Annotated in this window: 56 protein-coding genes (2 of these 56 running past the window's edge); 26 read left to right on the top strand and 30 right to left on the bottom strand. The window is 70.4% G+C overall.

Features of this window, described 5'->3' with window-relative positions:
- Positions 1-533, top strand: partial view of a phosphotransferase gene (locus AC0NZN_RS13535; protein WP_474592827.1) — the 3' portion only. It extends 379 nt beyond the left edge of the window; the window shows 533 of its 912 coding nt (coding positions 380-912); its start codon lies off the left edge, out of view; the stop codon is at positions 531-533.
- On the opposite strand, the gene AC0NZN_RS13530 is transcribed toward AC0NZN_RS13535, so the two are convergent.
- On the bottom strand, positions 505-1,347 hold the full coding sequence (locus AC0NZN_RS13530; protein WP_474592826.1) for a hypothetical protein: 843 nt from the start codon (positions 1,345-1,347) through the stop codon (positions 505-507). The two genes, AC0NZN_RS13535 and AC0NZN_RS13530, sit on opposite strands and share 29 nt — an antisense overlap.
- An 85-nt stretch (positions 1,348-1,432) precedes the next feature.
- On the opposite strand from AC0NZN_RS13530, the gene AC0NZN_RS13525 reads away from it, so the two are divergent.
- Positions 1,433-3,448, top strand: coding sequence for a glycosyltransferase family 39 protein (locus AC0NZN_RS13525; RefSeq protein WP_474592825.1), 2,016 nt, complete (start codon positions 1,433-1,435; stop codon positions 3,446-3,448).
- Positions 3,449-3,514: 66 nt separating this feature from the next.
- On the opposite strand, the gene AC0NZN_RS13520 is transcribed toward AC0NZN_RS13525, so the two are convergent.
- The 4 genes from AC0NZN_RS13520 to AC0NZN_RS13505 form a co-directional block, all read right to left on the bottom strand.
- Positions 3,515-3,694, bottom strand: a complete 180-nt coding sequence (locus tag AC0NZN_RS13520; protein WP_474592824.1) for a CsbD family protein — start codon at positions 3,692-3,694, stop codon at positions 3,515-3,517.
- Between the two features lie 174 nt (positions 3,695-3,868).
- Positions 3,869-4,948 (bottom strand): YihY/virulence factor BrkB family protein, encoded by a 1,080-nt coding sequence (locus tag AC0NZN_RS13515; RefSeq protein ID WP_474592823.1) that lies wholly within the window; start codon positions 4,946-4,948, stop codon positions 3,869-3,871.
- A 106-nt stretch (positions 4,949-5,054) separates the two neighbouring features.
- Entirely contained in the window at positions 5,055-6,062 is a 1,008-nt protein-coding gene (locus tag AC0NZN_RS13510; protein WP_474592822.1) for a zinc-dependent alcohol dehydrogenase, read from the bottom strand.
- 108 nt (positions 6,063-6,170) lie between these two features.
- The gene (locus tag AC0NZN_RS13505; RefSeq protein ID WP_474592821.1) at positions 6,171-7,886 is read right to left on the bottom strand and encodes an IlvD/Edd family dehydratase; all 1,716 of its coding nucleotides are present in this window, start codon (positions 7,884-7,886) and stop codon (positions 6,171-6,173) included.
- A 111-nt stretch (positions 7,887-7,997) separates the two neighbouring features.
- On the opposite strand from AC0NZN_RS13505, the gene AC0NZN_RS13500 reads away from it, so the two are divergent.
- Positions 7,998-8,831 (top strand): aldo/keto reductase, encoded by an 834-nt coding sequence (locus AC0NZN_RS13500; RefSeq protein WP_474592820.1) that lies wholly within the window; start codon positions 7,998-8,000, stop codon positions 8,829-8,831.
- Between the two features lie 8 nt (positions 8,832-8,839).
- On the opposite strand, the gene AC0NZN_RS13495 is transcribed toward AC0NZN_RS13500, so the two are convergent.
- Genes AC0NZN_RS13495 through AC0NZN_RS13485 form a run of 3 tightly spaced genes read right to left on the bottom strand, consistent with a single transcriptional unit; the run spans position 8,840 to position 10,484 of the window.
- The gene (locus AC0NZN_RS13495) at positions 8,840-9,475 is read right to left on the bottom strand and encodes a response regulator (protein ID WP_474592819.1); all 636 of its coding nucleotides are present in this window, start codon (positions 9,473-9,475) and stop codon (positions 8,840-8,842) included.
- Positions 9,476-9,522: 47 nt separating this feature from the next.
- A complete protein-coding gene (locus tag AC0NZN_RS13490; RefSeq protein WP_474592818.1) occupies positions 9,523-10,029 on the bottom strand; it encodes a flavodoxin family protein in 507 nt (168 codons plus the stop codon).
- Positions 10,026-10,484 carry a universal stress protein gene (locus AC0NZN_RS13485; protein WP_474592817.1) on the bottom strand — a complete coding sequence of 153 codons (459 nt, stop codon included), beginning with the start codon at positions 10,482-10,484 and terminating at the stop codon, positions 10,026-10,028. Before AC0NZN_RS13485 ends, AC0NZN_RS13490 begins: the two co-directional genes overlap by 4 nt.
- A gap of 152 nt (positions 10,485-10,636) precedes the next feature.
- Here AC0NZN_RS13485 and AC0NZN_RS13480 point away from each other — a divergent pair, with 152 nt between their 5' ends.
- Positions 10,637-11,206: a pyridoxamine 5'-phosphate oxidase family protein gene (locus tag AC0NZN_RS13480; RefSeq protein ID WP_474592816.1), complete on the top strand. Its 570-nt coding sequence runs from the start codon at positions 10,637-10,639 to the stop codon at positions 11,204-11,206.
- Positions 11,206-12,216, top strand: coding sequence for a zinc-dependent alcohol dehydrogenase family protein (locus AC0NZN_RS13475; RefSeq protein WP_474592815.1), 1,011 nt, complete (start codon positions 11,206-11,208; stop codon positions 12,214-12,216). The genes AC0NZN_RS13480 and AC0NZN_RS13475 overlap by 1 nt, the downstream gene beginning before the upstream one ends.
- Here the strand turns inward: AC0NZN_RS13475 and AC0NZN_RS13470 are convergent.
- Positions 12,209-12,994: a hypothetical protein gene (locus AC0NZN_RS13470; RefSeq protein ID WP_474592814.1), complete on the bottom strand. Its 786-nt coding sequence runs from the start codon at positions 12,992-12,994 to the stop codon at positions 12,209-12,211. The two genes, AC0NZN_RS13475 and AC0NZN_RS13470, sit on opposite strands and share 8 nt — an antisense overlap.
- A gap of 159 nt (positions 12,995-13,153) precedes the next feature.
- Here AC0NZN_RS13470 and AC0NZN_RS13465 point away from each other — a divergent pair, with 159 nt between their 5' ends.
- From AC0NZN_RS13465 to AC0NZN_RS13455, 3 genes are read left to right on the top strand one after another with little or no spacing between them, the layout of a single operon-like run.
- On the top strand, positions 13,154-13,327 hold the full coding sequence (locus AC0NZN_RS13465) for a hypothetical protein (protein ID WP_474592813.1): 174 nt from the start codon (positions 13,154-13,156) through the stop codon (positions 13,325-13,327).
- The gene (locus tag AC0NZN_RS13460) at positions 13,324-14,052 is read left to right on the top strand and encodes a cytochrome b N-terminal domain-containing protein (RefSeq protein WP_474592812.1); all 729 of its coding nucleotides are present in this window, start codon (positions 13,324-13,326) and stop codon (positions 14,050-14,052) included. The genes AC0NZN_RS13465 and AC0NZN_RS13460 overlap by 4 nt, the downstream gene beginning before the upstream one ends.
- Complete coding sequence (locus AC0NZN_RS13455; protein WP_474592811.1) at positions 14,049-15,104, top strand: hypothetical protein; 1,056 nt, start codon at positions 14,049-14,051, stop codon at positions 15,102-15,104. Before AC0NZN_RS13460 ends, AC0NZN_RS13455 begins: the two co-directional genes overlap by 4 nt.
- A gap of 57 nt (positions 15,105-15,161) precedes the next feature.
- Here AC0NZN_RS13455 and AC0NZN_RS13450 read toward each other — a convergent pair whose 3' ends face one another.
- From AC0NZN_RS13450 to AC0NZN_RS13440, 3 genes are read right to left on the bottom strand one after another with little or no spacing between them, the layout of a single operon-like run.
- Positions 15,162-16,463: an erythromycin esterase family protein gene (locus tag AC0NZN_RS13450; protein ID WP_474592810.1), complete on the bottom strand. Its 1,302-nt coding sequence runs from the start codon at positions 16,461-16,463 to the stop codon at positions 15,162-15,164.
- Positions 16,460-17,095 (bottom strand): phosphoribosyltransferase, encoded by a 636-nt coding sequence (locus AC0NZN_RS13445; protein WP_474592809.1) that lies wholly within the window; start codon positions 17,093-17,095, stop codon positions 16,460-16,462. The genes AC0NZN_RS13450 and AC0NZN_RS13445 overlap by 4 nt, the downstream gene beginning before the upstream one ends.
- A 38-nt stretch (positions 17,096-17,133) precedes the next feature.
- On the bottom strand, positions 17,134-17,511 hold the full coding sequence (locus AC0NZN_RS13440) for a DUF805 domain-containing protein (protein ID WP_474592808.1): 378 nt from the start codon (positions 17,509-17,511) through the stop codon (positions 17,134-17,136).
- A gap of 382 nt (positions 17,512-17,893) precedes the next feature.
- Here AC0NZN_RS13440 and AC0NZN_RS13435 point away from each other — a divergent pair, with 382 nt between their 5' ends.
- Positions 17,894-18,556 carry a BON domain-containing protein gene (locus tag AC0NZN_RS13435; RefSeq protein ID WP_474592807.1) on the top strand — a complete coding sequence of 221 codons (663 nt, stop codon included), beginning with the start codon at positions 17,894-17,896 and terminating at the stop codon, positions 18,554-18,556.
- Between the two features lie 7 nt (positions 18,557-18,563).
- On the opposite strand, the gene AC0NZN_RS13430 is transcribed toward AC0NZN_RS13435, so the two are convergent.
- Together AC0NZN_RS13430 and AC0NZN_RS13425 are read right to left on the bottom strand one after the other, a co-directional pair.
- A complete protein-coding gene (locus AC0NZN_RS13430) occupies positions 18,564-19,112 on the bottom strand; it encodes a flavodoxin family protein (protein WP_474592806.1) in 549 nt (182 codons plus the stop codon).
- Between the two features lie 67 nt (positions 19,113-19,179).
- Complete coding sequence (locus tag AC0NZN_RS13425) at positions 19,180-19,431, bottom strand: SHOCT domain-containing protein (RefSeq protein WP_474592805.1); 252 nt, start codon at positions 19,429-19,431, stop codon at positions 19,180-19,182.
- A gap of 140 nt (positions 19,432-19,571) precedes the next feature.
- Between AC0NZN_RS13425 and AC0NZN_RS13420 the strand changes: the two genes are divergently transcribed.
- Entirely contained in the window at positions 19,572-20,012 is a 441-nt protein-coding gene (locus tag AC0NZN_RS13420) for a universal stress protein (RefSeq protein ID WP_474592804.1), read from the top strand.
- Between the two features lie 45 nt (positions 20,013-20,057).
- Here the strand turns inward: AC0NZN_RS13420 and AC0NZN_RS13415 are convergent, their stop codons facing one another.
- Complete coding sequence (locus AC0NZN_RS13415; protein ID WP_474592803.1) at positions 20,058-21,023, bottom strand: baeRF11 domain-containing protein; 966 nt, start codon at positions 21,021-21,023, stop codon at positions 20,058-20,060.
- Positions 21,024-21,605: 582 nt separating this feature from the next.
- On the opposite strand from AC0NZN_RS13415, the gene AC0NZN_RS13410 reads away from it, so the two are divergent.
- Positions 21,606-22,037, top strand: a complete 432-nt coding sequence (locus AC0NZN_RS13410; RefSeq protein WP_474592802.1) for a response regulator — start codon at positions 21,606-21,608, stop codon at positions 22,035-22,037.
- Between the two features lie 5 nt (positions 22,038-22,042).
- Here AC0NZN_RS13410 and AC0NZN_RS13405 read toward each other — a convergent pair whose 3' ends face one another.
- The 6 genes from AC0NZN_RS13405 to AC0NZN_RS13380 all read right to left on the bottom strand — a co-directional run bounded on the left by AC0NZN_RS13405 (position 22,043) and on the right by AC0NZN_RS13380 (position 26,301).
- Complete coding sequence (locus tag AC0NZN_RS13405; protein WP_474592801.1) at positions 22,043-23,089, bottom strand: histidine kinase; 1,047 nt, start codon at positions 23,087-23,089, stop codon at positions 22,043-22,045.
- A gap of 327 nt (positions 23,090-23,416) precedes the next feature.
- Entirely contained in the window at positions 23,417-23,788 is a 372-nt protein-coding gene (locus AC0NZN_RS13400) for a VOC family protein (RefSeq protein WP_474592800.1), read from the bottom strand.
- A gap of 48 nt (positions 23,789-23,836) precedes the next feature.
- Entirely contained in the window at positions 23,837-24,340 is a 504-nt protein-coding gene (locus tag AC0NZN_RS13395; RefSeq protein WP_474592799.1) for a hypothetical protein, read from the bottom strand.
- A 61-nt stretch (positions 24,341-24,401) separates the two neighbouring features.
- A complete protein-coding gene (locus AC0NZN_RS13390; RefSeq protein WP_474592798.1) occupies positions 24,402-25,202 on the bottom strand; it encodes an ABC transporter permease subunit in 801 nt (266 codons plus the stop codon).
- Positions 25,168-26,100: an ABC transporter ATP-binding protein gene (locus AC0NZN_RS13385; protein WP_474592797.1), complete on the bottom strand. Its 933-nt coding sequence runs from the start codon at positions 26,098-26,100 to the stop codon at positions 25,168-25,170. Before AC0NZN_RS13385 ends, AC0NZN_RS13390 begins: the two co-directional genes overlap by 35 nt.
- 66 nt (positions 26,101-26,166) lie before the next feature.
- A complete protein-coding gene (locus AC0NZN_RS13380; RefSeq protein WP_474592796.1) occupies positions 26,167-26,301 on the bottom strand; it encodes a hypothetical protein in 135 nt (44 codons plus the stop codon).
- 284 nt (positions 26,302-26,585) lie between these two features.
- Here AC0NZN_RS13380 and AC0NZN_RS13375 point away from each other — a divergent pair, with 284 nt between their 5' ends.
- Positions 26,586-27,680, top strand: a complete 1,095-nt coding sequence (locus AC0NZN_RS13375) for a baeRF11 domain-containing protein (protein ID WP_474592795.1) — start codon at positions 26,586-26,588, stop codon at positions 27,678-27,680.
- A 133-nt stretch (positions 27,681-27,813) separates the two neighbouring features.
- Here AC0NZN_RS13375 and AC0NZN_RS13370 read toward each other — a convergent pair whose 3' ends face one another.
- The 4 genes from AC0NZN_RS13370 to AC0NZN_RS13355 form a co-directional block, all read right to left on the bottom strand.
- Positions 27,814-28,242 (bottom strand): Hsp20/alpha crystallin family protein, encoded by a 429-nt coding sequence (locus AC0NZN_RS13370; protein ID WP_474592794.1) that lies wholly within the window; start codon positions 28,240-28,242, stop codon positions 27,814-27,816.
- A 14-nt stretch (positions 28,243-28,256) separates the two neighbouring features.
- Positions 28,257-28,919, bottom strand: coding sequence for a BON domain-containing protein (locus AC0NZN_RS13365; protein WP_474592793.1), 663 nt, complete (start codon positions 28,917-28,919; stop codon positions 28,257-28,259).
- A 153-nt stretch (positions 28,920-29,072) separates the two neighbouring features.
- Entirely contained in the window at positions 29,073-31,865 is a 2,793-nt protein-coding gene (locus AC0NZN_RS13360) for a cation-translocating P-type ATPase (protein ID WP_474592792.1), read from the bottom strand.
- A 23-nt stretch (positions 31,866-31,888) separates the two neighbouring features.
- The gene (locus AC0NZN_RS13355) at positions 31,889-32,419 is read right to left on the bottom strand and encodes a GyrI-like domain-containing protein (RefSeq protein ID WP_474592791.1); all 531 of its coding nucleotides are present in this window, start codon (positions 32,417-32,419) and stop codon (positions 31,889-31,891) included.
- Between the two features lie 154 nt (positions 32,420-32,573).
- Between AC0NZN_RS13355 and acsA the strand changes: the two genes are divergently transcribed.
- From acsA to AC0NZN_RS13315, 8 genes are all read left to right on the top strand, one after another.
- Positions 32,574-34,376: an acetate--CoA ligase gene (gene acsA, locus AC0NZN_RS13350; RefSeq protein WP_474592790.1), complete on the top strand. Its 1,803-nt coding sequence runs from the start codon at positions 32,574-32,576 to the stop codon at positions 34,374-34,376.
- A complete protein-coding gene (gene pdhA / locus AC0NZN_RS13345) occupies positions 34,373-35,374 on the top strand; it encodes a pyruvate dehydrogenase (acetyl-transferring) E1 component subunit alpha (RefSeq protein ID WP_474592789.1) in 1,002 nt (333 codons plus the stop codon). The genes acsA and pdhA overlap by 4 nt, the downstream gene beginning before the upstream one ends.
- Positions 35,371-36,351: an alpha-ketoacid dehydrogenase subunit beta gene (locus tag AC0NZN_RS13340; protein ID WP_474592788.1), complete on the top strand. Its 981-nt coding sequence runs from the start codon at positions 35,371-35,373 to the stop codon at positions 36,349-36,351. The genes pdhA and AC0NZN_RS13340 overlap by 4 nt, the downstream gene beginning before the upstream one ends.
- Positions 36,344-37,756 carry a 2-oxo acid dehydrogenase subunit E2 gene (locus AC0NZN_RS13335; RefSeq protein WP_474592787.1) on the top strand — a complete coding sequence of 471 codons (1,413 nt, stop codon included), beginning with the start codon at positions 36,344-36,346 and terminating at the stop codon, positions 37,754-37,756. Before AC0NZN_RS13340 ends, AC0NZN_RS13335 begins: the two co-directional genes overlap by 8 nt.
- Complete coding sequence (locus tag AC0NZN_RS13330; RefSeq protein ID WP_474592786.1) at positions 37,753-37,995, top strand: acyl carrier protein; 243 nt, start codon at positions 37,753-37,755, stop codon at positions 37,993-37,995. The genes AC0NZN_RS13335 and AC0NZN_RS13330 overlap by 4 nt, the downstream gene beginning before the upstream one ends.
- An 18-nt stretch (positions 37,996-38,013) precedes the next feature.
- Positions 38,014-39,981 (top strand): ABC1 kinase family protein, encoded by a 1,968-nt coding sequence (locus AC0NZN_RS13325; protein ID WP_474592785.1) that lies wholly within the window; start codon positions 38,014-38,016, stop codon positions 39,979-39,981.
- Between the two features lie 379 nt (positions 39,982-40,360).
- Positions 40,361-42,037 carry a sensor histidine kinase gene (locus tag AC0NZN_RS13320; RefSeq protein WP_474592784.1) on the top strand — a complete coding sequence of 559 codons (1,677 nt, stop codon included), beginning with the start codon at positions 40,361-40,363 and terminating at the stop codon, positions 42,035-42,037.
- Between the two features lie 69 nt (positions 42,038-42,106).
- Complete coding sequence (locus tag AC0NZN_RS13315) at positions 42,107-43,477, top strand: MBL fold metallo-hydrolase RNA specificity domain-containing protein (protein ID WP_474592783.1); 1,371 nt, start codon at positions 42,107-42,109, stop codon at positions 43,475-43,477.
- Here AC0NZN_RS13315 and mgtA read toward each other — a convergent pair.
- Genes mgtA through AC0NZN_RS13300 form a run of 3 tightly spaced genes read right to left on the bottom strand, consistent with a single transcriptional unit; the run spans position 43,463 to position 49,074 of the window.
- Positions 43,463-46,132: a magnesium-translocating P-type ATPase gene (gene mgtA / locus AC0NZN_RS13310; protein ID WP_474592782.1), complete on the bottom strand. Its 2,670-nt coding sequence runs from the start codon at positions 46,130-46,132 to the stop codon at positions 43,463-43,465. The two genes, AC0NZN_RS13315 and mgtA, sit on opposite strands and share 15 nt — an antisense overlap.
- Complete coding sequence (gene ppsA, locus AC0NZN_RS13305) at positions 46,129-48,555, bottom strand: phosphoenolpyruvate synthase (protein ID WP_474592781.1); 2,427 nt, start codon at positions 48,553-48,555, stop codon at positions 46,129-46,131. The genes mgtA and ppsA overlap by 4 nt, the downstream gene beginning before the upstream one ends.
- Before the next feature lie 60 nt (positions 48,556-48,615).
- The gene (locus AC0NZN_RS13300) at positions 48,616-49,074 is read right to left on the bottom strand and encodes a hypothetical protein (protein WP_474592780.1); all 459 of its coding nucleotides are present in this window, start codon (positions 49,072-49,074) and stop codon (positions 48,616-48,618) included.
- A 163-nt stretch (positions 49,075-49,237) separates the two neighbouring features.
- Between AC0NZN_RS13300 and AC0NZN_RS13295 the strand changes: the two genes are divergently transcribed.
- Together AC0NZN_RS13295 and AC0NZN_RS13290 are read left to right on the top strand one after the other, a co-directional pair.
- The gene (locus AC0NZN_RS13295; RefSeq protein ID WP_474592779.1) at positions 49,238-49,804 is read left to right on the top strand and encodes a flavodoxin family protein; all 567 of its coding nucleotides are present in this window, start codon (positions 49,238-49,240) and stop codon (positions 49,802-49,804) included.
- A gap of 87 nt (positions 49,805-49,891) precedes the next feature.
- On the top strand, positions 49,892-50,329 hold the full coding sequence (locus AC0NZN_RS13290) for a pyridoxamine 5'-phosphate oxidase family protein (RefSeq protein WP_474592778.1): 438 nt from the start codon (positions 49,892-49,894) through the stop codon (positions 50,327-50,329).
- On the opposite strand, the gene AC0NZN_RS13285 is transcribed toward AC0NZN_RS13290, so the two are convergent.
- Both AC0NZN_RS13285 and AC0NZN_RS13280 read right to left on the bottom strand, forming a co-directional pair.
- Entirely contained in the window at positions 50,317-51,552 is a 1,236-nt protein-coding gene (locus tag AC0NZN_RS13285; RefSeq protein ID WP_474592777.1) for a HAMP domain-containing sensor histidine kinase, read from the bottom strand. The two genes, AC0NZN_RS13290 and AC0NZN_RS13285, sit on opposite strands and share 13 nt — an antisense overlap.
- Entirely contained in the window at positions 51,549-52,199 is a 651-nt protein-coding gene (locus AC0NZN_RS13280; RefSeq protein ID WP_474592776.1) for a response regulator transcription factor, read from the bottom strand. Before AC0NZN_RS13280 ends, AC0NZN_RS13285 begins: the two co-directional genes overlap by 4 nt.
- A 122-nt stretch (positions 52,200-52,321) precedes the next feature.
- Between AC0NZN_RS13280 and AC0NZN_RS13275 the strand changes: the two genes are divergently transcribed.
- The 4 genes in view from AC0NZN_RS13275 to AC0NZN_RS13260 are tightly spaced (each overlapping or abutting the next) and all read left to right on the top strand, a layout consistent with a single transcriptional unit that may run on beyond the window.
- A complete protein-coding gene (locus AC0NZN_RS13275) occupies positions 52,322-52,927 on the top strand; it encodes a hypothetical protein (protein ID WP_474592775.1) in 606 nt (201 codons plus the stop codon).
- Entirely contained in the window at positions 52,914-54,008 is a 1,095-nt protein-coding gene (locus tag AC0NZN_RS13270) for an efflux RND transporter periplasmic adaptor subunit (RefSeq protein ID WP_474592774.1), read from the top strand. The genes AC0NZN_RS13275 and AC0NZN_RS13270 overlap by 14 nt, the downstream gene beginning before the upstream one ends.
- On the top strand, positions 54,005-54,691 hold the full coding sequence (locus tag AC0NZN_RS13265; RefSeq protein WP_474592773.1) for an ABC transporter ATP-binding protein: 687 nt from the start codon (positions 54,005-54,007) through the stop codon (positions 54,689-54,691). The genes AC0NZN_RS13270 and AC0NZN_RS13265 overlap by 4 nt, the downstream gene beginning before the upstream one ends.
- Positions 54,688-55,411, top strand: the 5' portion of a protein-coding gene (locus AC0NZN_RS13260) for an ABC transporter permease (protein ID WP_474592772.1). It continues 479 nt past the right edge of the window; the window shows 724 of its 1,203 coding nt (coding positions 1-724); its start codon is at positions 54,688-54,690; its stop codon lies off the right edge, out of view. Before AC0NZN_RS13265 ends, AC0NZN_RS13260 begins: the two co-directional genes overlap by 4 nt.

Genomic DNA, 55,411 nt, shown 5'->3' with positions numbered 1-55,411 from the left:
GGGCTGCCCCCCTGGCCGCGGCACTCGGCGCGCTTCACCGCCCCGCGGCCGACGGGCATCCGCGCAATCCGTTCCGCGGGGTTGCGCTCGCGGACCGAGCCCCAGCGGTCGAGGATCGACTCGCCCGGCTCGCCGACGCGCTGGAGCCCGCACAGCACCGTGTCCTCGTCGCCGCGTGGCACGACGGGCTCGCGGCCGCGCCGTGGACCGGAGGCCCGCTGTGGATCCACGGGGACCTGCATCCGGGCAATCTGATCGCGCGGGACACCGAGCTCGTCGCGATCATCGACTTCGTCGACATCACCGGCGGCGATCCCGCCTACGACCTCGCGGCCGCGTGGCTCGTGTTCGACGAGACCGGGCGGCGCGACTTCATGGATGCCTCGCCCGGCGTCGACTCGGACACCTGGACGCGTGCACGCGCCTGGGCGTCCGCCATGGCCGCGATGCTGCTGCTCGCCGGCGACGACGATCCGTCCTACGAGCGGCTGGCGCGTGAGACGCTCACAGAGCTGGTGGCGACGTCGGCATGATCGCGGTCCAGACCTCGACCTCGTCGCCGGACTGGACGAAGCGGACGACCGACCCGGCCGGCAGGTCGAGCCCGGTATACGACGGAGTCCAGCCCGGGAACATGAACAGGTCGGCACTCGCCGGCAGGGGACGCGGAGAGCAGCTCGTGGCGACGGTGTCGGCGGTTCCGATCATGACCACCATGCACTCCGAGCCATTGCGCGCGATTCCCGTCCACACGTGGACGTGCCCGTACGGCTCATGGCCGCGCAGCGAGCCGCTGATGCCGTACATCTCCTTCAACCACAGATCGGTGTCCTCTCCGACGGGGGTGTAATGCGTGCCGTCGGCGACGAGGATGCGATCCGGATGGGGCTGCGCAGCCTCCCAGCCGATCGCGCCGCCGACCGCGGCGATCACGACGCCCGCCGCCACGACTGACGCGATGCGCCCGGGACGCCCGGCCGAGAATCGTGCCCAGCGGCCACGCAGGCGGCGAACCGCGCGCGGCTGCTCGACGTCGTCCGCCTCGTCGAAGCCTTCGCCGACGGCGGCGACGCCAGCGGACGCCGGCGCCGCCCCGACGCCCGCGCGCGGGTCGGCCGCGGGCATCCCTCCGATGGATCCGACCACACGAGCGGGCTCGGCATCCGCTCGCCACGCGGTTCTCGAGCCGGGTGCGTCGGGGGGTGACGGGAGGACGATCGCCTCCAGCTCCCGCAGGCGCTCCAGCGCCACCGGATCGTCGATGATGTCGGCGTCCGGCCCGAACGCCCGTCGCCGCAGTGCTGCGAGTTCGGCGCGCCCCTCATCATTGAGAACGGCACCGTCCACAAGACAAGTATCCGGCTTTTCCGCCCACAGGAACCTCACAAACGGCGCAAAGGGCAGGCCTCACCCTCTCGCCTACGTTCGCATCATGACCATCACGGTTCCCCCCGCCCCCTCCGTGCCGGACGCGCCGCTCGCCGAACCGACGACCGCCTCCGCCGTTCGGCCCACGAGATCGGGCCGATGGGCGTGGACCGGCGGCCTCATCGCCCTCGCCCTTCTCGCCGCGCTCCTCACCGCGTGGGGCATCGGCAGCGGTTCCCGCTCGGAGTACTACGCGTCCATCGCCCTGTCGATGAGCAAGAGCTGGTCGAACTTCTTCTTCGGATCGTTCGACCCGGCCGGCACTGTCACCCTCGACAAGATCCCGGGTTCCTACTGGGTCCCCGCCCTCTTCGTGAGGGTCTTCGGCTTCTCGACCTGGTCGATCATCCTCCCGAACGCGCTCGCCGCGATCGGCGCCGCCCTCCTGACGGCGTTCACGGGGAAGCGGCTCGCCGGAACGACAGCAGGCCTCCTCGCCGGCGCCGCGGTCGCGACGACTCCGATCCTGGTCGCCGTCTCGCGATCGAACCAGCCCGAGACGTTCTTCGTCCTCGGCCTCGCCCTCACAGCGTGGGCGGCGGTCAGAGCGCTCACGAAGTCGAGCTTCGGCTGGCTCGTCGTCGCCGGTCTGTTCATCGCCCTCTCCTTCCAGACCTACATGCTCGAGGCATGGGCGGTCTGGCCGGCGCTGGGCGCCGCCTACCTCTCCACGAGGCAGCCGTGGGCACGCAAGATCTGGCATACGCTCACCGCCGCTTCAATCAGCCTCGCGGCGTCGCTTTTCTGGATCGTCGTGGTGTCGCTGGTGCCGGCATCCGTCCGCCCCTACATCGGATCGACCCTCCACAACAGCGCGTGGGAGATGGTCTTCGGCTACAACGGCCTGGGGCGTTTCGGCGACGGCACGGCGGATGCCACGGCCTACCGCTCATTCACACCCCCGTTCTCGGGAGACCCGGGTGCGTTCCGCCTCTTCAACGAGCAGCTCGCGGGCCAGATCGCCTGGTTGCTTCCGGCGGCGGCGGCCGGCATCGTGATCCTCGCGGTGCTGCGCTACCGAGCCGCGATCACCGTCTTCCTCGGCGTCTGGCTCGCGACCTTCGCGGCCATGTTCTCGGTCGTCGCCGGAATGCACCAGTTCTACACGGCCGCACTCTCCGTGCCCGTGTCACTCTCGGTGGGCGTCGCATTCGCCGTCGCCCGACGGCGAGGCGTGCGCTGGGCGCAGATCGCCCTGATTGGTGTCGCGGCAGTGACCGCCCTGGGCATCTCGACGATCTACGGCGGCTACTCCGTCGGCTTCGCCGTCGCACAGCTGGTCGCCGCCGTCATCGCCGTCGCGCTGATCGTCTGGGGACGCGGGCGGGTCGTCCACGGCGTGACCTCGCTCGTGGCCGGAGTCGCGATGCTGCTCACGCCCCTCGCCTGGTCGGTCGTCACGATCTCGCACCCGAGCTCGATCAACCCGGTCGCCGGTGGCGTCGCGGACATGGGATTCGGCGGCGCCGGCGGTTTCGCGGGCCGCCAGGGCATCGGGAACCAGGGCGGCCCCGGTGGACAGGGCTTCCCCGGCGGGCAGGGGGCGCCCGGCGGGCAGGGAGCGCCCGGCGGGGGGCAGGGCGGGACTCCCCCGCAGACGGCCACCGGCCAGGGTGGCGTCACGGGCGGGCAGGGATCACCGGGAGGCCCTGGAGGCGACACGGCGTCCTCGAGCCTGCTCTCCTACCTGCAGCAGAACCGCGGGAGCGCGAAGTACCTCGTGGCGGTGTTCGGCGCGCAGAGCGCGGCGAGCCTCATCACGGCCACCGACGGCGAGTCCGTCCTCCCGATCGGCGGGTTCAACGGCACCGACCCGGCACCGACCTTCGAGGCCTTCACGACGATGGTCGCGAACGGCGAGCTCAGGTACGTGTTGGTCTCCGGCCAGGGCGGCCTCGGCGGCGGATTCGGAGGAGGCTCCCAGTCGGGAGACGCCGCGCAGATCCGCTCCTGGGTCGTGCAGAACTGCACCCAGGTGACGGATGCCGGCACCTCCGGCCTCTACGAGTGCACCCCGTAGAGCTCCTCCAGACAGACGGCGCGGCCGGTCGCAGACGCGACCGGCCCCGCCGTTCGTTCACACCGCTCAGTGGTCGTCGGTGAGGTGGTCCTTGACGTCCTCCACACCGTTCTTGACGTCGGCCGACGCCTGGTCGACCTTGCCCTTGAGCTGCGTGGAGTGATCGCCCGTGGCCTTGCCCCAGGCCTCCTCGGCCTGGCCCTTCAGGTGCTGAGCATCGTTCTCGATCCGGTCGCCTTCACCCATGGGAACGCTCCTTCCCGGCAGTGGGTCTCACTGCCCTCACGCTGTGCGCATCCTGTTCGGCGCGCAGCATCCAGTGAACGTCACCCCTCGCGAGAGGTCACGGGGATTGCCACCTGACCATGTGACGGGTACCCTCTGCCGCCCGACTCGCGGGCCGCTGCACCGAATGCTCCGTCAGCTCTCCCGCTCCGCCTGTTCGGCCTTCCGCGCATGCTCGACAGCGACCTGCGCCTGCGTGAGGTGGAACTGCGCACGCTGCAGCCGGCGCTGACCGAAAGTGCTCGCCGGCGGGAGGTGCAGCCCCCGTCCTTCCGCCTCCTCGGTTGCGGTGATGATGTAGCTGCTCGACAGGAGGACGACCTGCGCCGAGAGGTTGAACCAGAGAAGCAGAGCGACGAGCGAGGCGAACGACGCGAGGAGCGGGTTCGAAGACGCCCCCCGCACGAACAGACCCGACAGGACCTGGAGAACGGTCAGTCCGATGCCGCCCAGCGTCGCACCGATCCACAGGTCGCGCCCATGCGGCTTCAGCCCGGAGAGCACCCGGAACACGAGCGCGATCGCGGCCGCGTCGATCACGAACACGATGATCACGCCGAATGTCCGGCTGCCGACGACCGCCGGCACGTCACTCGGCGAGATGCCGAACCAGCCGAGCACTGCTTCGATGCCGGCGGACCCGATCCAGGTCGCGGCCGCGGCGACGAGAAGGAGCCCGCCGAAGGCGACGGCGACCAGCACGTTCCGAAGCATGGCCCAGAGCCAGAACGAATCGTCCACCAGGTGGTCAGCGAGGACGCGCAGGGCCGTGCGCAGGCTCGCGATCGCGCCGATCGCCGCGCCGATCAGGGCGATGAGCGACACGATCCCCACCAGCGTGAATCCCACCGGCGCCGTGATCTTCGTGACGTCCACGACATCGGCGATGCCGGGGATCACCTGCTCCAGAGCGTTCGTCAGCGCGTGCATGGCGCTGGGATTGCCCCCGAGCCAGAGCGCCGCGAGGGAGAAGCCCAGGAGCACACCGGCGAAGACGCTGAACAGGGCGCGATAGGTGATGCTGTCCGCGAGCATCGGCCCACGGTGCTCGGTGTAGAGCAGGTAGGCCCGCACAAGGCGAAGCCGGAGCGCCCACGCCACCGCCTTCTGCGGAAGCGCCACGAATCCGCCCGGCGTCTTCGTCGCCCGGGTGTCGTCGACACGACCGGGCTCGTCGACGTGCTCGCTGCCTCTTACCTGCTTGCTGCCCACCACGGGTGCCACGATAGCCCGGCCCCCGTCGGGCGCTGTGGGGCTCGACAGCGCGGGCGGTCGGGGCTAGCGGATCGGGCGCGAACCCCGACGTGCGTGTCTCCGGGGCTCAGACGGCGACGTGGAACTTGGGCCCCGCCGCGGCGCCGGCGGGGCGCACGCCGGCGAGGATCTCGGGCAGCTCGTCGAACGTGACCGTGGCCGCGATCAGAGGGCGGGGGTCGACGGCACCGGATGCGTACGCCTCGATCGTCCCGGCGAGCCCGGGTGAGGCGCTCAGCACGCCGACCGCAGTGACGTCGCGCAGCACGAGGTCGCGGGTGTCGATGAGGCTGGGCGCGCCGGCGAGGCCGACGTAGACGACCCGACCGCCGGGCTCGACCAGTTCGAGCGCGCGTCCCGGCAGGTGACGGGCGTTCGACGCGTCGATCACCGCATCCCACGGCAGATCGGGAAGTTCGTCCTGCGCCCAGACCCCCGTGAACCCCAAGGATCGGGCGAAAGCGAGGGAACGCTCGCCGCGACCGAGGAGGTGCACCTCGGCGCCCGCCGCCCGGGCGAACAGCGCCGACAGCAGGCCGATGGCCCCCGGACCGAGCACGAGACACCGATCGCCGGGATGGATGTCGGCGCCCTGGGCCGCGCGGAACGCGTTGCCGCCCGGCTCGACCATCGCTCCGGCCGCGTCATCCACGGAGTCGGGCAGCCGATGCAGGGAGGTGACGGGAACCGCCAGCCGCTCGGCGAGCGCCCCGTGCCAGCCGCCGCGGATGCCGACCTCGTAGCGGAACTCGCACACGTGCTGGTCGCCGCGCAGGCAGCGACGGCAGACGCCGCATCCGAGCATCGTGTCGCCCGTGACGCGCGCGCCGATCCACGACCTGTCGACGCCGTCGCCCACGGCCGAGACCGTGCCCATCCATTCATGCCCGATGCGGATCGGGTACTCCGCGTGCCCGCTGTGCAGGTAGGCCATCTCGCCGGTGTAGAACTCGATGTCGGTACCGCAGATGCCGGCGCGCTGCACGTCGACCACGACCTGACCGGCGGCGGGTTCCGGCGACGGAACCTGCTGCACTTCCGCCCGCCCCGGCGCGGTGATGACGAGTGCCCTCATCGCAGCCCTCACGACCGCGGGGCAGCCGCGATGACGAGAACCTCAGCGGCCGCACGCGCGGCCCGCGGCGAGGGGGTGTGTGCGCACGCGCTCACGCGCGCTCGCCGCTCAATGGGACTCACGTGTCACCCGCGATCCGGATGAGCCGACGAGGAAGTCGAGGTCGGCACCACGGTCGGCCTGCAGGACATGGTCGACGTAGAGGCGCTCCCAGCCGCGGCGGGGTGTCGCATACCCATCGAGGGTGGCCTGGTTCGGGGTGCGGGCGGCGAGCTCCTCGGCGGGAACGTCGAGGTCGAGCCGACCGGCGCGGACGTCGAGGGTGATCCAGTCCCCGGTGCGCACCAGCGCGAGAGGTCCCCCCGCGGCGGCCTCCGGGGTCACATGCAGGATCACGGTGCCGTACGCGGTGCCGGACATGCGCCCGTCGCAGATGCGGACGATATCGCGAACCCCCCTCTCCAGAAGCTTGGTCGGCAGCGGCATGTTCGACACCTCCGGCATGCCGGGATACCCCTTCGGTCCGCAGCCGCGGAGGACCATGACACTGTTCTCGTCGATGTCCAGATCGGGGTCGTCGACGCGGGCGTGGAAGTCCTCGATCGAATCGAACACCACCGCCCGCCCGCGGTGCTTGAGGAGGTGCGGGGAGGCGGCCGCGGGCTTCACGAGCGCCCCGCCGGGGGCGAGCGACCCCCGCAGCACCGTGATCCCCGCCTGCGCCTGCAGCGGGGAATCGCGTCGGCTGATGACATCCGGGTCCCAGATCTGCGCGTCGTCGAGGTAGTCGACGAACGGGCGCCCGGTGATCATGAGCGCGTCGGGGTCGAGCAGGTCGCGCACCTCGCGCATCACCGCAAGGAAGCCCCCCGCGCGGTACAGGTCGTCCATCAGGTAGCGCCCGGCGGGCTGCAGGTTCACCAGCAGCGGCACCTGCGCCCCGATCCGGTCGAAGTCGTCGATCGTCAGCTCGATCCCCAGGCGCCCGGCGATCGCCAGCAGGTGCACCACCGCGTTCGTGGAGCCGCCGATCGCGGCCAGGGCGACGATCGCGTTGCGGAAGCTCCCCTGCGTGAGGAAGGTGGAGGGTCGCCGGTCGTCCGCGACCAGCTGCACCGCCAGCATCCCGGTCTCATGCGCCGCCTCGAGCAGCCGCGCGTCCGGTGCCGGGGTGCCGGCGAGCCCCGGCAGCACCGTGCCGAGCGCCTCGGCCACGAGGGCCATCGTGGACGCGGTGCCCATCGTGTTGCAGTGCCCCTTCGAGCGGATCATCGACGACTCCGACGTCAGGAAAGCGGCCTGGCTGAGGGTGCCCGTGCGGACCTCCTCGGAGAGTCGCCACACGTCGGTGCCACACCCGAGAGCCTCGTTGCGGAAGTGTCCCGTCAGCATCGGACCACCCGGCACCACCACCGCGGGCAGATCGACCGAGGAGGCCGCCATCAGCAGCGACGGGATCGTCTTGTCGCAGCCGCCGAGGAGCACCACCCCGTCGATCGGGTTCGCGCGGAGCATCTCCTCCGTCGCCATCGCGGCCAGGTTGCGCCAGAGCATCGCCGTCGGACGCACCTGCGTCTCCCCCAGCGACACGACCGGCAGCTCCAGGGGGATGCCGCCCGCCTCGTAGATCCCGTTCTTCACCGACTGCGCCACTTCGGTCAGGTGCGCATTGCACGGGGTGAGGTCGGACGCGGTGTTCGCGATCGCGATCTGCGGACGCCCCTCGAACGCACTCGACGGCACCCCCCGCCGCATCCACGCCCGATGGATATAGGCATTGCGGTCATCACCCGAATACCACTCAGAACTGCGCAGCGAAGCCATGCACTCACCAAACCGTGCGAGAGCGCCGCATGGCAAGAGGCGATGTCCATGTCGGGCCGCGGAGCCCCACCGCGGAGCCCGGACTGGCGCGCTCTGGGCGAGGATGGAGTCATGGTCAGCATCCCGACGATCTCCCTGAACGACGGCACCTGGTTCCCGGAACTGGGCCTCGGCACCTACGGCCTGCGCGCCGATGAGGGCATCGCCGCGATGCTGTCGGCAGTCGAGGCGGGGTATCGCCTGCTCGACACCGCGGTCAACTACGAGAACGAGGCCGAGGTCGGCGAGGCCGTGCGCCGGTCGGGAATCGTCCGCGACGAGCTCCTCGTCACCTCGAAGATCCCCGGCCGCGACCACGGCTTCCACGAGGCGATCACCAGCATCGAGCGATCGCTGAGCACGCTCGGTCTCGAGCGCATCGACCTCCAGCTCATCCACTGGCCCAACCCCGGCGTCGGCAGGTGGCTGGACACGTGGCGCGGCATGATCGAGGCGCGCGAGCGCGGACTCGTCCGCTCGATCGGCGTGTCGAACTTCACGGAGCAGATGCTCGTGACCCTCATCGACGAGACCGGCGTGACCCCGGCAGTCAATCAGGTCGAGCTCCACCCCTACTTCCCGCAGGGCCCGCTGCGCGAATTCCACGCCGAGCACGCGATCCGCACCGAGAGCTGGAGCCCGCTCGCGCATCGGACGGAGCTCGCATCGGAGCCCACGGTCGAGGAGGTCGCCGCCGCGCACGGTGTCACTCCCACGCAGGCCGTGCTGCGGTGGCACGTCCAGATCGGGTCGACGCCCATCCCGAAATCGGCGTCGAGGCAGCGCCAGGTCGAGAACGCGGACGTGTTCGGCTTCGAGCTGACGACCGATGAGGTCGACGCCCTGTCCGGGCTCGAGCGCGGACGCCTGTGGAACGGTGATCCGAACCATCACGAGGAGGTGTAGCGGCGCGATCAGGCCCGGCGATCGCGTTCGATCTCGAACAGGGCGGCCTGCGTGCGGTGCTCGAAGCCGAGCTTCGACAGGAGCGACGACACATAGTTCTTGACGGTCTTCTCCGCGAGTCCGAGCCGCTCGCCGATCTGACGGTTCGTCAGCCCGTCCGCGATCAGGGAGAGGATCTGCCGCTCCCGGAGACTGAGCGATCCGAAGCGCGGATCCTCATCCGGAGCGGCACGCAGCAGCTGGGTCGCCCGCCGCTCGGCCGCCGGGTGCAGCAGACGCTTTCCGGCTGCCACCGCCCGCACGGCCTGTGTGAGCTCATCACCGCGGACCGCCTTCAGAAGATAGCCGGATGCGTCGGCGAGCACAGCCGCGAACACCGCCTCGTCGTCGTCGTACGCGGTGAGGATCAGGCAGCGCACCGACGGGAACTCCTGGCGGATCTGACGGCACACATCAATGCCGCTCCCATCGGGGAGGTGCACGTCGAGGATGGCGACATCCGGGATCGTCGCGCTGATGCGGGCCATCGCATCGTGGCAGGTCGCGGCCTCGCCGACGACGGTCATGTCCGCCTGCGCGTCGAGCAGCTCGCAGATGCCGCGCCGCACGATCTCGTGGTCGTCGACGAGGAACACCGTGATCATGGCAGGACCATACTCGTCCTCGGGCCGCGGTTCACCTGGTGCGATGGTCATTCGCCGGTGATCACCCTTCCGATGCCCTCGCCCCATCGACGTGCGCGCTCCAACTCGCCCTCCACGATCGGGCCCTCGTACCCCTCCACGAGGAAGCTCTGCGGCTCGAGCACATGGAACCCGCGTTTGCGGGCGTAGCGCGACGCGCTGTGCGAGGCGGCACCTGGCATGAGCGGCATGTCCACCTTCGTGTCGAAGGCGACGAAGATGATCGGGTGACCGGGATCGGGAAGCAACTGCATCCATTCCCGGATACCGAGCGGGACCTCGCTCTCCGCCCCGCCCCGGCCCGCCGCCTCCCGGCGAGTGGAGACCCGCGACATCGAGAAGGCGTGCGTCGGTCCGCCCACCACGAGTGCGGCCAGGTCGTCGGCAAGTTCCCGGGGCGCTTCCGCGACGTCGTCGACGGTGACCTCTGCGACACCGGACATGCCGGCCGCGACGGCCTCCGCGATCTGCTTCGTGTTGCCGAACATCGACTCGAACACCACCTGGATCCTCATGGCGTGTCCTCGGATGCGTCTGCCGCACGGCGCTCGTGGACGACGAGCACCGGACAGTGCGCGTGCTCGGCGCACGCGGCGCTCACGGATCCGAGCAGGAGTCCCGCGAATCCGCCGTGTCCCCTGCTGCCGAGGACGAGCATGGCGCTGTGGGCGCTGAGATCGATCAGCGTGCCTGTCGGCGCGCCGGCGATCACTCGGCGGGTCAGATCGGGCGGGTCGTCGCCGAATGCCGCTTCGATCGTCCGATCGAGGATGTCGGTGGCGTCGTCCTCGGGCGTCCACTCGGTCGCGAACTCGTACTCGGTGAACGCGGGGTAGTACCACGTCGTCACGACCTCGAGAGGCGCGTCCAGCGCGGCCGCGATCCGCGCGCCGTACCGCAGCGCGGCGATGGACGACGGCGAGCCGTCCACGCCGACGAGGATGCGGTCCGAGTCGATGAGCTCATCCATGGACCCACACTCCCGCCGCCCGCGTGCGACGGACGGGACGAAAGTCACATTCGCGGTACGCATGCGCCGGCAGGACTTTCGTCCCGCGGCCATGGCGCAGCACACCGTTGACTGAGGGCCCGATCTGTGGAGGAGAACGGAAGGAGGTCGGGATGTCTGCATCCGCGCATTCGGCCGATCCTCGCAGTCGAGAGGTGGAGACACTGGACGTCGACGAGTGCTGGCGACTCCTGCGCCTGGGCACGATCGGGCGTCTCGCCGTTTCCGGGCTGGACGGAGGCCTCGACGTCCTGCCCGTCAACTACCTCACCCACGAGCGTCGCGTGTTCTTCCGCACCGCTCCCGGAAGCAAACTCGGGAAGCTTCAGGCGCACCCCGAGGTCGCCTTCGAGATCGACGGCCAAGACGACCGGCGCCGCTGGAGCGTCGTCGTCCATGGCGTCGCGCACCTCGTCATGGACCCCGCCGAGATCGAGGAGTCGGGCATCGACTGGCTGATCTCCTGGAACCCCACCGCGAAGAAGCACTTCATCCGGATCGATCCGGATGAAGTCACCGGCCGCCGCTTCCCCAAGCACTATCACGCATCCCCTCTGACCGAGCCGATCACCCCCACCGCGGACGACCCTCCCGACGGCGCCGCACGCGAGTTCACGGGGAACGACGGCGCCCTCGCCAAGCCCTGGCCGATACCGCACCGCGCGCCGGCGCCGCGCGAGTGATGGACGGCATCGCGACGGGAGCGATGGCGGCATGGGCCACCGACGAAGCCGCGGGCTCGCTCGCGCTGCGCGAGCGCCCGATGCCCGTACCCGGCGACGACGAGGTCCTCGTCCGTGTCGAGGCGTGCGCCGTGTGCCGTACGGACCTCCACGTCATCGATCAGGAGCTTCCGGTCCACCGACCGGGCGTCGTCCCCGGTCACCAGGTCGTCGGCATCGTGGTCGATGCAGGTGCGCGGGTGACGCAGCTCGTCCGCGGCGACCGCGTCGGCATCGCCTGGCTGCGTCGCACGTGCGGATCGTGCCGATGGTGTCGCGAGGGCCGGGAGAACCTGTGCCCGTCTTCGACATACACCGGCTGGGATGCCGACGGCGGCTACGCGCAGTTCACGACCGTGCCCGAGGCCTTCGCCTACGCGCTGCCCGCCGATGCGGACCCCGTGCAGACCGCCCCGCTGCTGTGCGCCGGCATCATCGGGTATCGGGCGCTCGCCCGCACCCACCTCGCTCCCGGCGGCCGGCTGGGCATCTACGGCTTCGGCTCGAGCGCGCACATCACGGCGCAGCTCGCCCAGGCTGCCGGGGCCGAGATCTACGCGATGTCGCGCACCGAGCACGACCGGGCGCTGGCGCTGCGGCTCGGTGCGGTCTTCGCGGGGGATGCGACGGCCGAACCGCCGGATCCGCTGGACGCGGCGATCGTCTTCGCGCCGGCCGGCGAGCTCGTCCCGGTGGCGCTGCGAGCGGTCACCCGGGGCGGAACCGTGGTGCTCGCCGGCATCCACATGTCCGACATCCCCGCGATGGCGTACACGGAGGAGCTGTTCTACGAGCGCGACCTGCGCACGGTGACGGCGAACACGCGCGCGGACGGCGCGGCGCTGCTTCGCCTCGCGCGGAATCTCCACCTGGGCCCGACGGTCGCCGAGTATTCGTTCGCGCAGGCGGGAGAGGCTGTCTCCGCACTGCGTGCGGGGCGCGCATCCGGCTCGCTCGTCATCGTCATGTGACGCTCAGCCGACTGTCGACGGGTGCCTCCTCCTCGGCGTGCGGTCGTGCGATCAGGATCGGGGCATTCGCGTTGAACAGCACATCCAGAGCGATGTCCCCCGGGTCCCCGCTACGGCGGTCCGTGGGCGCGAGGCCGGGGTCGATCACGAGCAGCGATGCCGCCTGGGCCGCATCGAGCAGCGCTGCAGGGGTATCGCCCGACCGGGCACGCGCGTGCACGGTCAGCTGAGGCCACCCTTCGCGGATGACACGCTCGGCGATCTTCGCCGCGTCACCCAGCCCACGACCATGGTCGCCGCCCCTCCGCCCGGACGAGATCACCTGGATGGCCTCTCCCCTGCGCGCAGCCTCCGTCGCAGCCATCGCGGCGGATACGGCGGCGGTGTCAGGCCCGTCGACGCCGAGCACGACGCCCGACCGGAATCGGAGGTCGACGTCCGGCATCACGACGACCGGGCAGGGTGCGAGCGTCACGATCCGCACCCCGGTGAAGCCGAAGACGCGCCCGTGCGCGAACCCGGTCTTGCCGGTTCCGATGACGAGGACGTCGTCGGGCTCCGTGAACGCCGCGAGAGTCTCGGGCACTTCGCCGCTCAGGCGGATCGGCGAGTCGGCCGACCCGCGTCCCTGGTGGGAATCGCTCCGGCCCCCGTCGTCGCCCACGATGGTGACCGCCACGCACTGGACGCCCTCCGCGTCGGCGCGCGACCGAGCCCAGTCCCACGCGAGCTTGGCCTGGTGGGAGTCATCGAACGCCACCACATAACGCCGCACCATCCGACATCTCCTCCATCGATGCCACCGCTATGGACGACCATCCTTCGGAACAGACGCAGGACGCGCAGGGCCGAAGGTCCCGCCACCTCCGCGAGGTCGATACCCGATGCTCGGTCGGCAGGACCTTCGTCCCGGACCGCGGCACAGGCGTGACCTACGGTGGCGACGAAAGAGGAGGTCATCGTGGTCTTCGTCGCCAGCGCGCCAGGCATCTATCTCGGCTGGGGCTCCTACACCATCCAGCTCGGCAATCTCATCGTCATCGCGACCATGCTCGTGCTGTTCGTCCTGGCCCTGCTGCTGCCGTTCCCGAAGCCGAGGCGCCGGCGATGAGCACGAAGGAACCGCCGTCGGAGCCGACCGCACAGCGGAGGGTATGGCCGTCGGAGCCTCCCGCCCAAGCGGACGAGGACGTCTACACGTGGACGGGGCGCGCGCGCCGCTGGCTCCTGCAGCGTCTCCCCCCGGACAAGCTGCTCCCCCAGGACCAGCCGAGCTATGTCGCCTCATGGATCTACGTGCTGGGGATGGCATCCCTCGCGTCCCTTGCGGTCGTGATCCTCTCCGGGTTCGTGCTCGCACTGAACGGACCGGCCTGGTACCACCTCTCGAGCCTCGGGAGATTCACCAACAGCACGCATCTGTGGAGCGTGGAGCTCTTCTTCCTCTTCATGGTCGTCCACCTCTGGGGCAAGTACTGGATGGCGGCCTGGCGCGGGGGGCGCGTCCTCACGTGGATCACCGGTGTGATCGCGTTCGCCGTGTCGATCGCAGCGGCGTTCACCGGCTACCTGCTGCAGACGAACTTCGACTCCCAGTGGATCGCGTTCGAGGCCAAGGACGCCCTCAACGCCGTCGGCATCGGCGCGTGGTTCAACGTGGCCGACCTCGGGCAGATGTTCGCGTGGCACATCGTGCTGCTGCCGCTCGGCGTCGGCGCCGTCGTGGTGCTGCACGTGCTGCTCGTTCGCATGCACGGCGTCGTCCCCCCGATCGACGCGAAGGAGACGGACGACCAGCTCCTCCACCCCGGCAACGAATCGGAGATGTCGCGATGAACAGCACGCCGAGCATGACCTGGCGAGCGCGGGGCGACCTGTTCAGCAGGCCGTGGCGCGGCCGCGTCCGCGACTACGACCTCTTCAAGGAGGTCACGATCGGATTCATCGTCGTCGCGGCCCTGACGCTCGTGCTCGCGGCGATCTTCGGATCGCCCGACGAGCCGGGCGCCACCTTCGCGTCCTGGTCGGCGCACGACCCCGTCGACTTCGCCACGACCGCGACTGCGGAGCTCGGCGGCACGAGCGACACCGCGCAGTACGGGCCGCCGTACAACAACACGGCCGACGCCAGCCAGACCCTCGGCCCTCTCGACCTGCAGAGCCTGTCGGGCGTGCGCATCCCGATCGACACGGCGAACGCGTTCGTCATCGCCCCGCTGAAGACGCTCGCCGACGTGCCGCCGGAGGTCGCGCAGTGGACGGCCGCGACGGACGCGCAGAAGACCGCCTGGACCGACGCGTACGCGAAGGCGCTCGCTGCGGACAAGGGGTCGACGCTGCCGGATCCGGCCGGCGGCGACTACGGCCCGGTCCCCGGCCTGATCACCGCGCTGACCGGCATGGCGCGCAGCGGCGCGCTCGACGGCGCGCTGTCCAGCCAGAGCGGCTTCTACCAGCTCAACTACACGCCGGCGATCCTCTTCCTCGGCGACGGGCAGTACTTCCAGAACCTGGCGGCCGCCCAGCACCTCACCGGAGACCAGTGGGGGGTGATGAACGAGACCGGCAACACACCCGGGCAGTCCTGGCTCTGGCTGTTCTCGCTCCTCTACCAGGTGCCGCCGTTCTCGACGGCGGACAACGCCGACCTCGTGATCGTCCTGATCATGGGCGTGCTCACCATCCTGCTGGCGCTCCTGCCCTTCATCCCCGGCCTGCGCACCTTCCCGAGGTGGATCCCCCTGCACAAGCTCGTCTGGCGCGACTACTACCGCGCCGCCGCCGGCGGTGTGCGGGAGGAGCGGCAGACCCCGACCCCGGATCGCGGCGCGGAGAGGGTGCTCGGATCGCCGGATGATGCGAAGCTCCCCACGCCGACCGCTCCGTAGAGCACGACCCGGGCGCATCCGGCCGGGCTGGGTGCGCGCGGCCGGATGCGCGCGGTCTCAGAAGCCGCTGGGCGCCGTCTCGAACTCGTTCTCCTCGGGTGCGGGCTCGTGGTGCAGCGGCCGGAGCGCGCGGGTCTCCGCGACCCAGATGAGCGCGTCGTACCGCTGCCCCATCACCGTCGGAACATAGTTCCCGTGCTCGCGAGCGGGGTCGTACACCACGCCGATCGCACGATGTCCGGCTCGTCCGGACAGCCACTGCGCGCCGCCGGCGGACTCGCCGCCGAAGTCGAGCACGGCGTTCCCATCGAGCGCGCGATGCAGGAGATCCTCGTGGCTGCCCGGGCGGGCGGCGGGAACCGGCATCCGTTCCTCGGCTGCGCCCCATTCGTGCGCGGCCGTCACCTCTCCGACATACGACGCCATGCCGACGAGCAAGACGGCCTCACGGCCGTGCCGTTCGCGCAGGAGCTGCCCGACGTTGAGGAGTCCGGCATCCCTCATCGAGGTCGCCCGGGCATCGCCGACATGGGTGTTGTGCGCCCAGACGGCGCCCTTGGCGTGCGGACCGAGGTGCTGGGCGAGCCGGTCGACGGTGTCGACCATGTGGATGTCGCGGATGTTCCACGATCCTTGGTCGGTGCGCACCATCGCGCGGTAGTACTGCTCGGCGTCGGCTGCGACGACGGCGTTCTGCAGGGCGTCGAACGCGTCATCGCCGTCGGCAGCCGCGCCGCGCCGCACCTCCACGAGGAGGCCGACGACGTCGTCCTCGCATGACAGCGGCACCAGCCGGGTGCCCCACGCATAGCGCTGCGGGTCCTCATCGAACGGCGCGAAGCAGCGCCAGGCCTTCATGGCCACCGGCAGCGCGTCGGGCTGCCGTTCCGCGAGCCACGAGATCGTCCGGGCCAGCGAGTCCCACAGCGAGTACACGTCGAGCCCGTAGAAGCCGACGCGGCCAGACTCGGGGCGACCCCGGTTGTGCTCGCGGAGCCAGTCGAGGAAGTCTGCGACCTCGGCATTCGCCCACATCCAGGTCGGCCATCTGGCGAACCCGGCGAGCACCCCGCGTGCGTCGAGCGCCTCGTCGGCGAGTCCACGGACCCAGCGGTCGATGCGCCAGCAGTCCGGCCAGTCCCCCTCCACTCCGATCCACGTGACGCCGGCTTCCTCGATCAAGCGCCGGGTCAGGCGAGCGCGCAGCGTGTAGAACTCGTGGGTGCCGTGCGACGCCTCGCCGATCGCGACGATCGTCCGGGAGCGCGCTCGCTCGACGATCGCATCGAACGATCCCGCACCGGTCAGCGGCACGGCGAGCCGGCGGACGTCCGAGAGCCCGTCGAACGACGCGTTCACGGCCGCACCTGCGCGGCGGAGAGGTACGCGATGACCTCGGCATCCGTCGTCTGCTCGAAATGCCGGTAGTACTCGCCCACGGCGAGGAAGTCGGCAGGGGGCCGCAGGCAGATGACCTGGTCGGCTCCCTCGATCTGGTGCATGGCATCGCGCGCCCCGACCGGGGCCGCGACGATCACGCGCGCTGCTCCGAAGCCGCGGGCCACCGCGCATGCCACCGAGGCGGTGGCGCCCGTCGCGATGCCGTCGTCGACGATCAGCGCGGTCTTCCCGGTCAGATCCAGACGCGGGCGAGATCCGCGCAGGCTCGCCACGCGGGCGTCGAGCGTCGTCCGCTCGCGGTGCTCCACCTCCGCGAACTGCTCGGCCGTGACACCAAGCCGGCGCACGAGGTCGAGATCCACCATGCGCACGCCGCCCTCCCCGATCGCTCCCATCGCGACCTCGGGATGAAAGGGCAGCCCCAGCTTGCGCACCACGATGACGTCGAGCGGCAGTCCCAGTCGGGAGGCGACTTCGGCTGCGACGGGCACACCGCCGCGCGGGAGCCCGAGCACGACCGACGCCGTGACCCCCTGCTCGGCGAGGTGGCGACCGAGTCGGCGGCCGGCGTCTCTGCGGTCTTCGAACACCTGGGGCTCCTTCCCTTCTCAGCCTTCGTCCGCTCTGCTCACAAGGGCCTCGAGCCCGCAGTCTGCGGGGGCACGAGGGCCTGGTCGGGCTGGGCGCACAGCACGATGAGGATGATGAGCCCTGCGACCGGGAGCAGGAGCCAGAACAGGTTCGCCCACGAGCGGCCCGTGGAACGGAGCCGCCGCACGGTCACCGCCAGGGTCGGCAGGAGGACGGCGATCGCCCAGAGACCGGTGAGATTTGGCCCGATGGGAAAGGTCGTGTTCTCGGTCACGTTCCAGACGGTGAGCGAGCTCAGGGCGGCGTTCACGAGGGTGGTGAAGAGGATCCACCACCAGAACTCGGAGCGCGATGCCGTGCCGGTGAAGTCCGCGTACTTGCGGAACACCGTCGAGATGGATTGTGGAAAGGTCATGGCGGGATCTTCACGCCGGGCGGCCTCCGGAGGTGGGCCGAAGGTCCCGCGGATGCGTCGCGCCCGACCCATCCGCGCCTGCCTGCGAAAGCCGCCGCGCCGCGGGGAGGCGCCCTCCGTCGAGAACGCCTCCCCTGACTGCGACGGCCTGGGCAGTGCATCGATGCAGCTGATCGATCACTCCGTCCGAATCGGCCGCCCGGGAGCTACCCGTGGCAGAACGGTAACGCTCGTCCGTCGGCCGACTCAGGGCCATAGGTCCCGCGACGCCGCGGGTCTTCCCGCCCCGCCCCGAGTCGACGGGACCTAGGACCCTGTCCCGCCGCTCCTCGCGCGCGAGGCTGGACCCCTGCATCCACGTGCCGCATCGAAGGAGAGCCCGATGACCACCGCAACTGATCGCGACCTCGACATCCAGACCCTGGTCCGCGCCGAGCTCATGTGGACGCCGGACATCGATGCGGCCGGCATCGGCGTGGAGGTGAAGGACGGTGCGGTCACGCTCTCGGGAGCCGTCGACACCCTCGCCGAGAAGGTCGCGGCCGAGAAGGCCGCGTTCCGGGTGAGAGGAGTCCGTGCGCTTGTGAACGGTCTCGAGGTAAAGCCCAAGGCCTCCTGGCGTGTGGGCGAGACCGACATCGCGCAGGAGGTCGACCACGCGCTGCGCGCCGCGAGCAATGTGCCGGAATCGGTCAAGGCCTCCATCGTCGGCCACTCCGTGACCCTCGTCGGCGAGGTCGCGCGCGATTTCCAGCGGCGCGCCGCCGAGCACGCGGTTCGCAACCTCCGCGGCGTCTTCTCGCTGACCAATCAGATCACGCTGGCGGAGCGGCCATCGGCGCCTGACACCGAGAAGCGCATCCGCGAGGCCATCTCCCGCAACGCGCAACTCGACGCCGACAGCATCCATGTGGCCGTCGACGGCAACGTGGTGACCCTCACGGGCACCGTGAAGTCGTGGGCAGAGCGTCACCAGGCCGCCGAGGCGGCCTGGGCTTCGCCGCACGTCACCGAGGTCAAGAACGACATCTACATCGTCGGCTGAACGGCCCTCACCCGTCGCTGTCGCCCGGCGGGGCGGCGACCTCCTGCGGGCGCTGTCCGGTGAGGATGGTCGCGAGCGCCTCGCCCCAGGCGCGGGCCCGTTCGACCTCCCCCTGCACGAGCGGACCCTGGTAGCCGCTGACGTAGAAGCTCTCCGGCTCCAGGACGTGGAACCCCCGCTTGCGTGCGAAGCGGCTCGCACTGCGCGATGCGGCCCCCGGGACGAGTGCCATGTCGGTGCGGGTGTCGAACGCGGCGAAGAAGAACGGCCGCGGATGCTCCGGCAGGGCCTGCAGCCATTCGCGGATTCCGACCGGCTCGTCGTCGGGCGCCGCACCGCGCCGGACGGCGTCCTCGCGAGTCGACGGTCGCGACATCGAGAAGACGTGCGTGGGACCGCCGACGATCAGCGCATCGACGTCCGCCGCAAGGGTGGCCGGCGCATCCGCGACGTTCTCGATCTCCACGTCGGTCGATGCCGCAAGTCCCGCGGCGACGGCCTCTGCGATCTCCTTCGTATTGCCGAACATCGTCTCGAAGACCACGAGGGCTCTCATGGCTCACCTGCCGCATCGGAGCTGCGGGCGCCGGGCGCGGCCAGGCCGCCGGTCTCGCCGAGCATCGTCATCGTCCGCTGTGCGCGAGTTCGTCGCGGCGGCGGATGTACTCGTCGTGGTCGATCTCGCCGCGCGCATAGCGCTGGTCGAGAATGTCGCGCGCCGGCGGTTCCGCGTGAGTTCCCGCCACCGACCCCTCGTCGTTCCTCCTGGTGAGAACACCCACGACCACGACGGCGGCGGCGATGATCAGGAGAGCCACCACGATCCAGATCACCCACCACATCGGGTCGGTGCCGCTCATCATCCATCCATACATGACTCGCTCCTTCGACGGATCTGCATCCCTCAGGATGCGCACCGGTTCCGCGGCCGCATCGGGCCTTTGGTCCTCCGGAGGGGGATGTGACCTTGGTCCCGCTCCCCGCCGCGCGCTCCCGCGACGCTGAGAGGATGAGCATGAACCAGGACAGTGACCGAGTGGTCGTCGGCGTCGACGGCTCTCCCGCATCCGTGGACGCGTTGCGCTATGCCGCGCGCATCGCGGACGCGCTCGGCGCCCCGCTCGAAGCGGTGATCACGTGGGAGAGCCCGCGCTACGTGTATCTCGAACGCGACCGCGAGCAGCACACCGGTCAGGCCGCCACCGAGCGACTGCGCGCAGCGGTCGTCGAGGCGTTCGGAGACGAACCGCCCGCGGGTCTCGCGCAGACGACTCTGGAGGGGGATGCGGCGCGCACCTTCGTCGAGCTGAGCTCCTCCTGCGGCATGCTGGTTCTCGGCAGCAGGGGCCTCGGAGGGTTCCGCGGCCTCCTGCTGGGCTCGGTCAGCCGTGTGTGCGCCGAGCACGCGCACTGCCCGGTGCTCGTCGTGCACGGCAGCGCGTCCGCGTCGGAGTGAGCTCCCCGCGGCTCCGGCGCCGCCGTGCCGCACCCGCGGGCGCATTCAGCGTCCGTCGCCGGAAGCCCGCCCCTCGATGTCGGCGAACCGCGTGTCGGCGGCGCCATCCCGCAAGGCGGCTGTGAGGGATGCGATGTCCCGCAACGCCAGCAGCGGCTCCACCTCCGAAAGCCTCGAGTCCTCCGCTCGCCGCGCCCGCTCCCGCTGTTGGTCAACGACGGGGGCCGCGAGATCTGCCAGCTGGTCCACGGTGAGCTCGTCCGGAGCGAGCCCGGGCGCGGACGGGAGGATCTGAGAGGCCACGACGGAGTGCAGGATGACGTCGGCCTCGAGCATGCTCGCCAGGGGCTCCGACGCCGCGATCGCCAGCAGGGCGCCGGCCTCGTGGACCACGGGTGCCACGCGCCGGATGAGCCCCTGGGCGTACGCGCGCAATCGCGTCGCGTCCTCGTCCACACCGCGCGAACGCACCGCAGCCGGATGACCGATCGCCGACTCGGTGTCGCGCTCGATCGTGGCCGACGGCGGCAGGTCGTGGACGTCGACGACGCGAGCCGGATGCGCCGTCACGTCGATCAGTCGTGCGGAGTTCTCGGACGCGGCGAGCACGAACACACGCGATGTCAACGCCAGGGCCGCATCCACGAGCGGCGCGACGTCGAATCGATCGGACACGGTGACGCTCGGCGTGGCATCGGTGGTGAGCGCGAACACGTCACCCTCGTCGAGTGTGACGAAGACGGCGACGGACCGCGCCCGGTGACCGACCGGCACGGCCGCGGGACCGAATGAGCTCGGTGCTCGTTCCAGCCGATCACGCACGGTGGCGATCACCTGCTCGGATGCCTCGGCATCCATCAGTGCGCGCGTTGCCAGCCGGATCTGGACACGTGCCGCACCGCTCGGGTGCTGCGAGCCCAGCCAGGCGTCCGCGTCGCCGTAGACCGTGACGCACCACGGCGCACGCACATTCGCGATGCGGCGAACTTCGGCCAGAGACAACGTCGCCACGTCCCGCTCCCTCCCGGGGACGTCACCGCTCCCGCTCTCAGACTCGCTCGCCGGGAGGCCCGGACGCAGAGACTTTGGTCCCGCCGGCCGTCGACCCGTTCGAAGCGGCCGCCCCTTCGCGGTCGTGGTCCGACGTGGGACCTTAGTCCCGCATCCGGGGGCATGGCTGACGCAGTCTGGGTCGAGAGCGACTCCATCCGGTCGAGATCGATCCGCTGACTGGGGAGCAGCCGGACCTCTCCCGGAGGATGAGCATGAGGGGGCGCCGCCGTGTCGGCGCCCCCTTGTGCTGCCTGCGCCCGCGACCGTGTCAGGGGACCAGGGCTCTCGCCTCGATCGGCGGGGCCCACATCTCGGGGCGAATCGGTGGGATGCTGAAGTGGTGACGTCGTGTGGACTCTCGCACGCGACCGGGCGGGTTCGCCGCCTTCGCCGGCGAGTCGACACCGTCCATCCGGTTGCCATCCGGTCAGTGTGCCTCCGCTTTGGTGTCGTCTTCCGCGGCTGTACCACCTCGTCCCCTCGGCCGCGAGCACCTCAGCGGGCCTGCGGACGTCACCACCAGTCAGAGGGACACGATCCATGATCAGGGTCTTCGTGATCGACGATCGCGAGCAGATACGAAGCGGACTCGCCCACCTCCTCCATCAAGAGAGAGACATCGACGTCGTGGGAGCATCCGCTCCCGGAGCGGACCTGCGCGAGCATCTCGCTCGCACGGCATCGGACGTCGTCGTGATCAGTGAGACGGCCGGCATCGACGCGGCTCGCGCGATCCGGGAGGACACGCCGGGGGTGGAGTGCGTTCTCCTGGTGTCCTTCGTCGACGAGCAGACGGCTGCGCGCACCCTCCGGTCCGGCGCCCGCGCATATGTCGAGATGGACCTGCGCGGGCGGGGGCTGGCCGACACGATCCGCCGTGCCGCGTCCGGGTCGTCACACGCCGGGATGGGCAGCGTGGACGCGGAGCGCGGGGCAGCGGTCGCGCCCGGTCGCCCGCCGGAACCGATGTAATCCGGTCAGACGGACAGCGCGAGCGGGGCGCTCCAGGTCAGCCGCATCGTGGAGTCGGCGGACTCCACGGCCAGGCGACCCGCCCGAGGGGCCTCTTCGAGGTCCCTCGGGGCGAGCCCGTGGACGCTGCCATCGCCCATCTCACCGTGCAGGGTGATCTGCAGGATGATGTGGCCGTCCTGGATCGACAGCGCGACTGCGGTGGAGCGCGTCCCCGCGCTGCCGGAGATGACGGTCAGACACCTCCGTGCGACGTCGATCAGCTCATCCGCGAGCAGGTCGCCCACAGGGACATCCACGTGCCCGACGAAAGAGACGGCCGGGATGCCGCTGCGGCGCCAGTCGGTCTCGGCGATCAGGTCCAGCAGACGATGCCGTATCGGCTGCGCCGAGTTGCTCGGCGCGTTCGAGAGGTTGAACAGCGCGGCCCGGATCTGCGTGATCGTCTCGTCGAGCATCTCGATCGTGCCATCGACGCGCTGCTTCATCGACGGGTCATCCAGCAGCTGCTCGAGAGTGTGCAGCTCGAGTCCGGCGCTGAAGATCTGCCGGATCACCGCACCGTGCAGCTCCCGCGCGATGCGCATGCGGTCATCGAACAGCATCAGCCTCAGCTGGTCGGTCCGAGCGGCAGCCAATTGGAGTGCGAAAGACGCCTGACGGCCGAGGTCATCGGCCAGATCCGCATCCACGGGTTCGAACGGCACCCCGCCCGCCTCACGCGTCAGCACGAGGATCACATCCACGATGTCCCGCGTACTGAGCGGGAGCATCATCGCCGGTCCGGACCCTTCGTCGGCGATGATGGACGGCCGTCTCCTGAGGGCGACCTCGGCCAGGGCGGCCGCGTCCACGATCATCGGGTCCCCGCCTTCGGTGCCATCGACGGGATCTCCGACGAGCGTCGAGTCCCAGACGCCATCGGATCGGCCGGGACGGACGACGGTCACCCGGACGTCTCCGACGAGCATGACGAGGCGCTCTGCGATCAGACCGATCGGATCCAGTGGCTCGTCCCCCAGGATCGCGGTGATGAGGTTGCTCGACTCCATCGCCCACGCATCGCGTCTGAGCGAAGCATCCTGGGGCCCCTCCGCCGGAGCGAGCGGGTCGGACGCGCGAGCACGCTGACGCTCGCGCAGTGCGCGCGAAACTCTATTGCGCTGCCTGAGCATCTCGACCCCACCGTCGTCTGCGGCTACGCGTGCGGAAGATCCTCACGTCCGCGCGGCATACGCTGCGGGACGATACTCGGCTGGGTCCACCGCCTGGGTACGGCGCTGCCGCACACCATGTATGGCCACATCGAACCACTACCGCGGCACATCCACAAGACCGCGTGCCGATCCCTTCAGCGCTGCCGGCAATGGGGCCGGCCGTCAGGGGGTACCGGGTCCACTCGGCTCCGTCTGCTCCATGATCCCCACCATGTTCCCCGCCGGGTCGCGGATCATCGCGAAGCTTCCCACCCCGGGCACCGATGTCGGGGGGACGATCGGGGCGGCGCCGAGCTTCTCGGCATCCGCCAATGCCTCATCCAGGTCATCGACGGCGACGTAGACGGTGAAATACGGGGGGATGCCGCGGCTGGTCTGGAGCACACCCCCGCCGATCCCCTCGGCGCCGGGCGAGAGCAGCCAGTACTCGGGGCCGGCCGGCTGCACCTCCCACCCGAACAGCCGACGGTAGAACTCCGCGAGCGCGCCGCCGTCCGGCGCGCCGAACTCGAAATGGATGATCGGATGCGGCATCCTGCCTCCCTCATCGTCGATGTCGCGTCCAGCGGACGCGCCAGAAGCTCACGGCCGGCGACGGCCGCCGTGGAAGAGTCGGACGCACAGCATCACCCCGACGGCGAACTGGGCGACCACCGCCAGGACGTACAGGCTGTACAGACCCCCGACCAGAATCAGCGGCCACCCCTCAGGCGGAGTGGCGCCGGAGGCGAGTCCCGTGACGTCGGCGGCGACGCCGACGAGCGCGAACGCCGCCACGACCACTCCGAGGGAGGTCCCGACGACCGCGCGCAGGCTGCGGCTCAGAAGGGCCGCCGCGAGCAGGCAGAGCCCGCCGAGGACGACGGCGACGATGAGCTCGCCCGGCAGCAGCACGTCCAGGCGCGCTCCCCGGCCGGCGAACAGGGAGACCAGCAGGAGGATGAGCGGCACCGCGATCGGGATCCCAGCGAGCACGGCCCCTATGACGCTGAACACCTGCGCGGAGCGCAGCACAGCCCCTCCGGAGCGGTCCGGGTCGACCGTGCGTGCTCCGGTGTCGTCCGCGAGAGGTGATCCGGGTTGCATGCTCACACTCTGCTGACGCCGCAGACGCCGGACAGTGCCGAAGGTCCCCCGGCCGGGCTCCTCAGGCAGACGTGTCTCTGAACCGGAAGCCGATCGCGGCCAGCGTGACGAGGACGAGACAGGTCGCGGATGCGACGACGATGTCGGTGACATCAATGCCGTTGCGCAGCGGGTCGTGTCCGACGTACTGGAAGAACGGCGAGTACTTCTGCAGCGGTTCGAGCCAGTCCACGAGTGGCGCGAGGCCGTTCACAAGGTACGCGGCGACGGCGAGGGCGGCCGGGATGCCACGGCTGAGGCCGGTTCGGCCCGTGGATGCCGAGAGCCCGAGCGCCAGCGCGCCGAAGACCAGTGCGAGCAGTCCGAGGTGCACCATGGCCGCCGCGACTTTGTCCGGAGGCAGGGTCATGTCCGCGAAGGATCCCTCGAGGACGAGGGAGAAGCCCGTGACGGCGGCGAGGAAGGCCACACCGACGAGCATGGCGGCGAACTTCTCCACGATGATGCGCGCACGGGCGACCGGCGTCGAGAGCAGCAGTTCGAGGGTGTGCGCATCCTCTTCTCCCGCGACCGCCGACACCCCGCGTCCGATGGCGTACAGCAACAGGATGATCGGTGCGATGAACGACATGAGCTCGACCTGGATGTAGCCCACCGGCGTTGTGAGATCTGCTCCCGTGGTGGCGAAGAGGCTGCGCATCGCCTCGGGCATCTGGTCGAGGAAGTCCGCCATCGAGGGCTGGTCGCGGATGCTCGGCCAGATGGCCACGTAGGTCGCGATCAGCACGACGATGGCGACCGCCCACCACAACAGGGCCTTCCACTGGTCATACAGCGACTTCGTGAACACGGTGCTCAGCATCGTCGTCGCCTCCGTAGTACGTCATGAACACGTCCTCGAGATCCGCTTCGGCGCACTCGAAGTCGACGAGCGGGTGAGCGCTGATCCGTTTCAGGAGAGGATCGAGCGCTGATTGCGGTGCTTCGCACCTCAGGCGGTCGCCGATGGCGACGAGGTGCGTGACTCCCGGCACTCCGGCGAACTCCTCGGCGCTCACGGGCACGGCGAAGGTGGCGCGCACGTGGTGGAGAGAGCGAGCGCTGAGGTCGTCGAGGCGCTCGACGGCGATGAGCCTGCCATGCCGGAGGACCCCGATCCTCGTCGCGACCCGCTGGACCTCGCCGAGCACGTGCGAGGAGAGGAACACGCTGCCGCCGTCGTGCGCGTGTTCGCGCAGGAGCGCGTGGACCTCGTGCTGGACGAGCGGATCGAGCCCCGACGTCGGCTCGTCGAGGATGAGGAGGGCTGGTCGGGACATCACTGCGAGAACGAGCGCGAGCTTCTGACGGTTGCCGCGCGAGAGCACACCTGCGCGCCGGGTCAGATCGAGGTTCAGCCGGTCGGCGACCTCGGCCGCGCGCGCGTGGTCCTTGCGCCCCCGCAGACGGCACACGTAGTCGACGTGCTGGGCGCCCGTGAGCCGTGCGTAGACAGAGGGCTCCCCGGGCACATAGCCCACCACACGATGCACCTCCCGCGCCGCACTCCACGCATCGAAGCCGCACACGACCGCGCGTCCGGAGTTCGGGCGCAGCATGCCCATCAGGATGCGGATGGTCGTGGTCTTGCCGGCGCCGTTGGGACCGAGGTAGCCGAACACCTCCCCCGGCTCCAGTGTCAGGCTCACCCCGTCCAGCGCGCGACTGCGCCGATAGCGCTTCGACAGGTCCTCGGTCACGATGGGTGGAACGGTGTCCATGTCGTGCTCCTCCCTGGCCTGCGTCCTGAGTGCAGGGCCCGCGCCGGTTGCGCGAGCGGGCCGCTCCTAGTCGGACGGGCCGACCGGCTCTGCGGCGCTGCCGGTGATCAATGCGGTGATGTCGATCGGCTGGGTGGCAGGCAGCGTGATCGCTGCGGGGTCTATCGGGTCGGGCAGCTGGATGGGTCGGCGACTGTTCATCTCGCACCTCCTGGGGTGTCGTGGCCGTGAATGACGGATTCGATGCGGTCGACCCCGTCCCGCCCTCGACAGGATGCCCGTCGCTCGGCTGCCGAGTCGGGACTTTGGGCCCGCGACAGCCGCCCCTTGGCCCGTGGCACGGACGGCGGCCCGGTGCCTCGGAGGACTTTCGTCCCGGTGACGGACGGCGCGCGGGCCGTAGCGTGCTCCTCACGCATCGCGCCCGCCCGGAAGAGCCACGGCGGTGGCATCGGGCAGATGATGCGGAAGGGAACGGGTGAACCATGGATGCGGCGCCGCTGTCCATGTCCGAGGTCCTCCGTCTTGCGGGCGTCGTCTCGCCGTGGTGCGTCTCCGTCTACAGCGACGACGACACGTGGCTCCGCGGCAACCACGTGAACGAGGCCGCAGAGGTCCAGATCCGGCTCACCGCTCACGCGCTGAACCGCGCGGGAGCGCCCGCACACGTCGTCACCGCGGTGCGCGACCAGATGGAGCGGGCGGCGTCTCCCGCGCGCCCGGAGGCGGTCTCGTTCGACCACCGGATCCGTTCGGTCGGCATCTTCGCGACGCCGGCATCGTGCGACGTGTTCGCCCTCGCCACGTTGCCTGCCCCGCGCGTGCACGTGTCGAACCGGTTCGTGATCGGCCCCCTGCTGGACGCCGCTCTCGCGCTGCATCCGCGGATCTGCGTGCTCGCCGCGTCGGAGAATGCGGCCCGTCTCGCCGATGTCACGTCATATCCCGCGCGGGCGATGGAGGTGCCCGACCTTCCTCGGGACCTGGACAGCACCGTCAACCTCGACCTCACCCACGACCGGCAGACCCTCGCGCACCGTCGGATATCGGAGGATCCGAAGGAGCGGCTTCGCGTCTACGCGAAAGCCCTCCTGCGTGCGGTGCGTGAGCCTGTCAGACACGCCAGGGCGATGCTCGCGATCGTGGCCGCGGAGCCCCTCGCAAGCCTTCTGCATGCCGAAGCCGACCCGCAGTTCGCGGCGCTGGCCCCGGTGCCGGGCAACCCGGACCGCCTGAGCCTCGAAGACCTCGCGGAGCTTGTCACGCCGCGCGCCGATGCCCACCGAGAGCGTGCCCGCCGGATGCAGATCTCGCGCCTGGAGGGCACCGATCCGGGCCTCGTCCTGACGGACGTCGCGCAGATCCACACGGCTCTGCGCAACGGCGCGGTGGACACCCTCTTCATCGACCCGGATCCGCAGGGGGCTGTCGACGAGGACAGGCCGGAGAACCAGGACCGCGCGGATGTGCTCCTGCGCGAGGCTCTGGCCACCGATGCGACGATCGTGCCCATCCGAGCCGATGACGCCCGCAGCACCCGGCAGGTCGCTGCGATCCTGCGCTACCGCGTACCGGAGTGAGCCGGCTCCGCCCACGCGATCCGCATCCCGCGCGACATCCCTCCGACTCGCCGCGGTCTGGTCATCCCTCCCTCGACCCGCACGAGCGCGGGGAGCCGTGTCGGTGCACGGCTCCCCGCGTCGCCTCGCTGGGCTAGCTCGTCGTGGAGATGGCGATCTGCCGCGGCGCGCTGGCCCCGTTGAGCGGGACGGTCACCTTCAGGATGCCGCCGCTGAAGGTGGCGGTGATGTTCTCGTCGTCGGCTCCGTCGGGGAGCGGGACGCTGCGGTAGAAACTGCTGCTGCTCTCGCGGAGCATGTACGTCTTCTGCTTGTCCTCTTCCTTCTCGCGGTGCTCCGCATGGATGACGAGGACGCCCTGGTCGACGTTCACCGTGATGTCCTTCTCCTCGAAGTTGGGGAGCTGGGCCTCGACGATCACCGTCTTCTCGTCCTCGGTGTAGACATCCGTCGTCGGCAGCGCGAATCCGCGCAGCGCGCGGAAGAACCTGTTGTCGAACAGCTCCCGGCTGAGGGAGTCGAGTTCGGCAAACGGGTCGAAACGGACGATGGTTCCTGCCATGATTCCTGCCCCTTTCAGAAGGCCTTGATGATGAGGTGGTTGACGACGTCGGTGACATGGGGTGACGCCCAGGCGGCATCGGACGCCTGAGCCGACTCCGCCCACGAATGGACCGTGCCCGTGAGCGTGACCCTGTTGCCCTCCACCGTCACGTGGATGCTCTCGGCATCCAGTTGCGCGTTGCGGGTCAGCGCCTCGGCGATGCGCTGCTGCGTGTCGGGCGCCGACGGACGCCGCGTCAGCCTGATCATGTTGCTGATCGTGTAGACGCCGGGCAGGTACTGCACCGCATGCTGCGCGGCGAGCCGCTGGAACTCCCAGCTGACCTCGCCGATGAGCAGCACATGATGGTCGGTGACCTCGGCCTGGACGGTCGGCGGCACGTTGACCGCGGTCTTCAGCGCATGATCGACCTCCCGTGCGATGTCGATCTCCGTGGGGGGAGATCCCTTCGACTTCACGACGAGGTCATCGGCCACCGTCCGGACCCCGCGCACGCGCAGCGCCGCGCGCTTGGCGGCGAGCTTCTCCGCATAGGAGTCGACCTCCCCGGACAACGTCACAGCGCCGTCCTCGACGCTGACACCGATGCCTGCGGAGTCGACATCCGGCGCCCAGTCCAGCTCGTCACGGACCATGTCCTGGACCTCGAGGTCAGTCATCGTTGCCGTGGCCATTCGTTCTCCCTTCCTCCTGTGCACCTCCTGCACACCCCCAGACTCGCCCACAGCCGGCTCGGACGCAGAGACTAAAGTCCCGCGCCCGGACGCCTCTCGCGGCGTGAAGCCGGGTCGCAGGACCTTGGTCCCGGAGCGCACCGGACGCGCGCCTCATCCTGGAAGGGAGGAGCTCCCTCCGGTTCGAGGTCGATCCGCGCGAATTCGGGAATCGCCGGAATCCCTCCCGGGGGCCGAATGCGAGGGGGCGTCGCTGGCGCGGACGCCCCCTCGTACTCCGATCTCTCCACCCACCGCGGCGGCGGCGCGCCGCGCCTCTGGCCGGCGGGCGATCCACCGCGCGAGTTCGTCGGCGCCCCAGACGATCAGCGGGCAGGGAACGAGCAGCGCGATGACCCAGAGCGGAAGCGGAGCCGTTCCGAAGACGAGCTGAAGGAACGGGACGTAGCAGAGCGCCGCGACGAAGATCAGCTCTGCGCCGATGGCCGCCAGCAGAGGCGGGTTCGTGAAGACACCGAGGGTGCGCAGGGACGCCCGCTCGGTGCGGGCGGCGAACGCTGTCCCTACCTGGCACGCGACGATGGTCGCGAAGGTCGCTGACGTCGCCTGCAGGTAGACCGCGTGGAGTGGGTCGCCTTGCGCGACCGGTGCTCCGGGATGCCAGCCGCCTACCCAGAGCACCGCGAAGTAGATGGCCAGGGCCAGGACTGCAGAGATGGTTCCCATGAGCGCCCACGCACGGAACAGCAGCCGGCGGGTGATGAGCGGCTCGGAGCGCGGCCGCGGACGCCGGGTCATGAGGTCGGGCTCGCCCTTCTCACGCCCGAGCGCGAGAGCGGGGAGGATCTCGGTCCCCAGGTCGATGGCGAGGATCTGGAGCACGGTGAGGGGAAGGGGAACGAGTCCGCCGGACAGCGCGAACACCACGAACGGCACAACCTCCGGCACGGCGTGCACGAAGATGTAGAGAACGAACTTGCGCAGATTGTCGTAGGCCCGGCGCCCCTCACGAACCGCAGTGACGATGGTGGCGAAGTTGTCATCGGTCAGGATCATCGTCGCCGCCTCGCGCGCGACGTCCGTCCCGGAGCGGCCCATCGCCACACCGATATCGGCACGGTGCAGGGCGGGCGCGTCATTGACTCCGTCGCCGGTCATGGCGACGACCTGCCCGGCGTCGTGCAGCGCCTCGGCGATGCGCAGCTTGCCCTCCGGTGTGCTGCGGGAGAAGATGATCTCTCCCGGCAGGGCCAGCAGCGCGTCGAGCTCGGGCTCCGACATGTGGTCCGCGTCAGGACCTGGCACCACCCGATTTGCGCCGATCCCGACCTGCCGAGCGATCTCAGCCGCTGTGCTCCCGTTGTCGCCGGTGACCACGTGAATCGTGATGCCCGCGCTGTGGCATGCGGCGACGGCGTCCGCGACTTCCGGCCGCGGTGGGTCGAGCAGCGCGACCAGGCCGAGAAGACACAGCCGGGCCTCAGCGGCCGCGGCATCGGTGGGCACGTCGTCCGTGCGCCGGGCGGCGAGCGCAAGCACGCGCAGCCCGCGTCGGGCGAACTCGTCCACAGCCGTGATCGCGAGCTGCCGTTCGTTCGCCGTCATGGGCTGCACGCCGCGTGCGACGCAGACGGAGTCGCAGAGCGGGATGAGGCCCTCTGGCGCGCCCTTGACCGAGAGGACCAGTCCTTGGCCGCGGCTGCTGACGACGCTCATGCGCTTGCGTTCCGGATCGAAGGGGAACGTTGCGACGCGCGGCGCTGTGGCGATCCCGAACTCCGCGGCGGCGTCCCGCAGCGCTGTCTCCATCGGATCGGCGGTGCGTTCGAGCTCGACGCAGTCGGCCATCACCTCGACGAGAGGGGTCAGCAACACGCCGTGCTCCGACGGGCCGTGCACGCCGTCGATGGTCCACAGCGTGTTCACCCGCATCTCGTTCTGGGTGAGCGTGCCCGTCTTGTCGGTGCAAATCACGGTGGTCGAACCGAGAGTCTCCACTGCCGAGAGCTGCTTCACCAGCGCTCCTCGCCGTGCGAGTACGCGCACACCGACGGCGAGAGCCAAGGTGATCGTCGGCAGAAGGCCCTCGGGCACGTTGGCGACGAGAAGTCCGATCGCGAAGACGGCTGCTTCCGGAAGGCTGAGCCCCGCGAGAAGCCCGAGCGGCAGGAAGAGGATGCCGACAGCGACGGCGACGCCGGCGATGAGCCAGGTGGAGCGCCGCACCTGGCGCTCGAGCGGGCTGGCGACCGGCTCGCCCCGCCGCGAGAGCGTCGCGATTCGACCGAGCTCCGTGGCAGCGCCGGTCGCGAACACCACCGCGCGGCAATCACCCGACGTGCACTCCGCACCGGAGAACACCGCATCCGGCGCATCCATCAGCCGCTCGGCGGCATCGGTGCGGCCGGCCGACCGCCTCACAGGAGCCGACTCCCCGGTGAGCGCCGACATGTCCACCTCGATGCTGCCTCTTATGAGCCGGGCGTCCGCCGACACTCGGTCGCCCTCCGAGATGAGCAGAATGTCGCCAGGAACGAGGTCCACCGCGTCGATCGTGACCGCTGATCCATCGCGGAGGGCACGCGCCTGCAATGGAAGGTAGTGGGCGAGCGCCTCGACCGCCTTCTCCGCCTGCCGTTCCTGAAGGAAAGCGACAACGGCGTTGATCACGATCACCCCGAGGATCGCCCACGTCAGGATCGGGGTCCCCGCGACATAGGCGAGCGCTGCCGCCAGCCAGAGGAGCAGTGCGAGCGGGTGGGTGAACTGTCGCAAGACCTCACGCGGCCAGCCGATCCGTCGCGCGCGTGGCAGCACGTTGGGACCGTGGACGGCGAGGCGCCTGGCAGCCTCTCTGCTGCCGAGCCCCGTCTCGCCGGTGCGGAGATCCCGCAGCAGCAGCTCGACGGGCTCGCGGGCCGGGCTGTCGTCCTCCACCACTGTCATGCGCCCCGCGATGGCGTGCGCCGTCAGTCCTGCGGCCCCGCCGCGATCACGGGAGTCTCAGTGCGGACGACCGCCGGCGCATCTGACCGATCGGTGACCGGCCAGTGGATGAGCGTTCGCCAGTGCGACGGATCGGGCTCGACGCGGGGGTCGCTCAGATAGCTCTCCCACATCGCGCCACCCGGAACCAGGCTGTGCGCCTCGATGAAGTCCTCGATGTCGTCATACGAGTCCGACATCGTCTCGTACGGCCCGATGTGGGTGGCTTCGACGGCGCGACCGCCGGGAAGGATGCCGGGTGCGACCTCGCCCGAGGCCGCGATCACCCGATCGACCGGGAAGCCGGCCTCGACATCGACGACATCGGTCGGCATGCCGTAGTACTTGGCGAACGGGGGGCCGACGGGATGCGCACCCTGCGCGGAGACAGCCTGCATCGTGGTCGAGAAGGCCGTGGAGAAGAAGTCGCGCAAGTCGTCCATCGGCACGGTCCGGCGGACACCCGCCGTGTGCACCTCCTCGACCTGCTCGGTGATGTGGATGTCGCTCGCCATGGTCCCGCTTCCTTTCGCTCGCCGCAGCACACACCTTGCGCCACGCCGTCCGAGACGGATAGGTCGTTGGTCCCGCCGCGATTCGCTCGACCGGCAATCCCGCGAAGGGACCAAAGGCCCGGGCGGCTCCGGCTCGCCGCCATAGCGTCTGGGCATGAAGGCGACGACGCCCGCGCCCACGCGATGGCCCGTGATCACGAAGGATCCGGCGCACCTAGCGGTCACCCCCAATCTCCTCGACTACGACCGCACGTACGCGGCGTTCCGGTGGGAGGACGAGCAGCGGACGCTCGCCGGACTCGCCGGCGGTCGCGTGAACATCGCACACGAGGCCGTCGACCGTCATGCCCACGGAGACGGCGCCGCTCGCGACGCCCTGCGATTCGTGCGGGCCGACGGGAGCGTGCGCATCGTGAGCTTCGGTCAGCTGGCCGACGAGACCGACCGATTCGCGAGCGTCCTCCGGCAGCTCGGTGTCCAGCGCGGCGACCGGGTGTTCTCCCTGCTCGGGCGCACACCGCCCCTGTACACGACGGCGCTCGGGACCCTGAAGCACGGCGCCGTCTTCTGCCCGCTCTTCTCGGCGTTCGGACCGGAGCCGGTCTGCCAGCGGCTCGAGCTCGGCAGCGGGACGGTGCTCGTGACGACCCGGGCGCTGTACCTCAAGAGGGTCGCGGACGAGCGCGGGCGGCTGAGGTCGCTGCGCCACGTGCTCCTCGTGGATGCGGACGGCGAACCGGAGCCGGACACTCTCGACTTCCACGCCCTCCTCGCGCAGGCCCCGCCGCACGGCCCGATCGCCGCGATGGATGCCGAGGACATGGCGCTGCTGCACTTCACGAGCGGCACGACCGGCCGGCCGAAAGGAGCCGTGCACGTGCACGGCGCGGTGACCGCGCACTCGGCCACGGGCCGCTTCGCGCTCGACCTCCATCCCGACGACATCTACTGGTGCACAGCCGACCCGGGCTGGGTCACCGGCACGTCCTACGGGATCATCGCGCCGCTCGTCCACGGCGTCACGACCGTCGTCGACGAGGAGGAGATGGAGCCGGAGCGCTGGTACCGCATCCTCGCCGAGCAGCGGGTGACGGTCTGGTACACGGCGCCCACCGCCCTCCGGATGCTCATGAAGGCGGGCGCCGAGCGCGCCCGTGCACACGACCTAACGTCGCTGAGGTTCATCGCGAGCGTCGGAGAGCCGCTCAACCCCGAGGTCGTCGTCTGGGGGCTCGAGGCGTTCGGACTGCCCATCCACGACAACTGGTGGCAGACCGAGACCGGCGGCATCATGATCTCCAACTTCCCGGCCATGGACATCCGCCCAGGCTCCATGGGCCGCCCGCTGCCCGGCATCCAGGCGGCGATCGTCGCGCGTGACCAGACCGGCGCGCCCGTCGTCCGCGACGGCGCCGTCGACCTCGTCACGGAGCCGGATGTCGTCGGCGAGCTGGCCCTGAAACCGGGGTGGCCTTCGATGTTCCGCGGCTATCTCAACGAGGACGAGCGATACGGCCGCTGCTTCGTCGGCGGGTGGTACCTCACGGGCGACCTCGCGAAGCGCGACGCGGACGGCTACTACTGGTTCGTCGGCCGCGGCGACGACGTCATCAAGACCGCAGGGCATCTCATCGGCCCGTTCGAGGTGGAGAGCTGCCTGCTGGAGCATGAGGCCGTCGCCGAGGCGGGCGTCATCGGGGTCCCCGACGACGTCGCGGGCGAGGTCGTGAAGGCGTTCATCGAGCTGAAGCCCGGGTACGAGGCGACGGATGCGCTTCAGCGCGAGCTCATCGGCTTCGCCCGCAAGCGGCTCGGCACGACCGTCGCACCGCGACGCCTCGAGTTCGTCGCCGCGCTGCCGAAGACACGCAGCGGGAAGATCCTGCGTCGCCTGCTCAAGGCGCGTGAGCTCGGACTGCCCGAGGGCGACACGTCGACTCTGGAGGCGGGGCGATGACCGCCGACGAGACCGCGGAGCGCATCTCGAGCGACCCCGAAGGCGTCCGGCACCTGCTGAAGCAGATGCTGCGGGTGCGACGGTTCGAAGAGGCCTGCGTCGAGCTCTACAGCGCGACCAAGATCCGCGGATTCCTGCACGTCTACATCGGCGAGGAGGCGGTCGCCGCCGGAGTGATGTCGGCGATCGGCCCCGAGGACTCGGTCGTGGCGACCTACCGCGAGCACGGTCACGCCCTGCTGCGCGGTGTGCCCGCGACCACGATCATGGCGGAGATGTGCGGTCGTGCAGAGGGATGCTGCCGCGGACGCGGCGGCTCCATGCACCTGTTCGACGCGTCCACCCGGTTCTTCGGGGGCAACGCCATCGTCGCGGGCGGGCTCCCGATCGCGGTCGGCCTCGCGCTGGCGGACAAGCTGGCGCACCGTGACCGGGTGACGGTGTGCTTCTTCGGGGAGGGCGCCGTGGCGGAGGGCGAATTCCACGAGAGCATGAACCTCGCCGCCCTCTGGAATCTGCCGCTGCTGTTCTGCTGCGAGAACAACCTCTATGCGATGGGCACGGCACTGGACCGCTCGGAGTCGCAGACCGACCTCGCGCTCAAGGCCTCCGGTTACGAGGTCGCCGCGTGGTCGGTGGACGGCATGGACGTCCTCGCCACGCAGGAGTCCGCGCGGCGCGCCGTGGACGCCATCCGCGCCGGAGGCGGACCGCACTTCCTCGAGATGCGCACCTACCGGTTCCGGGCGCACTCGATGTTCGACCCCGAGCTGTACCGCGACAAGTCCGAGGTCCAGCACTGGATGGAACGGGATCCGATCACACAGCTCCAGGACGCACTGACGGCGGCAGACGCTCTCAGCCCGGAGGCGTGGTCGGCGCTGGAGCAGGAGGTCGACGACGAGATCCGCGCCGCGGTCGCCTTCGCCGACGCGGGGACGCTCGAACCGGTCGAGGAGCTCACGCGCTTCGTGTACAGCGAACGGACGGCATCGTGAAGACGACCTATCGGGAGGCGATGCGCGCCGCCATGCGGGAGGCCCTGCAGCGGGATGACCGGGTCTTCCTCATGGGCGAGGACGTGGGCCGCTACGGCGGCGGGTTCGCAGTGAGCCTCGGGCTGCTCGAAGAGTTCGGCCCTGCCCGCATCCGCGACACGCCCCTGTCGGAGGCGGGTTTCGTCGGGGCGGGCATCGGCGCCGCGCTCGGCGGCATGCGGCCCATCGTCGAGATCATGACCGTCAACTTCAGCCTGCTGGCCCTCGATCAGATCGTGAACAACGCCGCGACCCTCCTGCACATGTCGGGTGGGCAGTTCAACGTGCCCCTCGTGATCCGGATGACGACGGGCGGCGGTCGCCAGCTCGCCGCGCAACACTCGCACAGCCTCGAGGGATGGTTCGCGCACATCCCGGGCCTGCGCATCCTGACGCCGGCGACCCTCGAGGACGCGCGCGGCATGCTGTGGACCGCGCTCGAAGACCCCGACCCCGTGCTCATCTTCGAGCACGGGTCGTTGTACAACGTCTCGGGAGAGCTCGCCGACGACGCCGGTCCGGTGGACATCGATCGCGCCGCGATCCGCCGGCCCGGCGCAGACATCACGCTGATCACGTACGGCGGCACCCTGCCCGCGACCCTCGATGCGGCGGCATCCCTCGCCGAGGACGGCATAGACGCCGAGGTGATCGATCTCCGATCACTGCGCCCCCTCGACGACGGGACGATCCTCGCGAGCGTCGCGAAGACGCATCGCGCCGTGATCGTGGACGAAGGCTGGCGCAGCGGAAGCATCTCGGCCGAGATCAGCGCCCGCATCGGCGAAGCTGCCTTCTACGAGCTGGACGCGCCGGTGACCCGGGTCTGCAGCGCCGAGGTCCCCGTCCCCTACGCGCGCCACCTCGAACTGGCGACTCTCCCGTCGGCTGCGCGCGTCGTCGCCGCCGCGCACGAGACGGTCGGCGCTCATGGGTGAGTTCCGCATGCCCTCGCTCGGGGCGGACATGGAAAGCGGCAAGGTCGTCGAGTGGCTGGTCGCACCCGGCGACTACGTCCACCGCGGCGACCTCATCGCAGAGGTCGACACCGAGAAGACGGTGATGGAGATCGAGTCGTTCGAGGAGGGGGTCGTCACCGAGTTCCTCGTCGACCTCGGCCAGTCGGTGCCGGTGGGAACCCCCATCGCCCGCATCACCGGGACACCGGCCGACGGTGCGCACGTCGGCGCTCCCGTCGCGTCGGGCACGACCACGCCGCGCGCTCCGTCGCCGGTCGCGACGACCGTCGCCGAGCCTGTCGAGGCGGAGGAGCCGGCACCGGCGGTGACGCCGCCTGTCCGGCGTCTCGCCCACGTGCTCGGCGTGGACCTCACGCGGCTTCAGGGCACCGGAAAGCACGGCGCCATCACCCGGTCGGATGTAGAGGCCGCCGCGGGCCACGCCATCCCGCCCGCCGCATCCGCGCCGCTCGCTCCGATGCCCGCGCCGGCAGGGGTTCGCCTGCGCTCCTCTCCTCGCGCGCGCCGGCTCGCGGCCGAGCGGGGCATCGACCTCGCCGAGGTGCGCGGCAGCGGACCCGGCGGCGCCGTGCTCGCGGAGGACATCGCCCGCACGGGCAGCCGAGAGACGCCTCCGCCGACGCGTGCGCCCTCCCCCGCGCCGGCCGCACCCGCGGCTCCCACGCCTGCGGAGGGCTCCGCCGAGAGCGCCGCCGACCGCGTCGCGAAGATGCATCGGGCCGTGGGAACGCTGATGGCGCGATCGAAGAGAGAGATCCCGCACTACTACCTGAGCACGACGATCGACCTCACCGCGGCGGTCGACTGGATGCAGCGCACCAACCTCGGCCGGCCCATCGCGCAGCGGCTCGTCCCGGCGGCCCTGCTGCTGGCAGCGACCGCGCAGGCGGCCAAGGAGGTGCCCGACGTGAACGGGTTCTTCCTCGATGGCGCGTTCCAGCCGAGCAGCGCCGTCCATCTCGGGGTCGCCGTGGCCCTGCGCGGCGGCGGGCTCATCGCGCCGGCCATCCATGACGCCGACGCGCTGACGCTCGATGAGCTGATGAGCCGGCTGCGCGACCTCGTCGCACGCGCGCGGGCGGGGCGCCTTCAGCGCGCCGAGATGGCCGACCCGACGATCACGGTGACCAACCTCGGCGATCTCGGCGTCGAGTCGATCTTCGGCGTCATCTACCCCCCGCAGGTCGCGCTCGTCGGTTTCGGCCGCGTCGTCGAACGGCCCGTGGCCCGCGGCGGCCTCATCGGCGTGCGGCCGACCGTCATCGCCACCATGTCGGCGGACCATCGTGCGAGCGACGGCCTGGTGGGCGGCCGCCTTCTCGCCCGCATCGACGAACTGCTGCAGAAGCCGGAGGAGCTGTGAACGAACAGGATGCACGGGCGGCCGTCCTGGCCGCGATCACCGAGGTCGCACCCGACATCGATGCCGGTGGCCTCGACGACTCTGCGAGACTGCGCCAGGATCTCGAGCTCGACTCGCTCGATTTCCTCGGGATCCTCGAGCTCCTCGCCCAGTCGACCGGGGTGACCACGCCGGAGGACGACTATGCGACGCTGACCACGGTGCAGGCGCTCACCCGCTACATCGCGTCGCGCGCGTGAGGGCGAAGCGGAGCCTGCATGCCTTCCTGGCTCGCCGTCGGCCTGTTCGGGCTCGTGTTCGCCGTCGGCGCCGCGTGGGCGGCGCGCCGCCTGCTCGATCGATCGGTGGGATGGATCCGCTCGGTTGCGACGGGCTTCATCGTCTTCATCGTCGCCCTGCCCCTGACGACATGGTCGCTGGATGCCGCGGGGGTGGTGCGCGACGGGCAGGTCGTCGCCGAGCTGCCCATCGCTCTGTCGTTCTTCGCCGTCACCCTCGGGTGGCTCTTCGCCGCCGTCGTCGTGTGCATCGTCACCCTCGAGTTCGCCTGGCCGTCCCACGGGCTGCGCAATCCGGTCGCATCCATCCGGGAGGCGTTCCGCCGTCGCGACCGCGCGAGGAGGTACACGCAGATCCTGTCGATCGCCTCGCGGCACGGAGTCGCCCTGTTCGGCACCCCGCGGACGGCGCCTCGCGACCTGCCCGCCGCTCTCGTGGACGCGATGAACGAGGCGGGGGTGACCTTCGTCAAGCTCGGCCAGGTGCTCTCCGCCAGGGACGACCTGCTGCCGCGCGAGTTCGTGGACGCGTTCGCGACCCTGCAGATGGAGTCGACGCCGATCCCATGGACGGATGCGCAGGCGGCGATCCAGACCGAGCTGCACCGGCCGATCGACGAGGTCTTCGCCCGCATCGATCCCGAGCCCCTCGCCGCGGCCTCCGTCGCCCAGGTGCACGCCGCGCAGCTCCTCGACGGGGACGAGGTGATCGTCAAGATCCAGCGCCCCGTCGCGAGGCGGCAGGTGACGACCGATCTCGACATCCTGCGCCGCCTCGCCGCGGACCTCGAGCGCCGCACCGACTGGGCCAGGGAATACGGCGCGGCGGCACTCGTCGAGGAGTTCGCGCGCGGACTTGACGACGAGTTGGACTACCGGATCGAGATCGTCAACGCCGAGCTGCTGCGCGCCGCCACCGCCGAATCGCCGTCGCCGCTGCGCATCCCCCGCAGCTACGCGGAGCTCTCGACCGAGCGGATGCTCGTGCAGGAGCGCGTCCGCGGCACACCGTTCACCCACATCGCCTCCGTCGACCTGCCGCCCGAAGATGCGGCCGCGATCGCCGACGAGATCGCGTCGGCCGTCTTCGACCAGGTCCTGCTGCGCGGCGTCTTCCATGCCGACCTCCACGCGGGCAACCTCATCCTCGGCGAGCAGCGTGGCGAGAACGGTCTTCGTGATGTCACGCTCATCGACTTCGGCTCGGTGGGGATCGTCGAGAAGAGTCTCCGCCGCCTGCTCGTGCCTCTGCTGGTCGCGATCGCGAACGAGGACGACACAGTGGCCACGGATCTCGTGCTGCTGATCTGCGGGCACGGCGACTCGCTGCAGAAGAACGCCCTGCAGCGCGATGTCGGCGTCGTCATCACCCGCGTGCGCAACAGCCCGACGCACGACGACATCTTCCGACTGCTGCTCGACGCGCTGCGGCGGCACCGCCTCGCGATCCCTCCGTCGCTGCTGCTGGTGCTGCGCACGCTGAGCTCGCTCGAAGGCACACTGCGCCTGCTCGACCACGACTACGACCTCACCCGGCGGGGGCTCGCCCTCGCGCCGTCCGCCGCCCTGCAACAGCTGTCGGTGCGCGATGCGATCCTGAGCGCGCAATCGCGAGGGGCCGTGCTGATGGAGGGTGCGCGGCGCCTCAGCCGGCGCATCGAGAGCGTCTCCCGCGCTCTCGACGAGGGCACGTTCTCTTTGCGGATGCGCATGTTCGAGAGCGGCACGGAGCGCTCGTGGGTCGACGCCCTGATCTCTCGCATGACGATCACGGTCATCGGCATCACCCTCGTGATCGCCGGGGTGCTGCTCGCCGTCAGCAGCAGCGGGCCGATGCTGACGACGGATGTGCGGGCCTTCGCGTTCTTGGGCAGCGTGCTCGCCCTCGGGGGCCTGCTCCTGCTGCTGCGCAGCCTCAGCCGCTCGTTCCGCGGTCGATCCCGCTGACACACTGCCGCGACCGCGGGTGCCAGGAGCGGGAGCAGGGAGGCGTCCCCCGAGACGCCTCCCCTTCGCTGCCGCAACCTCGGCTCCGATTGACGCAGCTCATCAATTCCTGCCGTCTTCGCCGGTCGCCACGGGAGCTGCCCGTGGCACCCAGGCTAAGGTCCGGCCGGACGTCGCGGACGGGACCAAGGTCCCGTCATCCCGGCGATCGCCGACCCGGCGGCGCTGGCCGCGGCCATCACGTGGCTCCTCAGCGACGACGCCTCGGACGTGTCCGGGTCGATCCTTTCCCGTCGACGGAGGATGGGCCGCCATCTGAGTTCCGCCAATCCTTGGATATCCGCGGTATCATGACCCCAACTTTCCCGAAGCTGGGTTCATGGACCACGAAGCACTGCGGTTCCCCGACGTTCCACGCGCGGAGCTCGAGACCACCATCAGCGACCTGATCTCGCAGGCGCAGCGCGTGCTGACCGTGCAAGGCCGCCTGCGGGCCCTGCTGCAGGCCTACCGCGCGGTGATCGAGGAGCTCGATCTCGATCGCGTGCTGTCGCGCATCGTCGAGGCTGCCGCATCACTCGTCGGGGCGGACTTCGGCGCGCTCGGCGTGATCGACAGCAAGGGGCAGCTCGAGCGCTTCATCCACGTGGGGATACCGCCCGACCTGGTGCGCCTGATCGGACATCTCCCAGAGGGACGCGGGCTGCTCGGCGCTGTGATCGACACCGAGAAGATCATCCGGCTGGAACACCTCGCCGACGACTCGCGCTCGGTCGGATTCCCCGAGCATCACCCGCCGATGGACGCCTTCCTCGGCGTCCCCGTGCGGGTTCGCGACCGGGTCTTCGGCAATCTCTATCTCACGAACTCACCGGACGGCGGGTTCACGGAAGAGGACGCGGAGCTCATCGAGTCCCTCGCCAACACGGCCGGGATCGCGATCGAGAACGCCAGGCTGTACGACGAGGCACGCCGCCAGGAGCGGCTGAGCACGGCTCTGTCGGAGGTGCAGGCCGCGCTCCTCTCCCCCGATACGGTCGATGTCCTCGGCGTCGTGGCCGAGCGCGTCGCCTCCGTCGTCCCGGTCGAGCTGGTCATGATCACGGTCCCGACGGACTCCGACGATGAGATGCGGGTGGATGCGGCGCGCGGGCCGGATGCCGACCGCCTGGCGGGCACCGTGATGCCGGCCCGCTCGACGCCGGCGGGTCGTGCGATGAGCGCCGGCGGGCTCATCACGGAGGAGACGTGGGCGCTCGCTGACCGTGGCATCGAACTCGGTCCCACCGCAGCCGTGCCGCTCATGAGCGCCGGGCGCATCATCGGCGCCCTGTGCGTGTCGCGGGGTCCGGGCGGAGGCGCGTTCACGCACCCCGAGCTCTCGGCGATCTCCGAGTTCGCCGCGCAGGCCGGCCTCGCCCTCACCCTCGCGTGGGCGCGCCAGGACCGTGAACGCCTCGAGGTCGTCGAGGAGCGCAGCCGGATCGCTCGCGACCTCCATGACCTCGTCATCCAGCGGCTGTTCGCGACCGGACTGGGCCTTCAGGCGCTCGCCGCGGCAGACCCCGCCCACGCGGTCGAGCTCGACGCACGCGTCACGGAGATCGATGCCGCCATCGCCGACATCCGCACCGCGATCTTCACCCTCCGCAGCCGAGGCTCGTCGTCGGTGCTGGCCCGTCATCGGCTCCTCGACGTCGTCAGCGAGCTCGTACCGGCGCTCGGGTGCACTCCCCGGATCACGTTCACGGGGCCGGTCGATCTGATCCTCCGAGAATCGCTCGCCGACGACGTCGTCGCCGTCGTGCGCGAATCCCTCGCCAACATCGCCCGCCACGCGAACGCCGAGGCTTCCTCGGTGACCGTCGTCGTCACCGACTCCGAGGTCGACGTGAGCATCGAGGACGACGGCGACGGCGTGGATCCCGACACCGTGGGCAGAGGCGGCACCCGCAACCTCGCCCAGCGCGCGGCGGGCCGGGGCGGCACGTACACCCTGGAGAGGGTCGCCGAGCGCGGCACACGGGTGCACTGGCGCGTTCCCATTCCCGCGTGACGGCGGGGCACCGCATCCCGCGTGACGAAAGTCCCCCGCCCCGACGTCGCAGGCCTCGATCATGGCGGCATGCCCGCCACCCTCACATTCCTCGGCGCCACCGACACCGTCACCGGCTCGCGATCCCTGATCGAGGCCGACGGCACACGCCTGCTCGTCGACTGCGGCCTCTTCCAGGGGTACAAGCTGCTGCGCGAGCGCAACCGGCGTCCGTTCCCCGTCGACCCGGCGAGCATCGACGCCGTCGTGGTCACGCACGCCCACCTCGATCACACCGGCTATCTTCCGGCCCTGGTCCGTGCCGGCTTCCGCGGCCGTGTCCACAGCACGCACGGCACCGCTGAGCTGAGCGGCCTTGTGCTGCCCGACTCCGGGCGGCTTCAGGAGGAAGAGGCGTCGCACCACCGGCGGCACGGCACGTCACGCCACGACATGCCCCGGCCCCTGTATACCGAGGAGGACGCGCGCAGCGCACTCGAGCACTTCGAACCGCACCCGTTCGACGAGGACGTCTCGGTCGGCGGGATCCGCGTGCGCTTCCTGCCGGCAGGCCATATCCTCGGGGCGGCGCAGCTCCAGATCACCGCGGACGGGCGCCGCATCCACTTCACCGGCGACCTCGGGCGCGTGGACGACCCTCTGATGCGGCCACCACGCCCCCTCGAGCTGACGGACGTCCTCGTGTCCGAGTCGACGTACGGCGATCGGCGACATTCCGCCGAGGACCCCACGGAGGCGCTGGGGCGCATCGTCCGCGACGTCTGCGCACGCGGTGGCGTCGTCATCCTGCCCGCCTTCGCCATCGGCCGTGCCGAGACGCTGCTGCTGCATCTGAGCCGCCTGCACGATGCCGGTGCGATCCCCGACGTCCCGGTCTTCCTCAACAGCCCGATGGCCGTCGACGGCAGCGAGATCTACGCCAGGTATCCGCAGGAGCACCGCATCCCACCCGATCAGTTCCATGCGATGTACCGGCTCGCCACGCTCGTGCGGACGGTCGACGAGTCGAAGCTGCTCAACCTGCGTGGGGGCCCGGCCGTCATCATCTCGGCGAGCGGGATGCTGGAGGGCGGCCGCGTGCTCCACCACATCGCGGCGTACGGGTCGGACCCCGGGAACGCCATCGTGCTGACCGGATTCCAGGCGGGCGGCACACGCGGCCGTGCTCTGGAGCAGGGCGAGCGCACGCTGCGCATCTACGGACGCGACGTCCCGATCCGTGCGCAGGTCCACGTGCTCGAGATGCTCTCGGCACACGCCGACGCGGGACAGATCGTCGACTGGATGCGCACCGCACCCCAGCCGCCGTCCGCCGTGTACCTCACGCACGGGGAGCCCGCGGCGTCCGACGCGCTCCGCATCCGGATCCGGCGCGAGCTCGGATGGATCGCGCGCGTGCCCGACCTCGCCCAGACGGTCGATCTCTCAGCGCGCCTGTGACGGCGCGGAGCGCTGCGTGAAGCGGGAGGCGCGGCGCAGCACCCTCGTCGCGAACCCGCGGTGCCGCACGGGGGCCACCGGTGCGCTCAGTCTCCGGAAGTACCAGACCTTCGCGGTCTCGACCAGCACGAGATAGCAGAGGATCATCGCCACGAGCGCGAGGAAGAACGGGGCAGGCAGGGGCGAGAAGCCGAGCACCGCGCTCAGCGGCGAATACGGGAGCAGCGCGCCGATCAGCACGACCGTCAGCACCGCGATCGTCAGCGCGCGCGACGGCCGGCTGCGCAGGAACGGAACCCGCCGTGTCCGCACCGCGAACACGATCAGCGTCTGCGTCGCGATGGACTCGATGAACCATCCGGATCGGAACTCCGGCGGCGCCGCGTGGAAGACCGCCAGCATCATCCAGAAGGTCGCGAAGTCGAAGATCGACGAGATGGGTCCGAACAGGAGCATGAATCGGCGGATGGCGCCGATGTCCCAGTGAGACGGCGCACGCAGTTGCTCGGCATCCACCCGGTCCGTCGGAATGGCGAGCTGGCTGCTGTCGTACAGGAGGTTGTTCAAGAGGATCTGACCGGGGAGCATCGGCAGGAACGGCAGGATGACCGACGCGATCGAAGCGCTGAACATGTTGCCGAAGTTGCTCGAGGTGCCCATCATCACGTACTTGATGGTGTTCGCGAAGATGCGGCGCCCCTCGGTCACTCCCGCGGCCAGCACGTCGAGGTCCTTGTCCAGGAGCAGCACATCGGCGGCGTCCTTGGCGACGTCGACGGCGGAGTCCACGGAGATCCCGATGTCCGCTCCGTGCAGGGCGAGCGCATCGTTGACCCCGTCGCCGAGGAAGCCGACCGCCCTTCCGCGGTGGCGCAGGGCCCGGATGACGCGTGCCTTCTGCTCCGGAGACACCCGGGCGAAGATCGTCGCATCCATCGCCGCGGCGGTCAGGCCCTCATCGTCCAGCGCATCCACCTGGTCGCCGGTGAGCGTGACGCCGGCCGGCATCCCCAGGCGCTCCCACACGTGCTCCGCGACCGCGGCGCTGTCGCCGGTGGCGATCTTCACGGTGACCCCGAGCTCGGACAGGCGGCGCAGCGAGTCCGCCGCCCCGGTCTTGACCGCATCCGTGAACACGAGGAAGCCCCGCAGCTGCAGATCGCGCTCGTCCTCCGCGCGCAGGAGTCGCAGCTCGCCCGCCGGCCTCGACGCCACGGCGACCACCCGGCATCCGGCGTCGTACAGCCCGTCGAGGGTCTTCCGGGTCGCACCCGTCACCGCCCCGCACAGCGGCAGGATCGACTCGGGAGCGCCCTTCGCGACCAGAAGGCCGCCGTCATCCGCCGCGACGATCGCACTCGAGCGGCGACGCTCGTGGTCGAACGGCAGGACGTCGATGCGACGATCGGCGAGAGCCTTCTCACCGGCGACGCTTCGGACCTCCGCGAGGGCTGCATCCAGCGGATTGAGCCCGACGACCGTGGGCACCGCCGGATCGGCGTCGGACGCGAGGATGCCGAGAGCCACCAGCTGGGAGTCGTCCACGCCATCGATCGGGACCGCCCGCTCGAATTCGATGCGACCTGTCGTGAGGGTGCCCGTCTTGTCCGTCACGAGCAGATCGAGGTCGCCGAGATCCTCGATGCACACCATCCGCTTCACCAGAACCCGGCGGCGTGCCATCGCCTTCGAGCCGGCCGCCAGGCTCGTGCTGACGACCGCCGGCAGCAGCTGCGGCGTGATGCCCACGGCGATCGCGAGAGAGAAGAGCAGGGATTGGACGATCGGTCTGCCCAGCAGCACGGCGATGACGAAGATCGCCGTGGTGAGCACGATCGCGACGACCAACAGGAACGACGAGAACCGCCCGAGTCCGCGCTGGAACTCCGTCTGCGGCTCTTGCTCGGACAGTCCGACGGCGATGCGCCCGAACTCGGTCAGGGCGCCGGTGGCCACGACGACCCCCACGCCGCCGCCGGCGTGCACGACGGTTCCCATGAGCGCACACCCCGTGAGATCCCCGACTCCGGTGCCCGGGGCGACTGTCGCCGTGGACTTCTCCACCGGGGCGGACTCGCCCGTCAGGATGCTCTCGTCACACGTGAGGCCATCGCAGGCGAGAAGTCGCAGGTCCGCGGGAACGACGGTTCCGACCGACAGCACCACCCGGTCGCCGGGGACGAGCTCGGTCACATCGATGCTCTGCCGCCCCCCGTCGCGGATCACGACAGCGGTGTGGCGGAGGCGATCGTGCATCGCGTCGGCCGCCTGCTCCGCACGGAACTCGTTGACGAACCCGAGCCCCACGCTCACCAGGAGGATGACGCCGATCACCGCGGCATCCGCACTGTCGCCGACGAGGGCGGCGATGGTCGCCGTGGCGAACAGCAGCAGCAGGATCGGGCTCCGCAGCTGCCTCAGGAGCACATGCCAGGGCCGCGCCCGATGCATCCGGATGACGTTCTCGCCGTAGCGCTCCCGACGCGCGCGGGCATCGGCAGTCGACAGTCCCGCGCTGCCCGAGCCGAGCCCGGCATCCACGTCGGCCGCGCCGACGACCGCCGCCTGCCGGATCGGGCTGACCAGCGGAACGTCGACGCCCCTCGGCGGGCGCGAATCCACGAGCCCGACGTCCGCCCCCGGGCGGGTGGTCACTCGCTCCCCGACGTCCGGCTCTCCGGCACGAGCTGCGCCAGCCGGGTCCACGTCGACACGACGGCATCCGGATTGAGCGACATCGATCGGATGCCGTGCTCCAGCAGCCATGCCGCCAGATCCGGATGGTCCGACGGACCCTGCCCGCAGATGCCGACGTACTTCCCCCGGCGGGTGCACGCGCTGATCGCGAGATCGAGCAGCGCCAGCACGGCGGGGTCGCGCTCATCGAACGAGCCCGCCACGAGCTCCGAGTCGCGATCGACGCCGAGAGTCAGCTGCGTCAGATCGTTCGACCCGATCGAGAAGCCGTCGAACAAGTCGAGGAACGCGTCGGCCAGCAGGGCGTTGGACGGGATCTCGCACATCATCATGACCTCGAGGCCGTTCTCTCCGCGTCGCAGTCCGTGACTCGCCAGGGCGTCCAGCACGGCGGTGGCCTCGTGGGTCGTCCGCACGAACGGGACCATGATCCGGAGGTTCGTCAACCCCATGTCGTCGCGCACGTGCTTCAGTGCCTCGCACTCCATCGCGAAGCACGCGGCGAACCCCTCGGTCACGTACCGCGACGCGCCGCGCCATCCGAGCATCGGGTTCTCCTCGTGCGGCTCGTAACGCTCGCCGCCGAGGAGCCCCTCGTACTCGTTCGTCTTGAAGTCGCTCAAGCGCACGATCACGGGCTTCGGCGCGAACGCGGCCGCGATCGCCGAGACGCCCTCGGCGACCCGCCGGACGAAGTACTCGCGCGGCGAGGGGTAGGCGGCGGTGCGCGCCATGACCTCGGCCCGCAGCTCCTCGGGCAGGGCATCGGCTTCGGCGAGCGCGCGGGGATGGATGCCGACCATCGAGCTGATGATGAACTCGAGGCGGGCAAGCCCGACGCCGGCGTTCGGGAGCCGGGCGAGCGAGAACGCCTGATCCGGGATGGCCACGTTCATCATGATCCCGACAGGCAGGTCGGGAAGGTCGTCGACGACGGTCTCGTCCACTTCGAAGGCGAGCGCACCGCGGTAGACAAGGCCCTCGTCGCCCCCGGCGCACGAGACCGTGACGCCGCCGCCGTCGTCGATGCGCGAGGTCGCGTCGGCGGTGCCGACGACCGCCGGGATGCCGAGCTCCCGCGCCACGATCGCGGCGTGGCAGGTCCTGCCGCCCTCGTCGGTCACGATCGCCGCGGCCCTGCGCATGATCGGCTCCCAATCGGGGTCCGTGCGCTGGGCGACGAGCACCTCGCCCTCCGCGAACAGGTGCATGTCGGCCAGGTCGCGCATCACACGGGCCGGGCCTGCGCCGATCTTCGTGCCGACCGCGTGACCGCTGACGAGCACCTCGCCGCGCTCGGTGAGGCGGTACGTCTCGACCCGGCTCGCATCACGCCCGCCCACCGTCGTCACGGGGCGCGCCTGCACGATGTACAGGGTCCCGTCGACGCCGTCCTTGGCCCACTCGATGTCCATCGGACGTCCGTAGTGCGCCTCGATGACGAGCCCCATGCGCGCCAGTTCCTCGGCCTCGCCGTCGCTGATGCTGAACCGCGTCCGCTCGTGCGGGGGGACGTCGACGACCTCGGTGCTCGTGCCCGAGCGCGTCGCCGCGGTGAATCGCATCGCCACCGCCTTGGCGCCCACCTCGCGCTTGACGATCGCGGGTCGGCCTGCGCGGAGGGCCGGCTTGTAGATGCAGAACTCATCCGGATTGACGGCGCCCTGAACGACCATCTCGCCGAGGCCGTACGCGCTCGTGACCACGACGACATCGTCGAAGCCCGACTCCGTGTCGACGGTGAACATCACGCCGGACGAGCCCACGTCCGAGCGCACCATCCGCTCGATGCCCGCCGAGATGGCGACGGACTCGGCGCCGTACCCGTGCTGGGCCCGGTACACGATGGCGCGATCCGTGTAGAGGGATGCGTACACCCGGCGCACGGCGTCCAGGATGTTCTCGACACCGGCGATGTGCAGGTAGGTCTCCTGCTGCCCGGCGAACGACGCGTCCGGAAGATCCTCCGCCGTCGCGGACGAGCGGACGGCCCACGTCACCGCCTCGGGGTCCTCCTCGGATGCGACGAGCTCCTCGTGCGCCGCCCGGATGTCGCGCTCGAGCTCCTCCGGGAAGGGCTGGGAGCTCACCCATGCGCGGATCGACGCCGCGGTCGCGGCGAGGGCCGTGACATCCTCCACGTCCAGCGCCGCGATCGCATCCTGGATCCGCCGGTCGAGATCGCCGTGCCGCAGGAAGTCGCGGAAGGCGTCGGCGGTCGTCGCATACCCTTCGGGCACGCGCACGCCGGCCTGGGAGAGCGCGCCGATCATCTCGCCGAGCGACGCGTTCTTGCCGCCGACCAGGGGAAGATCCGACATCGTGATGTCACGGAGCCAGAGGACGCGATCCGTCGCCTGGCGCAGGGAGGAGGTGTTCATGCCTCGAGCCTCCGGCGTCGTGGACGGCCGGCCCGGGACGAAGGTCCCATGCGGGGCGCGTCAGCGCACGGTGGGTCGATGCTCGGCGGCCGGCGCCCCGCGGAGGACGCCGGCGGGATGCAGGACGCCCATGCCGAGCAGCAGGAGTCCCAGCTCGAGCATCCCCAGCAGGAAGTAGACCGCCTGCAGCGGGCTGAACGGGATGTAGATCATCTGCACGAAGATCCAGATCAAGCACGAGAATCCGGCGACGGCGCAGGCGGCCGGCGCCCACGGCCAGCGGACCATGCAGGCGATCGATGCGAAAGCCTGGGGGCCCCCGACGAGAAGGATGAGGACGAGGCCGGGCATCGCGTAGCCGCGGAACGGCGAGCCCTGCAGGTAGTCGGCGGGCGGCACGAGGACGCTTCCGAGCCCGGGATAGAGGCTGCCGATGATCAGCGCAGCGCCGCCTGCGAAGGCCGTGAGCGCCACGAAGCCGGTCACCACCGTGAGCGTCAGGCGGATTCCTCTGTTCATCTCTCCCCACCTCCGAGTGCGCCGGTACGGCGGCGCTGCATCGGAACGCTAGGCCGCGGGCACGCGACATCCCGGGTCGAAAGTCCTGCGGGTCGGCGGGACCTTCGACCCGGCTGCGGTACCGGCCGGCGCGTGGACTGGGCTGAAGAGAAGGGACGGTCCGATGAACGGAAGAATCCACCACCCGCCTCGCGTCTCCGTCGTCTACGAATCGATGTTCGGGAACACGCGTCGCATCGCCGAGGCCATCGGCGACGGACTCCGTGAGACGGTGCCCACGGAGGTGGCCGCCGTGCACCGCCTGGATCCGTGGCCTCTCGAGCCGGACATCGTCATCGTCGGCGCACCGACGCACATGCACGGGCTGAGCCGTCCGTCGACCCGCTCCGAGGCCGCCAGATGGGCCGAGGATGCGGCGCGGGGGCTGGAACTGGACACCTCGGCGAGTGGGCTCGGAATGCGCGAGTGGCTGGAGGACGCGCCGCGTGCGGTGCCGCTGTTCGCCGCATTCGACACGCGCGCCGACATGCCGCAGATCTTCACGGGCTCGGCGGCCGCGGCCATCGACCACGCGCTCCGATCGCGCGGCATCGATCGGCTCGCCGAGCCCCACAGCTTCCTCGTCAACAGGGAGAACCGTCTCGAGGAGGGCGAGGTCGAACGAGCGCGGGCATGGGGGCGCGAGCTCGGCGCGGCGCTGGCGCCCTATCGCGGCGAGTCCGAGGTCTGACGCACGACAGGACCTTCGGCCTATGACACGACGACATCACGTCGCATTCTGATGCTCACGACTGCGACGCAGAGGGGTGGTGGGTCGATGGCCGAGGTCTCGGAGCCCGTCATGGTGCTGTCCGACGACGAGTGCTGGGAGCACCTGTCGGCGCACGAACTGGGGCGGATCGTGACGCGCGTCGCGGACCGCATCGACATCTTCCCCGTGAACTTCGTGGTCGACGACGGAACTCTGCTGATACGCACCGCTCAGGGCAGCAAGCTGTTCGAGTTGACCGTCAACGACGAGGTGCTGTTCGAGGTCGATGGCCACGACGACGCGCACGCGTGGAGCGTCGTGGTGCGCGGCCGGGCGCGCGCGCTCGAGACGTCCGCGGAGGTGGAGCGCGCCGACGGCCTGGGCCTTCGGCCGTGGATCCCCACCCTCAAGCACGTCTACGTGCGGATCATCCCGGAGACGATGAGCGGCCGCAGCTTCGAGCGCGGCCCTGAGCCGGACCGCTACGGCGTTCAACCGTACTGACCGACCGCGTCGCGATCGCCAGGTCGGGCAGGCTCTGCGCCGCTCGATCCTCCGCGAGCGGCCGGGAATGTCACCGTGACGTCCAGCCCGCCCGTCTCAGGTGCGACCGCATCCACCGTCGCTCCGTGTGCGTGTGCGATCGACTGGACGATGCTGAGCCCGAGGCCGAACCCCTCGCCGACGCGATCGTTGAGACGGTTGAACGGCTCGAACAGCCGTGCGACCTCGGCGGGAGGCACGCGCGGTCCGCTGTTCACGACCCGCAGCCTCACCTGCATCTCATCGCTCGATACCGTCACGCCGACCGTTCCCCCCGGTTGGTTGTAGCGGACGGCGTTGTCGACGAGGTTCGCGACGAGGCGGCCGAGCAGGCTCGGATCGCCGTCGACGTCCCCGGCATCCGCTGTCACGGAGATCACGACGTCCTCGAGGCGGTGGCGATCCACGGCCGTCCCGACGAGCTCTCCGAGGGAGACCGGCTCGCCGCTCTGCACGATGCCCTCGCTGCGGGCGAGCGTCAGGAGGGCATCGATCAGCGCGTCGGCTCGATCCGTCTCGTCGCGCACGTCCTCGCCCATCCGTCGGAGCTCGCCGATCGAAGGCGAGCTCTTGGCGAGGGCGACGTCCACCGACGTCCGGATGACGGTCAGCGGCGTGCGCAGCTCATGGCTGGCGTTGGCGATGAAGCGCCTCTGGGCGACGAAGGCGGCGTGGAGGCGATCGAGCATCTCGTCGAAGGTGTCCGCGAGCTCCCGCAGTTCGTCATGCGGACCCCCGAGTGCGAGCCGGGCGGTGAGGTCGCCCTCTCCGGCGGCGCGTGCGGCATCCGTGATCCGCTTCACGGGTCGGAGGATGCGTCCTGCGACCACCCATCCGATCGCACCCGACGCGATGGTGAGAACGGCGAGCGCGATCACGGCGTCCACGGCGAGCGTCTCCAGGATCTGGTTCCGCTGGACCGCCGCGTATGCCGCCGAGCTGTGCGAGAGGAGCGCAGCGCACTTGTCGCGCAGATCGGGGTCGACCTGAGCCCCCGTGTCGGCGAGATTCGTGCACGTCTTCAGCAGCTTCTCGTACCCCGGCGGAATGCTGATGTCGGATGCCCGCACGTTCACCGAGACGAGGACATAGGTCAGCGTCACCATCGCCGCTCCCGCGAGGGCGAACAGGCCCATGAACAGCAGCGCGAGGCGCGCCCGCGCCGTGGACAGCACCTGCCTCACAGCCGGTACCCCGCCCCCACGACGGTCTCGATCACCGGCGGATCCCCGAGTTTCTTGCGCAGCCGGGCGATCGTCACGGCGACGGTGTTGCTGAAGGGATCGGCGTTCACGTCCCACACGTGCTCGAGCAGCTCCTCGGCGCTGACCACGGCGCCGTCAGCCGCCGCCAGGCATTCGAGGACGCCGAACTCCTTGAGCGTCAACGGCAACGGAGCCCCTGCGCGGGTGCACCGCATCCTCGGCCGATCGATCATCAGATCGCCACGACGGATGACGGCGGCCTTCGAGGGCTCGCGGCGTCCGAGCGCCCGGATTCGCGCGATCAGCTCCTCGAAGGCGAACGGCTTGCCGAGATAGTCGTCGGCGCCCAGTTCGAGTCCGTCCACGCGATCGGCGACGTCGGCGGAAGCGGTCAGCATGATGATCCGCACCGGCCGCTCTCTGCTCGCGAGCTCGCGGCACACTCTGTCTCCGTGCACGCCCGGAAGGTCGCGGTCGAGCACAACCACGTCGTAGTCGACCTCCTCGGTCTGCTCGAGGGCGCGCGCGCCGTCGTAGACGACGTCGGCCGCGAGGCCCGCGTCCGTCAGGCCCTCGCCGATCAGGTCGGCCAGCTGACGATGGTCCTCCACCACGAGAACGCGCATGCACCCATTGTCGCCGGGTCGGGATGACGCGGGCATAACAGGTCGGGTTCGACCCGTGTCATGGGCATCCGACTACAACGGGAACATCGCCCGATGACGGGCGTGATGACCGGAGGTGGATCATGAAACCCAGCATCAGCGCGGCGGCCCTGGCTCTGCTCGTCGCCGTCGTGCTCAGCGGATGCTCGTCGCCCGCGGGGCGGTCGGTGCCCGCGCTCGGCTCCGCCGCGGCGGACGGGAGCGCCGCCGCCGGTGGTGGCGGGCGCGCCGCGAAAGTGCACGGCGTCGCGGAGTGCATCCGCACGCATGGTGCGCCGACGTACCAGGAGCCTGTCATCGATGCGGCCGGGCACGTGTACTCGGACACGCGGAGCCTCGATCGCCTCAGCCGCTCGGCCCTCGACGAGCTCGACCGATCGTGCGGCGGGCTCGCGGCGGCCGCCGGATTCAGTCCGACCGACGAGCCGCCGGCCCCGCCCGCGCTCGTCGCCGCCGGAGTCCGCTCGGCCCAGTGCCTGCGTCAGAACGGCATGCCGTCGATGCACGATCCGACCAGCGCCTCGCCCTATACGCCGGGCCACGGGTTCGGCCTCCGCGCCGGGGACCTCCCGAACAACGGCGCTCTGGGCAAGGCCGACCCTGCCGTGCAACGGGCGTTCACGGCGTGTCGGCACCTGCTCGACGCCGAGATCCGAGCGTCGGAGTTGACGAGCCTTGCGAAGGAATGAGCGCCCGCTCGTCGCGTGGGCGGCGGCGACGCTCGCCCTGGTCGTCGTGGCATCGCTGGCGGGTGCGGCGTGGGCGACCGCCACGGCGCATCCCGCGGCCAGCAGGGCGACGGTGCCGACGACGACCGCTGCGGTCGCGAGGACGACGCTCTCCAGCACCACGCAGCTCTCGGGCACGCTCGGGCACGGCGCGGCGAGCCCGCTCTTCAGCCCCGCATCCGGGATCGTCACCGCCGTGCCGTCGCCCGGCGCGACGGTCGGCGAGGGCGGGGTCCTGTTCGCCGTCGACGGACGACCGGTCGTGCTGATGCAGGGCGCGGAGCCGGCGTGGCGCGACTTCCACGTCGGAATGAGCGCCGGCGAGGACATCCGTCAACTGGAGCAGGACCTGGTCGACCTGGGGTTCGCGACGGGCCACGACGTCACGGTCGACCGGGCCTACACCTCACGGACCGCGCTCGCCGTGGAGAGGTGGCAGCGTTCGCTCGGCCTGCCCGCAACGGGGACCGTGAGCCGGTCGGACCTCGTGTTCGAGCCCGGCCCCGTGCGGATCGTCGATCTCACGGCGCCTCTCGGCTCCCGCGTCACCGACGGTGAGCCCGCGCTCACGATCGGCTCGTCGGTGGCGCAGGTCACGGTCGCCGTCCCGGCCGGGCAGACCTACCTCGTCCATTCCGGCGACCGGGTGACGGTCACGCTGCCGGCGGGCCGCAGCATCGCGGGGACGGTGACCCGGATGTCCACCGTCGCGACGGCGGCCGTGTCCCGCGACAGCGGTCAGCAGAGCACCGCGGCCGTGACCGTCCCGGCCAGCGTGACCCTCGACGATCCGAGCCGGGCGGCGGGGCTGGATGAGGCCCCGGTCACCGTGCAGGTGACGGACAGAACGGTGAGCGATGTCCTGGCCGTCCCCATCACCGCCCTGGTCGCCACGGCGGGCGGCGGGTATGGCGTGTACGTCGTGCACGGATCGGCCCGCACGCTGATCGCGGTCACTCCGGGACTCTTCGCGAGCACGCAGGTGCAGGTCGACTCCACAGGGCTGCGGGCCGGCGACCGGGTGGTGGTCCCGTCCTCATGACCTCGCTCGCCACGATGGACGGAGTGAGCAAGGTGTACGGCTCCCCCGTTCCGTTCACCGCGCTTCGGCACGCGTCGCTGACGGTCGAGGCGGGCGAGACCGTTGCCGTGGTCGGGCCGTCCGGCTCGGGCAAGACGACACTGCTCGCCATCCTCGGCGGACTCGAGCGGCCCACCCGCGGATCGGTCCGGATCCTCGGCGACGACCTGGCCGCTCTGGCGGATGCGGACGTGGCCGCCATCCGCGCGCACCGGATCGGCTTCGTCTTCCAGCGATTCCACCTCATCGAGCATCTGAGCGTGGTGGAGAACATCGCGATGGGACTCCTGTATCGGGGCGTGAGCCCCTCCGCGCGGCGACATGCAGCCCAGGCCGCTCTGGAACGCGTCGACTTGGGGCGCCGGGCGCCCGAGCGGGTCAGCCACCTCTCCGGCGGCGAGCGCCAGCGGGTCGCGATCGCACGCGCGGTCGTCGGCCATCCGAACCTGATCCTCGCGGACGAGCCGACGGGAAATCTCGATTCGGCCACCGGTGCCACCGTGATGGACCTGCTGACGGGACTCGCGGATGCCGGAACCGCCCTGGTCGTGGTGACACATGACCGCACCGTCGCGGCGCGTCTCGGCCGGACGGTCACGGTGCAGGACGGCGAGATCGCCGAGGACACCGGGAGGTTCGCATGAGCGCAGAATCGTCGCGGTCCGTGCTGCGCGTGCGCGACGCGGTCACCGCGGGGTTGATCGGGATGCGGGCACGAAAGGCGCGGAGCATCCTCTCCGTCCTCGGCATCGCGGTCGCCGTCGCATCCCTCGTCTGCGTGACCGGGCTCGCCGCGTCCGCGCAGGCCGCGCTGATCGACCGGCTCGGCAGAGACGGCAACCTCCTGACCGTGGCCTCCGGTCAGACCTTCAGCGGCGACCCCACTCCTCTGCCGCCGACGGCGGCGACGATGATCCAGGCGATCCCTCCCGTCCTCGCGGTCACGCAGGTGGGAGCCGTCCCCGACATGACCGTGCGCCGGACGTCGGCGATCCCGGCGCTTCAGACCAACGGGATCAGTGTGCTCGCTGCCGACCGAGCCCTCCTCCGGGTCATCTCCGCCCCTGTCATCGCCGGGCACTATCTCGACCGTGTGGGCCAGGAGTACCCGGACGTCGTCCTCGGATACAGCGCGGCCCAGAACCTCGGCATCGACCGCATCGACCCCGGCACCTCGGTCGTCATCGACGGAGACGCCTGGCCGGTCGTCGGCATCCTCGCCCCGTCGACGCTCGCCCCGGAGATCGACGACTCCGCCCTGGTGTCCTTCCCGGTCGCGCGGCGCCTTTTGCAGTTCGACGGCGCGGCGACGCGCATCTACCTCCGCGCGGATCCCGATCAGGTCCCGGCCGTCGCCGCGGTTC

Source organism: Microbacterium sp. sgz311019, assembly GCF_056135325.1.
Note: the sequence above shows the minus strand (reverse complement) of the source record. Positions and strands in the feature narration are given on the sequence as shown.

Excerpts from the sequence above, each read along its gene's own strand:
- AC0NZN_RS13525 (WP_474592825.1), top strand. The coding sequence starts at position 1,433 with ATGACCATCACGGTTCCCCCCGCCCCCTCCGTGCCGGACGCGCCGCTC.
- AC0NZN_RS13520 (WP_474592824.1), bottom strand. The coding sequence starts at position 3,694 with ATGGGTGAAGGCGACCGGATCGAGAACGATGCTCAGCACCTGAAGGGC.
- AC0NZN_RS13510 (WP_474592822.1), bottom strand. The coding sequence starts at position 6,062 with ATGAGGGCACTCGTCATCACCGCGCCGGGGCGGGCGGAAGTGCAGCAG.
- AC0NZN_RS13505 (WP_474592821.1), bottom strand. The coding sequence starts at position 7,886 with ATGGCTTCGCTGCGCAGTTCTGAGTGGTATTCGGGTGATGACCGCAAT.
- AC0NZN_RS13500 (WP_474592820.1), top strand. The coding sequence starts at position 7,998 with ATGGTCAGCATCCCGACGATCTCCCTGAACGACGGCACCTGGTTCCCG.
- AC0NZN_RS13495 (WP_474592819.1), bottom strand. The coding sequence starts at position 9,475 with ATGATCACGGTGTTCCTCGTCGACGACCACGAGATCGTGCGGCGCGGC.
- AC0NZN_RS13490 (WP_474592818.1), bottom strand. The coding sequence starts at position 10,029 with ATGAGGATCCAGGTGGTGTTCGAGTCGATGTTCGGCAACACGAAGCAG.
- AC0NZN_RS13485 (WP_474592817.1), bottom strand. The coding sequence starts at position 10,484 with ATGGATGAGCTCATCGACTCGGACCGCATCCTCGTCGGCGTGGACGGC.
- AC0NZN_RS13480 (WP_474592816.1), top strand. The coding sequence starts at position 10,637 with ATGTCTGCATCCGCGCATTCGGCCGATCCTCGCAGTCGAGAGGTGGAG.
- AC0NZN_RS13475 (WP_474592815.1), top strand. The coding sequence starts at position 11,206 with ATGGACGGCATCGCGACGGGAGCGATGGCGGCATGGGCCACCGACGAA.
- AC0NZN_RS13470 (WP_474592814.1), bottom strand. The coding sequence starts at position 12,994 with ATGGTGCGGCGTTATGTGGTGGCGTTCGATGACTCCCACCAGGCCAAG.
- AC0NZN_RS13460 (WP_474592812.1), top strand. The coding sequence starts at position 13,324 with ATGAGCACGAAGGAACCGCCGTCGGAGCCGACCGCACAGCGGAGGGTA.
- AC0NZN_RS13455 (WP_474592811.1), top strand. The coding sequence starts at position 14,049 with ATGAACAGCACGCCGAGCATGACCTGGCGAGCGCGGGGCGACCTGTTC.
- AC0NZN_RS13440 (WP_474592808.1), bottom strand. The coding sequence starts at position 17,511 with ATGACCTTTCCACAATCCATCTCGACGGTGTTCCGCAAGTACGCGGAC.
- AC0NZN_RS13435 (WP_474592807.1), top strand. The coding sequence starts at position 17,894 with ATGACCACCGCAACTGATCGCGACCTCGACATCCAGACCCTGGTCCGC.
- AC0NZN_RS13430 (WP_474592806.1), bottom strand. The coding sequence starts at position 19,112 with ATGAGAGCCCTCGTGGTCTTCGAGACGATGTTCGGCAATACGAAGGAG.
- AC0NZN_RS13425 (WP_474592805.1), bottom strand. The coding sequence starts at position 19,431 with ATGTATGGATGGATGATGAGCGGCACCGACCCGATGTGGTGGGTGATC.
- AC0NZN_RS13420 (WP_474592804.1), top strand. The coding sequence starts at position 19,572 with ATGAACCAGGACAGTGACCGAGTGGTCGTCGGCGTCGACGGCTCTCCC.
- AC0NZN_RS13410 (WP_474592802.1), top strand. The coding sequence starts at position 21,606 with ATGATCAGGGTCTTCGTGATCGACGATCGCGAGCAGATACGAAGCGGA.
- AC0NZN_RS13405 (WP_474592801.1), bottom strand. The coding sequence starts at position 23,089 with ATGGAGTCGAGCAACCTCATCACCGCGATCCTGGGGGACGAGCCACTG.
- AC0NZN_RS13400 (WP_474592800.1), bottom strand. The coding sequence starts at position 23,788 with ATGCCGCATCCGATCATCCATTTCGAGTTCGGCGCGCCGGACGGCGGC.
- AC0NZN_RS13395 (WP_474592799.1), bottom strand. The coding sequence starts at position 24,340 with ATGCAACCCGGATCACCTCTCGCGGACGACACCGGAGCACGCACGGTC.
- AC0NZN_RS13390 (WP_474592798.1), bottom strand. The coding sequence starts at position 25,202 with ATGCTGAGCACCGTGTTCACGAAGTCGCTGTATGACCAGTGGAAGGCC.
- AC0NZN_RS13385 (WP_474592797.1), bottom strand. The coding sequence starts at position 26,100 with ATGGACACCGTTCCACCCATCGTGACCGAGGACCTGTCGAAGCGCTAT.
- AC0NZN_RS13380 (WP_474592796.1), bottom strand. The coding sequence starts at position 26,301 with ATGAACAGTCGCCGACCCATCCAGCTGCCCGACCCGATAGACCCCGCA.
- AC0NZN_RS13375 (WP_474592795.1), top strand. The coding sequence starts at position 26,586 with ATGGATGCGGCGCCGCTGTCCATGTCCGAGGTCCTCCGTCTTGCGGGC.
- AC0NZN_RS13370 (WP_474592794.1), bottom strand. The coding sequence starts at position 28,242 with ATGGCAGGAACCATCGTCCGTTTCGACCCGTTTGCCGAACTCGACTCC.
- AC0NZN_RS13365 (WP_474592793.1), bottom strand. The coding sequence starts at position 28,919 with ATGGCCACGGCAACGATGACTGACCTCGAGGTCCAGGACATGGTCCGT.
- AC0NZN_RS13360 (WP_474592792.1), bottom strand. The coding sequence starts at position 31,865 with ATGACAGTGGTGGAGGACGACAGCCCGGCCCGCGAGCCCGTCGAGCTG.
- AC0NZN_RS13355 (WP_474592791.1), bottom strand. The coding sequence starts at position 32,419 with ATGGCGAGCGACATCCACATCACCGAGCAGGTCGAGGAGGTGCACACG.
- acsA (WP_474592790.1), top strand. The coding sequence starts at position 32,574 with ATGAAGGCGACGACGCCCGCGCCCACGCGATGGCCCGTGATCACGAAG.
- pdhA (WP_474592789.1), top strand. The coding sequence starts at position 34,373 with ATGACCGCCGACGAGACCGCGGAGCGCATCTCGAGCGACCCCGAAGGC.
- AC0NZN_RS13335 (WP_474592787.1), top strand. The coding sequence starts at position 36,344 with ATGGGTGAGTTCCGCATGCCCTCGCTCGGGGCGGACATGGAAAGCGGC.
- AC0NZN_RS13325 (WP_474592785.1), top strand. The coding sequence starts at position 38,014 with ATGCCTTCCTGGCTCGCCGTCGGCCTGTTCGGGCTCGTGTTCGCCGTC.
- AC0NZN_RS13320 (WP_474592784.1), top strand. The coding sequence starts at position 40,361 with ATGGACCACGAAGCACTGCGGTTCCCCGACGTTCCACGCGCGGAGCTC.
- AC0NZN_RS13315 (WP_474592783.1), top strand. The coding sequence starts at position 42,107 with ATGCCCGCCACCCTCACATTCCTCGGCGCCACCGACACCGTCACCGGC.
- ppsA (WP_474592781.1), bottom strand. The coding sequence starts at position 48,555 with ATGAACACCTCCTCCCTGCGCCAGGCGACGGATCGCGTCCTCTGGCTC.
- AC0NZN_RS13300 (WP_474592780.1), bottom strand. The coding sequence starts at position 49,074 with ATGAACAGAGGAATCCGCCTGACGCTCACGGTGGTGACCGGCTTCGTG.
- AC0NZN_RS13295 (WP_474592779.1), top strand. The coding sequence starts at position 49,238 with ATGAACGGAAGAATCCACCACCCGCCTCGCGTCTCCGTCGTCTACGAA.
- AC0NZN_RS13290 (WP_474592778.1), top strand. The coding sequence starts at position 49,892 with ATGGCCGAGGTCTCGGAGCCCGTCATGGTGCTGTCCGACGACGAGTGC.
- AC0NZN_RS13280 (WP_474592776.1), bottom strand. The coding sequence starts at position 52,199 with ATGCGCGTTCTCGTGGTGGAGGACCATCGTCAGCTGGCCGACCTGATC.
- AC0NZN_RS13275 (WP_474592775.1), top strand. The coding sequence starts at position 52,322 with ATGAAACCCAGCATCAGCGCGGCGGCCCTGGCTCTGCTCGTCGCCGTC.
- AC0NZN_RS13265 (WP_474592773.1), top strand. The coding sequence starts at position 54,005 with ATGACCTCGCTCGCCACGATGGACGGAGTGAGCAAGGTGTACGGCTCC.